Below are 56838 nucleotides of genomic sequence, written 5' to 3'. Positions count from 1 at the left end.
CCTTGACGCCCCAAGAATTTGCCATGCGGGCAAGAAGGTCGGGGTAGCAGGTGATCACGTTGAGTCGCTGGCATTGCTTGACAACGCTGTCGATCCATTGGGCCAGGAATTTGTGGGCGTACCGGTTCACAAAATGGCGGTTTTCATCGTCAATCCATTCTTGGCCGAAGGCTGAAACAGCATCCCAGACGCCTGCCACCCCCGTCATGCCGCGCACATCCACTTTTTCGGTTGATGCCTTTGAAAGCAGATCTACCGCAGTGGTGAACTGCTTTTTGTTGGGGATGCCCACAAAAGTTGCTTCGCGAGCTGCTGCGACAATTGGTGCTGCGAATTCATCCCAAGAGTTGATTTTTGGCGCCAGCCGACCAAACATTAGGCCCAATATTCTTTCCATGCCGAGACTCGCCAGTGCAGGATAGTCGTGCTGCCGTTTGGACCAAAACAAGACATTTCCCTCTCCGTCGCCGAGCCGGATGAGTGAGAAAGGTTCTGCTGCGCTCACCTTTTTTATGAGAATTTCTTGCAAGTTGGCGTGTTTCGATGGGTCGATAAGATTTCTTGGTCCGACAGCAGATAGGGAGTCTTCAAAGCACTTGTATTCTTGATGCGAGACGTCGTCTTTGGCGAAATTTTCTGCCTGACGGTTGATCTCCATCTCTTTTTGGTTGTCGCTCACTTAACGCCTCTCTGAATTTCAGATGGGCACCTGCGTACGCGTGATTTCGGCGTGCAGATGCTGAAGTGTAGGAGTTTTAATTTATTCGATCTTGGGGATTTTGAAATGCCGGCTCATATCGCGTTTGCTTGGTGGCCTATGCATGTCTCATTTTTGAATGTGCCAATCTTTGTCTGGCGACCAAGCGACGCAGTCCTGCCGCAGATCGCAAATCGTTGCCTGAGGCTGGCCCATTCTGTGAGTTTCTCTCCAGTAATTGGCTCCACCGGAGACACTTTTTGGTTGTCTGAAAAGTCTATGGCGTAGATGTCATACGCGGGGGATTTGTCGAGCAAGTTCATCACCGAAGATAGGAATTTGCTCTCGCTGGCTGAAAGGTCAAATTTTTCGCTGAAGAGCGAGAACTTTGCTGGCTCACTCCAGGTGGAAAAGTGGCTCTTGATCCTACGGAAAGCCGCAGAAAATACCCCATGTGCCGTGCTGCTATGGCTTGACAGTCGGCTCAATTCTTCCGGAGTCAATTGAAATGACTCGAAAATGACGCTTCGGCATTTTTCTAGTGCGACGTATCCCTCTGGCATTTCCGTCACGGCACCGCTGGATTGAAGTGCTTCAATCGGGAAAGCGCCTCTCAGGTCGTGCTTCAGGTGGGCACTTGATGAAACAAAGCCGGCTCCGAGTATCTCGGCTAGTGAGGAATTTTCGGTCAGGCTTGTCGGGGAGGTCTTGCCGTCCTGGGTTGTTGAGTAGTAGTCAAGGAACTTGAACTCGCCCCCGCCGATTTTGTTGGCAATGGTGACCCAAGTGCTCTTTATGCCTAACGCATCCGCAAAAATTAGGCCGTGTAGGCTTGAAGATACAATCGCCTCACACTCGCTCATCTCGGTAAGGAATTTTTCAGGAGAACTGTGAACATCCAACAGGGTGACGCCATCCTTCTTCAGGAACTCCTTGGCGGCAGGGTGCGACCTGTCAGAGTAGTGGGGTACAAATCCGATCTTTCCGGTCTGGGTTGGCCGTCTTTCAAACAAGACGTTTTCCATGTCTGAGACCAGGATTCCAGGGTCTCCGAGTGGTACATCCCTGTCCAACCATCCTTGTGCGCGCAAATGGGCTGCTGAGCTCTTTCCGCGCAGGGCTGATATATGAAAAGGTTTTGTCGCTGGCAGTGAAAACTCTGGCCCCATGACGCCGGTGCCCCACATCACAGAAGCATTGTTCGCGCTGGCCGCGATGCTGCCAAGGCTCAAGAGGTGTGCCTCTTGATTGCCACAAAATCTAATATTCAACCCACTCACTGCACCTGCAATCAGTGGTGTGATCTGATCGCCGATATTTCTAATCTTTCGAAAATATCTGGCGTTAAGTAGGGCCGTGTGCGGTTTGGCTTGAAAATTGTTCATTGGGTCGATCTCACGATATCTTTCCACCCTGGGCCCTAGATGTCAGGTCCCGGATGATTCCTGATCATTTTGAGGAACAAGTGCGAGTGTGAGATGGCTCCATGCCATTCCGTGTGGAAAGCGTCCCCGTCACTGCGCCTGTGCCAATGCAAACGGGCTGGCCGGCAGGTGCTTGAGCTTGGCCATGCGCAGGTAGGCGATGGCGATGAAATTGGTGCTGGTTCTGAAGCTCCGGGCCGCGCGCTTGGCCTGCTGTAGCGGCCCGTTCATGGCCTCGACGAAGGCGTTGCTGCGGTGATCCACCATGCCGCGCACGACAGCGTCCTGGCGCTCGGCGAGCGTGGACGCCAGCTTCTTGAAGGGCTCCAGTCGGCAGCGCCGGGCCCAGCCCAGCCAAGCCTTCAGGTCCTGGTCGGCCTGTTCAGGGTCGTTGTGCGTCCGGGCCTGGGCATAGACCTCGCGCAGTGCCATCTTCAGCCGCCAAGCCCGTGCGCTCTTGAGCCCGGAGCGCTGCAGCCAGTGCATGGTGTCGATCTGCTTGCGGCTCCAGGTGGCCGGGTTGCGCCGCATGCCCCACATCAGCTGGCGCAGCGCCTGTGGCGTTCGCCCGCCCAGGGCTTGCCGCACCTGCGTGGGGTCGTCGGCCATCTCCTGGCGGCGCACCTGGTCCATGGCCTCCATCGCCATGGCCACGACGTGGAAGCGGTCGTAGCTGATCTGCGCCTGCGGCAGCGCCTTGGTCACGCCCAGCGCGTAGGCCGCGCTCATGTCCATGCACACATGCCGCACCTGCGCTGGGTCTCCGCCGTGGGCCCGGAGATCGGCCACGAAGTCCAGCACCGTCTGGTGGCTGCGGCCTTCGGTGGCGAACAGCAGCCGCTTGGCCACCAGATCGTGCACCACGGTGATGTAGTGCTGACCGCGGCGCAGGCTGGTCTCGTCGATGCCCACTACGCTCACGCCGTCCAGGCGCTCCAGCGCCCGAGCCTGCCCGACGTAATGCTCGATGCGCCGCCACAGTTGCTTGTCCCCGCAGCGCAGCAACGCCGCAGCCTGGCGCACCGGCAGGTCACGGCACAGCGTGAGCGCCAGGGCCTCGAAGGCGGCGGTGAAGCCCGAGCCCGGCCGTGCCCAGGGCACCGACATCTGCGTGGTCTTGCCGCAGCCACCGCAGGCCACGCGCGGCACATCGCAATGCAGCCAGGCCTCGAACTGGAAGAAGTCCAGGTGCCGCCACGAGCGGCGCAGCCGGTCATGAACGGGCTGGGCTGCAGCCCCGCAGGCCGGGCAGGACAGGGACACGCCCTGGCAGCCGATCTCGAAGTCGATGCGCCGTTTGGCGGTGTCGAGCTTGACGTCCTCGACCACCCAGGGCAACTGCAATCCCAGTGCGCTGGTGAACAGCGCTTCGACTCCAACGCTCATCGACTCGGTCCTGTCTCAACGCCCCTCAACAGGGGGGGGCCACCGGTGGGCATTCTCAGTGTTGCGTTCCACACGAAACGACGAGGAGCCTTCAGCGCCCAGAGGGCAGTTTCACCAGCGAGTCGTGCAGCGTCACATTCTCAAAATGGGGCTCCACGCTGGATTTGAAGATGGCCCGGATCTTGAAATAAGCGCTGGGATAAAGGTGAACCGACTTTCCCAGCATCGCGGCGCCGATGGCTACGTGTAGCCGGTCCGTGTGCACCACCGCGTACCGGCTCAGGTGTTCAAAGAACGGTGCCACATCGGTGTCATGTTTCCCCTTGTTGCTAAGGTCCAAATTTCCGACGGGCAACGGGCCACGCGCTTGGCTCCGCTCCTTGTCATTGCGAAAGAAATAGCCGTCGCCCTTTCCTTCGATCATCGGCCCGACACGGCCTGCCAATGCAAATGCCATGTCGTGGCAGAAATGAGCTTCCGGCATGAATTGCTGACTTTCAAAACGGTCGCGGACATGAAAGACCACGCCGGGAACCTCATATGTGCTTTCGAAGGTGGATGGCAGAACCACGACGCGGTGTTTGGTCTGTAGTGCCTTGACATGCTCCACGGCATGATTCCAGTACGTGCACCATGCCCCGCTTCCGCCGTAGATCATCAGGCCCTTCTTGGGCTTGACCATGAACTCCCGGCGGGTGAAATGCTCCTCCACCTTGATGCCGTATTGATCAAAGAAGGACAGTGCACCCGCACGGATCAGCCCGTCGCCCCAGTTTCCGGGATTCGGAAAGTAATAGATTGGATCGTCACCGGCCATGGCTTTCAGGCGCGATGCAAGTTCGTCAAATGGCTGGGTCAGACTGAGGGGAAGATTCACGGTGAACGCCAGTTCAAAAAGTGAAGGGGGAATGTGGGGGGGATGGGCGCAATGGGGTCAAGGACGCTGCCAAAGCGTCTCTGCCGCGCGGTGCAAGGCAGGTAGGGGTCCGGATGCTTTGCGGCTGAATAGGGCGTCTCCTATGGCCAGGTGAGCCAGACTTTCCGCTGTAATTCGGCCGGGCGTGCCCATCTTGGTTCGAAGATTGTTCTTCATGTCAATGCCCTCCTTCAGGTCAGGAGGAGCGCTGGCCAAACAAGTTTGAAAGAACGTCTCGTCTGGCAGAAACGTCTGTCCCAACAAGGTTGCGACTTGGCTCACCTGTGGGGAACTCACCAGCCACTCCACCACCTTGCGATGCAGTACCACCCACTGCCGGCCCAAGGTGTACGGATACTGCCGCCAAAAGGCCTGCCGGTCCTGTAACTCCGGTGGCATCAATCCACGCAGCAGCAGTTGTTTGCCGGTGGCAGTGGCCAACTCCGCGCACCAGAGGGAGCGGCGCATTTCGATTTCCGCGACTGGGTTGAAGCGGCCTGCCTCTACCAGCCGCTCCACCGCTAAGTCTCCCACGTAGGGCACCCGGAACAGCTTGGCGACTTTCCCGCTGCCCGGGCCGGCATAAGGAACCCAGACCGGCGCCCGCTTGACCTGAAAGCTGAACACAAAACTGTGCTTTCCCGTTCGCGACTGCAAAGCCCGTAGGCGCTGCGCCATTTGATATGGATCTACCAGTGGGATGCAGCTGCCGCTCAGGTTGATGAACCACTCCCAGCCTGGCACTCCCACCGAATGGGCCATTGCTTCGCGCATTTGCATGACCACGCTGGGGCCGGCCCACACCACGGGCAGACTTTGGCGCACTGTCACGCTTGGCCCCGCGAGTCGAGCCCCGAGCTGGGTTGCCAGCTCGCCAGAACCGTCCAGCGCCACGTCGATTGAGCCTTGCGCGCTGGCAAGTGATTTGGCGAGCCAGTACAGGTGCTCCCAGTTGTCGCCGTGGTGTTGGATGGAAAAGTGAATCATGAAGCCCAATCTATTCAGGTGGGGGACCAGGGAAAGTTCCACTGCCAAGTGGGCGAAAGCCTTTCGGGGGCAGACCTGATTCCAGTCATCAACCAGTGCTTTTCGTCAACAGACAAGTCTCCCGTGATGAGACCATTTGCAATAGTCTGGTTTTTTGATGAAACCCACGTGTGGTGTGCTGCCAGTCGTTCCACAAATTGTGCCCCCCACTCTGGAACCCGGCTCGTGACTTTGTGCATTGCCTCAAGAAGAAGTTCTTCCTGTAGCGGGGGGAAAAACTCTCCAGGCAGAGCGACGCGAAATCTGAAGGCCTGGTCGCGATCGAACCACTCTTTTGCCAACCGCTGGTTTGAGTTTGCGGCCTGTTCTCTCCACTTTTGCGCAAGGTCGGCGGGCATCGGCACTCGCCCCGAAAAATTTTTTCGAGTCTGAGCTGCGGCGTTGAATGCAACATATTCTTTCTTGTGGGCAGGGATGCCTCCGCGAAGAATGTTGCTGACCCGTTTCAATTCGAGAAGCTCGCCGCCGATGGATGAGTTTGCTTCAATTGTGGAATTGAGTGGTATTTCCCGTATTTCTGCCTTGGAAAGGAAATCGCTGACCATATCTCTATCTTTGAGTTGGTCGCGGTCGTAGATTCCTACGCGCAGATTGGCTTTCCCGAACGTCGATTCAAGCCTCTCCAGGTATCGAGCGTAGTTGGCTACTTTGGCCTGACTAGCGAATTGTTCAAGTGACAGGCTGAGTCCAGTGGCGTGAACCCGCTGTTGGTAAGTGGTGATCAAGTATTCGACCTGCTCCCGCAGGTAGACGATCACGGTCGTGTTTTCGGTTGGAAATACGGATGCAAGGATTGTGGGGGGTACGTCCTGCAGCGCCTCGGAACTTATAATGACCGAATGAATGGAGGCTTCTGAAGCCTCAAGGGAAATTCCTGCCTTGAGGTCGGCGATGACCTGATCCCAATGGGTGGCTTCCTTTCCAGTGCTGCGACCTTTGAGTGCGCCCGCCAATTGGTGGTGGGCCACCTTCTTGCCACGCCCTGTTTTCGGATAGGCATAACCGGCTTGGGCGAGCTTTTCCGAATTAGAGTGCAAAAAATGTTGCAGTGCCGAGGTGCCACTCTTGTGGCGCCCGATGTGCAGGATGTAGTGCTTGTCGCTGGAAAGCGGGGTTGAGCTCATCTTGGTGCGGTGTCAGGCGCCCTTGGGGTCTAGCCGTGTTGGGTTCTTAGCTGTTTTCGTCTTCGCCCTGGTCGGGCGCGGGCGCGGGCGCGGGCGAAGTGCGGTTGGTCTTGGGATAGAAGTTGATGCGCCGGCTTTTCCCGCCACCCGTGACGGCCTGGTCGCGCTTAATTGACACAAAGTCTCCTGCTGGAGTCCTCAATTTCCCGGTCGACGCGCGTTCAACCTCGTTCGCAATGGCCGAGAATGTGGCGTAAATGATCTCCCGCACTTCGCTCTTCTTGATTGAAGGATGCTTTGAGGAGATTTCTTCGGTGAGTTGCTTGATGTTCATTTTTGCTGCCGGTGAGGATGATCTTTGAAGGTCCTGTTGCGGTTGGTTTCAGTATCCAAGAATGTGACTGTCTGCGCGGGTGACAAGTAAGGCGCTCGCACGGCACTTGCTTTAAATACGCTGCGGCGGTTCTGTCTTAGGGCAGTGAGAGGACATGGTGAGCCGGCGCTCCCGGTCGAGGATCTGAGTCGTTGGCCAAACACAGTTTCTTTGCTAGTGCAGCAGGGACACGCCGGTATCGATCACGCCGTGATTTTGCTGCATGAGTCCGCCCGATTGCGGACCGCGACGACTGGAGCCCCACGAATCGCGCTGTGGACCTTCGCCGTGGGTGACGCGTCGCCCTGCGCAACGACGATACCGCAGCGCTCAGCTCTCAGGTTTGCCCGGCAAGCTCCGACAACGCTGGAGTCCCCCCACCACGCCAGGAACCTCGCCGTGCCCGCAGACCACGACCTTCCCCACATCGATGTCTCCGCGTTGCGGGTGGGCATGTTCGTGCACCTGGACTTGGGGTGGATGGCGCACCCGTTTCCGCTGTCGAGCTTTCGGCTGACACAGCCTGAGCAGATTGCGGTCATCCGCCATCTGGGCCTGAAGCGGGTGCGCTGGTCGCCGGAGCGCAGCGTGCTGCCCGATGGCGGGCCGTGGCCGGCGGGTGGGGCGGCGGCTGGCGCTGGTGGGGCGGCCGGGGATCAGGCCGCGCCGTCGCCCGGGGCAGCTGGCGAGGCTGCGATGCCGGACGCCACCGAGTCGGCGGCTGCGGCTGCGGCGGCGTCGGCGCCGGGAGCAGGGGCGGTGGCGCCCGATGTGGCCCCCGACCCATGGGCCGAGGAACAGGCGCGCGCCCGCCTGTGCGAGCGCCAGCAGCAGGAGGCCTGCCGCGCTTGGCGCCTGCTCGCCGATCAGGTGCTGGGGCAGCCCGACCAGGCCCGGGAGACGGCGGCCGCGCTCAGCCGCAGCCTGGTGGACAAGCTGCTGCCGGCGGGCGATGTGTGTGTGCGGGTGCTGGCCGAGCCGCGGGGGGACCGTGCCTCGGCGCATGCGCTCAATGTGGCGGTGCTCTCGCTGTTGCTGGGGCGCCAGCTGGGCCTGGCGCCTGACCTGCAGCAGGAGCTGGGTCTGGGCAGCCTGCTGCACGACATTGGCAAGCTCAACCTGCCGGACCGGGTGCGCTGGCCGCGCGAGGACTTCAGCGCGGCCGAGCTGTCCCTCTACCGTGACCATGTGGGCCAGGGTGTGCAGCTGGGCCGGCGCATGTCGCTGCCGCCCGGGGCACTGCTGGTGCTGGGGCAGCACCACGAGACCGCCGACGGTCGTGGCTTTCCGCTGGGGGTCAAGCAGGCGCAGATGAACCGCCTGGCGTCCATCGTGGCGCTGGTCAATGCTTACGACAACCTGTGCAATCCGGCCTCCCTGGCCCGGGCGCTCACCCCGCATGAGGCGCTCTCGCGCCTGTTTTCGCAGCATCGCCGCCAGCATGACGAGGCGGTGATGGGAGGGCTGGTGCGCCTGCTGGGCATCTACCCGCCGGGCACTGTGGTGGAGCTCTCCGACGGCCGTCCCGGCCTGGTGCTGCGTGTCAATGGCCACCACCCTATGCGACCCCAGTTGCGGGTGCACGACCTGTCGCAGCCGGACGGCGGCCTCTGGCTGGACCTGGCCCGGCATCCGGCGCTGAGCGTGCGCGGCAGCCTGCGGCCCGAGCAGCTGGGCCTCCAGGCGCGTCAGGCGCTGGAGCCGCGCCAGCGCACGGCCTACTTCTTTGAGATGGCCGCCCCTGACGAGGCCCTGGCCGAATCGGCCGACGCCCCCACCCCGCAAGGAGCGCGCTGATGCTGCCACGTGAGCCGGGCCTGCAGGCCCTGGTGGAGGCCTCCCGCACGGCCCCGGCGCCTTGCTGGCTGGCGCAGCTGGAGGAGCCGGCCTGGCTGGTGGACCCGTCCAGCGGCTTGGTGCTGCAGTCCAACGCCGCGGCGCAGGACTGGCATGCCCTGCTGCGCCCCGGTGGCGGTGCGGTGCGGGCTGACCTGCTGGGCGGGCTGGAGGATGTGCATTTTTGGGCCGAGCTGACCCAGCCCGCGCCGGCGCTGGCCGGCGCGGACCTGCCGCTGCCCACGCTGTGCTCCGAGACCGAATGGCCGGGCCCCCAGGGCGAGCCGCGCTGGGTGGAGCGGCACATCCGCCCGGTCACGCTGGAAGACGGCCGCACCGTGATGTGGGTGCGTCTGCAGGACCGCACCGCGCAGCGGCGCTGGCTGCAGGAGCGCGACCAGGCGCTGGCCGAGCTGCGCGCCACCCTGGAGGCCACGCCCGACGGTCTGCTGGTGACCAATGCGCAAGGGGCGGTGCAGGCGCTCAACCACCGTTTTGCCTTGCTCTGGGGGCTGCCCTTTGCCAGTCACGACAGTCCCGCCGCCCGGGCCGATGACGGGCGGCTGTGGGCCTGGATGGCGCAGTCCGCCCTGCAGCCGCAGGCGCTGTTGGCCCGCCTGACCCAGTTGCGGGGCCAGTGGCTGGGCCGCACCGAGGACCGCTTTGCCCTGCGCGATGGGCGCTGGCTGGAATGCCGCACCGAGCCGCAGTGGGGTCGGGGCCTGGTGCAGGGACGGGTGTGGGTGTGGCGTGAGGCCCGCCCGAACGCCGGTTGGCGGGCCGCCGGGCGCACCCTGGCCGCGCCGAACCCGACCGAAGGCCTGTCCGAGGCGGACTGGCGCGAGGCGCTGGAGGCCGCCCTGGACGCAGCCGACGCCCAGGGCAGCGACCTGGCCGTGTGCTGCCTGGGGCTGGAGGCCGAGGCCCTTTATGCCCAGGGCGAGCAAGCCGGGGCGGCCACCTTGGCCCGCCTGCGCGGCACCGTGGGGCGTGAGGCCGGCCCCACTGCCCGGGTGGCGGTGCTGGGCCCGGACCAACTGGGCGTGCTGTTGCCCGGGGCCGGCGCGGGCCAGGCCCGCGAGCTGGCCGCCCGCCTGCTGCCGCGCTGCGGGCCCGAGGGGGCGGATGCCCCCGCAGCCAGCCTGGGGGTGGCGCTGTATCCCGAGGCCGGGGTCTCGGCCGACCGGCTGTGGCCGCTGGCGCGCCAGGCCCAGGCCCGCGCGGCCGATCGGGCCCGGGCCGGCCTGTCGGCCTGGGTGCTGGAGGGCGAGGCCCCGGCCACGCCGGTGCGCACGGTCCGCGCCGGCATGCGCCGGCTGGAGCGTCTGGAGGTGCTGCTGCGCTCGGCCGCCGCCGAGCGTGAACTGCTGCTGCACTACCAGCCCCTGGTGGACCTGCCCACCGGGCGGGTGGCCGGGGCCGAGGTGCTGCTGCGCTGGCACGATCCCGACCAGGGCATGCTGGCCCCGGCGCTGTTCTTGCCCCAGGCCCGGCGCGCCGGCCTGATGCCGGCGCTGGACGACTGGGTGCTGGAGCAGGCCCTGCGCCAGGCCTGTGCTTGGCGGCAGGGGGGACGCCCCCTGCTGCTCAACGTCAACCTGAGCGTGCCCACGTTGGATGACCCCGGCCTGCCGCGCCGCCTGGCCGCCCTGCTCAAGGCCAGCGGCTGGCCGCCGGATCAGCTGGCGCTGGATGTGCCCGAGGCGGCACTGGCCTGCGACGTGGAGTCGGCCGTGGTCCGTTTGCAGGCCCTGCACCGCCTGGGCGTGCGGCTGGTGTTGGACGACTACGGCGCCGGACAGGTGCCCCTGGCCGCCCTGCGGCGCCTGCCGCTGGCCGCGGTCAAGCTGGACCCGCAGCTGGTGCGCACCCTGGGTCCGCAGCCCCCCGGTGGCTGGACCGGCGCCTTGCTGGACGTGGCCCGCCATATGCGTTGGCCGCTGTGGGCCGAAGGCGTGGAGACGCTGGCCCAGCGCGAGCAGCTTGGCCGGCTGGGCTGCCAGCAGGCGCAGGGTCACCTGTGGGCGCCCGCCCTGCGGCCCGAGCCCTGGCTGCGGCACGCCGCCGCGGCGGAGGACCGGCGCATGCCGCCCGGCCTGGGGCTGGTGCCGGCGGCCACGTCCTGAACCTGCGCCGTCACCACGGCGCGGCACAATCGGCGCCGCCGGCGGCCCCTGACGGCCCGGTTCCGGCCCGACCATGATCTACAAGTTCAAGAGCAAGGCCGCGGGGGACGTCATCATGATGGGCCCCACCGGCGACCGGGTGCTCGGCCTGATGGGCCGCGAGCCGGCGCCGCGCGGCATCCTGCTGGTGGCCGACATGCCGGCGGCGCTGGCGGCCCTGTCTGAGGCCATTGCCCGCGACGAGGCCCTGCGTGCCGCGGCGGCGCAGCCTGTCCCCCCCGACGAGGCGGCCACCGAGCCTGCCCCGACCCTGGAGCCCATCTCGCTGCGCCAGCGCGCCTGGCCGCTGGTGGAGATGATCAAGCGCTGCCACGCCGAGGACGAGCCCATCGTCTGGGGCGTCTGACCTGGAAACCCCTGCCCATGCCCCTGGCCGAACCCACCCGCATCATCGCCGTGCGCCATGGCGAAACCGCCTGGAACGTCGACACCCGCCTGCAGGGCCAGCTCGACATTCCGCTCAATGACCGTGGCCGCCAGCAGGCCCGGCTGGCGGCCCAGGCCCTGCTGCATGAGGGCCCCACGGTGCTGGTGAGCAGCGACTTGAGCCGCGCGCGGGAAACGGCCCAGGCCGTGGCGGCCGCCACCGGCCTGCCACTGGCGCAGGACCCGGGCTTGCGCGAGCGCCACTTTGGCGCCTGGCAGGGCCACACCTACGCCGAGGTGGAGCAGCGCTGGCCTGAGGCCAGTGCCCGCTGGCGCCGCCGCGAGCCGCACTTCGGCCCGCCCGAGGGCGAGACGCTGCAGGGCTTTTTTGACCGTTGCCTGAGTACCCTGCACCGTCTGGCCGCCGCGCATGCCGGTCAGACCCTGGTGCTGGTGGCCCATGGCGGCGTGCTGGACTGCTTTTACCGCGCGGCCAGCGGGCAGGCCCTGGATGCGCCGCGCACTTGGGAATTGCCCAACACCGGCATCAACCGCCTGCTGCACACCGGCGAGCAGCTCACGCTGGTGGGGTGGGCCGATGTGCACCACCTGGATGAGGCCGCGCGCGACGAGTCTCAAGACCGGGTGGGCCACGCCGCCTGAGGGCCATCGCCCCAGCGGGACGGGCCGCGCCGGCTTCAGGCGGGGTCGAACAGGTCGGCGCCCCCGCGCTGCGGTGGGGTGACGCCCAGGTGGCGCCAGGCCATCAGCGTGGCCACGCGGCCGCGTGGCGTGCGCTGCAGAAAGCCCTGCTGGATCAGGTAGGGCTCGATCACGTCCTCGATGGTGCCGGGCTCTTCGCCAATGGCGGCGGCCACGTTGTCCAGGCCCACCGGCCCCCCGTCAAAGCGCAGCACCACCGCCTCCAGCAGCTTGCGGTCCATCAGGTCAAAGCCCACCGGGTCCACATCCAGCATCTTCAGCGCCGCGTCGGCGATCTTGCGGGTGATGCGGCCATCGCCCTTGACCTCGGCGTAGTCGCGCACCCGGCGCAGCAGGCGGTTGGCGATGCGGGGCGTGCCCCGGCTGCGGCGCGCCACTTCCATGGCCCCGGCCGGGTCGATGGGCGCCCCCAGTAGACCGGCTGAGCGCTTGACGATGCGTGCCAGTTCCTCGGGCGAGTAGAACTCCAGCCGCGCCACGATGCCGAAGCGGTCGCGCAGCGGGTTGGTCAGCATGCCGGCGCGGGTGGTGGCGCCCACCAGGGTGAAGGGCTGCAGGTCCAGCTTGATGCTGCGCGCGGCCGGCCCCTCGCCGATCATGATGTCGATCTGGTAGTCCTCCAGCGCCGGGTAGAGGATTTCCTCGACGATGGGCGAGAGCCGGTGGATCTCGTCGATGAACAGGACGTCGTTCTTCTCCAGATTGGTCAGGATAGCCGCCAGGTCCTTGGGCTTTTCCAGTACCGGGCCACTGGTCTGGCGCAGGTTCACGCCCAGCTCGGCGGCAATGATGTGGCTCAGGGTGGTCTTGCCCAGGCCCGGCGGGCCGAAGAGCAGCACATGGTCCAGCGCCTCAGCGCGCTTGCGGGCCGCGCCGATGAAGATCTCCAGCTGCTCGCGCGCCTTGGCCTGGCCGACGTATTCGTCCAGCAGCTTGGGCCGCAGCGCCCGCTCCAGCGCCTCCTCCTGCGGGGTGGCGTTGGCGGCGCTGACCACCCGCGGGCTGCGGGGCAGGGCACCGGCGAAGTCGTCGGTCTGGATGGACATACAGGCATTATCCGGGGATTGCCCGGCTGCGCGCGGTTCCGGGTCCCCTGGGCTGCACCTTGATCTGGATCAGCCCGACGGTGAACGAAGGTGAAATCTTCCCGGGGCGGCGTTCCTAGAATCCGGCGCTTCCATGTCTTCGCTGCGCCGTTACCTTCAACGTCTGAGCTGGATCGCCTGGTGGGCGATCTTCGGCTTGGCCGTGGCGCCTACCCTGTCGCATGCGCTGGCCCACCAGCTGGCGGGGCAGGGGCGGCTGGTGGAAGTCTGCACCCCGCAGGGCATGAAGGTCGTGCTGCTCGACGAGGCTGGCCAGGCCGTGCCGGGCACCGCCGCCACACTGAACCACTTGGAGCACTGTCCCCTGTGCGGCCTGTCGGCCCAGGCGGCCCCGCCGGCTGCGCCGGTGGCGGTGCCCGCACTGTTGGCTCCCGCGCGGTGGGTTCCGCCGCTCTTCCTGCAGGCGCCCCGCCCGCTGTTCACCTGGGCGCCGGCCCAGCCTCGCGCTCCGCCTGCGGGCGCTTGAGTTTTCTTCTTCGCGACACACCCCTGGGCGTCCGCCTGGCCGTAGGCCAGTGCCGGCGCCAGGGCGGCTTCGCCGTCGCGCCCTGACGCGCTCGCCGCGCCCGGTGACGTCAAGTCCCGCTCGGCCTTCTCCATCCTCTTGCACCGTGCCCACCGGGCCCGGACCCAGGCTGCCTGTGCGCCGCCCTATGCCTCTGGCGTAGCGCCCCCGGGTTGCCCTGGCGTGTCCGTCCGCCGCTGGGCCGTTTCACCCCCAATTCGTCCCATGTTGCCCAACATTCCCCACCTTTTGCCCTCCGGGCTCCTCGCCCTGCTGACCGCCTCCGCGCTGCTGACTGCGTGTGGCGGCGGCGATGACGACACCGAAGAGGCCCCGACCACCCAGGCCGTGAGCATTGAATTCGTCGCCACGGTGGGCGGCACCCCGGTCAGCTGCGCCAGCACCTTGGAAGGGCTAGGCACCACCGGGGCCAAGGCCAAGGTGCAGGACTTGCGCTTTTATGTCTCCAACGTCAAGCTCACCAATGACAAGGGTGAGGAGGTCTTGGTGACGCTGGATGCCAACGATTTCCAGCTCACCAGCGCTGGTCAGACCGTCGCCCTGATCGACCTGGAGGACGGCAGCGGCTTTTGCGCGGGCGACAAGCTGCTCCACGTGGCTGTCACCGGCACGGTGCCTCAGGGCACCTACGCCGGTGTGGAAATGACCCTGGGCGTGCCCGAGGCCCTCAACCACAGCGAGTCCACCGTGGCTGCCGCGCCGCTGGACAACAAGGACATGGCCTGGAGCTGGCAGGCCGGCCGCAAGTTCGTGAAGATCGAGGTGAACCCCGAGAACGCCACCACTGCGGGCACTTTCACGCAGGGCATCAAGAAATTCAATGCCGATGGCAGCGCCACCGGCACCTTCAACAACAGCTTCTATTTCCATCTGGGCAACACCGGCTGTGCGGTGGACAGCACCAAGTCCTGGGGCTACAGCTGCACGTCGGATAACACGCGGACCTTCCACCTCCATGGGTTCGACCCGCAGAAGCAGCGCATCACCGTGGACCTGAAGGCGCTGTTCGCGCTGTCCAACCTGGTGGAGGAGCACGGCGGCGCGGGGGGGTGCATGTCCGGTGGCACCGATCCGGAATGCCAGGCCATGTGGTCGGTGATCGGCAGCTCGTTTGACGCCAGCGGCAACAGCGTGCAGGACAGCGAGAACGAGTTCTTCCACGGCCACACCATCTTCCGGGCACTGGCCAAGTGAGGCGGCGGGACGGCATGAAAGACCTTGCCCTGACCCGCCCCCTGGGCGGCGGGATGGCGTTGGCCGTGCGGCTCGGTGCTGCCCTGCTGGCCCTGGCCGTGACGGGCTGCGGCGGTGCCGGCACCGAGGTGGTGACCACCTCCAGCGCTGACCCCGATTGGGATTGGGCCGCCGACGCGGGTCTGCCGTCCCACTTCCCCGTGCCGGCGGTCCCGGCGGACAACCCCATGTCGCGCGCCAAGGTGGCGCTGGGGCGGCAGCTGTTCTTCGACAAACGGCTGTCGGGCAACGGGCAGCAGGCCTGCGCTGGCTGCCATGTGCAGGCCCTGGGCTTCACCGACGGACGCGCCACGGCCCTGGGATCCACGGGGGAAGCGCATCCGCGCAATGCCCAGGGCCTGGCCAATGTGGCCTTCCATGCCACGCTGACCTGGGCCAATCCGCTGCTGCAGACGCTGGAGCGGCAGATGGAGGTGCCGCTGTTTGGCGAGAACCCGGTCGAGATGGGCATCAACAATGGCAACCAGGACACTGTGCTGGCACGCTTTCGAGGCGATTCGGCCTATCCGGCGCTGTTTGCCGCAGCCTTTCCCGACGAGGCGGGCGAACGCATCACCTTCCGCGCCATCATCAAGGCCATCGCTGCGTTTGAGCGCAGCCTGATCTCCGCCGACAGCCGGTACGACCGTTGGCAGCAAGGGCGGGAGGTGCTGACCGAGCAGGAGTTGCGCGGCATGGCGCTGTTCAACGGCGAGAAGGCGGAGTGCTTTCATTGCCACGCCGAATTCAACTTCAATGACCAAGTGCGGCACGCCGGCAGCCGCACCGTCTCGATCCCTTTCCACAACACCGGTCTCTACAACATAGACGGTGCGGGAGGTTTTCCGTTTCCCAACCGCGGGGTGTTCGAGGTGTCGCAGAAGCCTGCCGACATGGGCATGTTCCGCGCCCCCAGCTTGCGCAACGTGGCTGTCACCGCGCCCTACATGCACGACGGCAGCAAGGCCACGCTGGAGGATGTGCTCGACCACTATGCCAATGGCGGCACCGTCATTGCCACGGGGCCGCACGCGGGGGATGGCCGTGCCAACCCCTACAAGAGCGATCTGGTGTCGCGGATCGATCTGAGTGTGCAGGACAAGGCGGACCTGGTGGCCTTTCTCAAGACGCTGACCGATGAGACCTTTCTGGCCCATGTCCGCCACGCCGATCCCTTTGCCGCCGCCCGCCTGCCGGCGACGGCGGCTCAGGCCGGAGGCCGCCATGCGCGCTGAGGTCCTTCTGTGGCCCGTACGTGGCCTGGTGTGGGCGGCGGCCGTGATGTCGGTCGCTTGGTTGCCGTCGGCCCGTGCGCATGGTGGTACGCAGGCCGTTACCCCGGAAGAGTTGGGCTGGCAGGTTGGGGCTGCCGCGGCTCTGGCCCACACACGGTCCGCTTCGGACTGGCCGGTGGCCCGCCACCCTGGGGTGTTGCTCACCGGCGGTGCCCCTGACAACCAGGCAGGTCGCCTGGTGCTGCAGCAGGCTGAATTGCTCGGTGCCTGGCGTTGGCATGAGTCCTGGGCTGGGGCCTGGTCGCTGGCCGGGCACGATGGAGAGCCCCTTCGCACGGAATCCGCCCTGGTCGAGACCCGGCACCAGATCGCCGGCGCCCAATGGGCGTTGCGGTTGGGCCGGCAGCCCATGGGCCTGGGCGATGTGGTGGACGGCGCCGCACGCCTGCAGGACTATGGGCAGAAGCCCTTGGCGCATCGCGCCGCGCTGGGAGACGCTGAGCCTGAGGACGGCCTGCGTCTGTCGTGGCGGCCGCCACCGGAGGATGGCTGGCAGGCGTTGTCTGTCGGGCTATGGCGAGGACGCGGTTTTCCGGGCAGCCAGGCCGGGGCGTGGGCACCCAGCCTGCTGGCCCAATGGGGACATGGCCATGCGACGCTGCATGGCTTGGCGGCCCACTGGCGTCCGCAGGCGCGAGGCGCCACCGCCCTGATGGCCGATGGCATGCCGGCTCACCACCACGGCGTGCCGGACTGCCGCGACACGACCACTGGGAGGGTCTGCTTCTCGGGTCGCAGTACGGTGCTGGGTGTGTCGGCGGCTGTGGACGGCTGGATGGCAGACCGGCTCCTGCTGCAGGGGGCGTGGCTGTGGCGCCGCGAACGCGGCGCCCTCTATGACGCCACCCGCGAGGCGGAGCTGCGCAGCGACGTGCAGGGCGCCTGGGTCGACCTGCAGTGGCGTTGGGGCGAGGACTGGCGCACAGGCGGGCGCTTGGAGCGACTGGTTCCTCGCAACCGGGTGGCTGGGCGGGCGCCCGCGGAGCTGGCTGCCGCCGCGGGACTGGCTGAGGCAGTGGCCGTGCATCGAGCCACCGCCACCTTGCAGTGGCGCTGGCAGCAGGCGCTGGGCCTGACGTTGGAGGTGGGGCAGGAGCGGGCCTCCGGGCAGTCCCCACAGCCCTGGGGTGCTCTTCGACTGACCTGGGACAGGCCCACGCTTCTCGAAGGACACTGATGACCGACTGCTCATTTCCCGGTGGTGCATGCCTGCTCACCCATCCGTAGGAGACCTCATGTCCTTTTCCTTTTTGCGTGCTGGGCCCACCGTGGTGGCAGACCGTGACCGACGTCGTGCCGCGGGCCTGCTGATGGCCGGTGCGGGCGCCGTCGTGCTGGCCCTGGCCCCCCTGGGCGCCCTGGCCCACGACTACCGCTTTGGCACGCTGGTCGTCGACCACCCCTATGCGCCACCGTCCATCACCGGACAGCCTGACGGCAGCGTCTACATCCGCACCCTGCGCAATGGCGGTGACCAGCCCGAGCGGCTGCTGGGCGCCAGCACCCCCGTGGCCCAGTCGGTGGAGATCCACCAGATGACGCTGGATCCGGCCACCCAGGTCATGCGCATGCGGGCGGTGGAGGCCGTGCCCGTGCCAGCGCAGGGGGAGGTGTCCCTCAAGCATGGCGGCAGCTGGCACTTGATGCTCATCGGGTTGAAGCAGCCGCTCCAGCACGGCGACCGCATTCCGCTGACCCTGCGCTTCGAGCGTGCCGGCACGCAGGAGATCCGGGTCTGGGTCATGCGCCTGCGTGAGGCCGGCAACACCGCGGCCCATCAGCACTGAGGGTGGCGTGATTGATACAGCGCAATGGCCTTGTGGCCCGGAACTCGGTATAAACCCGGGCCTTCGCTTGACCTGAATCAGACTTGGCCGGCGGCCACGTGCCGCACGGCTTTGCAGTACCTCGCCATGACGCCTTCTGCCACGCTTGCCGCTCCCCTCGCCCCCGAACAGGAACTTCAGGTGGGTGAGGTGCTTTTCGAGGCCGGCGGCATGGGCCCGGTGTGGCAGCTCCAGACGGGTGCGTTGCGCCTGGACCGCGTCAGCCGCGAGGGCCCGCGCTTCATGCAGCTGGTGCTGCCGGGCGACCTGCTGGGCCTGGAGCTGCTGGCCGCCTACCCCTATGCCTACACCGCGCGGGCCCTGGTGCCCAGCCGCGCCGTGGCCCGCCAGCCGGTGACCGAGGCCGAACGCCGCCTGATCCTGGTTGAAGGCCTGGCGCAACAGCAGCGGCGCATCGAGGACCTGGTGGCCCTGCGCACCGGACCAGCCCAGGACAGGCTCAAGCACCTGCTGCTGCTGCTGGTGCCGGCCGACATGCCCTGGAGCGGCACCGTGGCCGAGCTGGCCCTGCCCACGCTCAAGGACATGGCCGCCATCCTGGATACCGCGCCCGAAACCGTCTCGCGCATCTTTGCCAACCTGCGCCGTACCCAGATCCTGGACACCCGCCAACGCCAGAGCGCCAGCTTCAGCCTGGCCCGTCTGCGTGAGGTGGAGTGGCCCACCGGCATGACGCGCAGCGATGGCCTGCTGCGCCAGCCCCAGGCGCCCGAGGCGGCCTGACCACCTGCCCATGACCTACAGGACCTGACCATGCGATCCCTGCTGACCACCGCCTGCCTGCTGACCGCGCTGCTCGCCCCGCTGGCCGCCAGTGCCCAGACCACCGTCAAGGATGGCTGGGTCCGGGGCACCGTGGCCCAGCAGAAGGCCACCGGCGCCTTCCTGCAGATCACCTCGGCCCAGGGGGGGCGCCTGGTGTCGGCCGCCTCGCCGGTGGCGGGCGTGGTGGAGATCCACGAGATGAAGATGGAAGGCAACGTCATGCGCATGGCAGCCGTGCCCTTCCTGGAGCTGCCCGCCGGCAAGGCGGTGGAGCTCAAGCCGGGGGGCTTCCACATCATGCTCATGGCCCTCAAGCAGGCCCTGCCCGCCGGGCAGGACGTGCCGCTGACCCTGGTGGTGGAGTCGGGCGGCCGGCAGGAAACCCTGCAGCTGAGCCTGCCGGTGCGCCCGCTGGGCGCGGCGGCGGCGCCGGCGGGTGGCAACGCCCACCACGGGCACTGACGGGCCGGGGAGGCCCGGTCAACCCGTCGCCGGCCTCGGGCGTTGGCCGTGCGGGGCGCCGCGCGGCACAATCCGCGCCCGCTTCCGCCGGCGCCGCGCCGGCCTCAACCTCCCCATGCCTGTGCCGCCGCCCCTGATGCCGCGCCCGCCCGCGCGGCCTCTGCCGCCCCCCTTCATGGTCAGCCTGCTGGCCCTGCTGCTGGGGGGGTGCGCCCTGATCAGCCCGCCTGCCACCCCGACGCCCGAGATGCCGTCGGTGCCGGTGCCCGAAGCCTGGCACCAACCCGACGACGACGAGGGCCTGAGCATCCAGCCGCGCTGGTGGCTGGGCTTTGAGGACCCGGCGCTGGAGCGCTTTGTGGAGCAGGCGCTGCGCAGCAACGTCCGGATGTCGGTGGCGCTGGAGCGCCTGCACCGTGCCCGCCTGGCCCTGCGCCAGGCCTCTGCCAGCCGCTGGCCCAGCGCCAGCGCCGGGGTGGACGTGTCGCTGGACCAGCCTATGCGCCAGGGCGGCGGCACCGCCACCCTGGACCTCTCCGCCGGGCTGAGCTACGAGGTCGACCTGTGGGGCCGCCTGGCCGCTGCCCGCACCGCCGCCGAGTTCGAGGCCCTGGCCACCCAGGAAGACCGCCTGGCCACCGCCCTGGCTCTGGTGGGCGAGGTCACGGCCCAGCACTGGGAGCTGTGCCTGGCCAACGAGCAGCTGGCGCTGCTGGACGCCGAGGTGCGCGATGTCGAGTGGATGCTCACCATCGTGCGGGTGCGCCACAAGGCCGGCGCCGTGCCCGAGACCGACGTGACCGAGATTGAGCAGCTGCTCGACAGCCTGCACCTGCAGCGCCTGGAGCTGCGACGCAACCGCGGCACCGCGCGCCAGGCCCTCTCGCTGCTGCTGGGCGCCTGGCCCGAGCCACCCGCCGGCGAAGGGCTGATGGTGCCCCGCGAAGGCCTGCCGCCCCTGCCGGCGGGGGATCCGGCCGCGGTGGTGGCCCGCCGACCCGACGTGCGCGCGGCCGAGGCGCGGCTGCGCGCCCAATTTCTGGCGGTGGACGAAGCCCGCGCCCGGCTCTACCCCGGCCTGGAGTTGAGTGCCAGCCTGTCGGCCAGCAGCGAACGCTGGCTCAAGATCCTGAGCAATCCCACCCTGAGCCTGGGCAGCGGCCTGCTGTTGCCACTTCTGGAAGGGGAGCGGCGCGCCCTGGACCTGGAGGCCGAGTATTCCCGGGCCGAGGAAGCCGCCCTGCAGTACCGTCATACCGTCATGAGCGCCCTGTCCGAGGTGGAGAACGCCTTGGCGGAGCGCCCCTATCTGGTGGAACGGGTGGCCCGCCTGACCCGCGGCGCCGCGTTGGCCGACCGGGCCGAGCGGGTGGCCAAGGCGCGCTTTGAGGCCGGCCTGAGCAATGCCATGCCCTGGCTGGAGCAGCGCCGCCAGAAGCGCGACAGCGTGCTGGCGCTGGCCAAGGGCCGGCGCGACCTGCTGGGCGCCCAGATGCGGCTGTACCTGGCCCTGGGTGGCGACAGCGGCCTGGCCGATGCGGTGGACCGCCGGCCCGAGGACCCGCTGGCTGGCGTGCCCGGCGCGGCCCCGCTGCGCACCGTCAACCCTTTGCCGGGCGTGGTGGTGCCGGCGCCTCAGCGACCTGCCACCACCCGGCCAGCCTCGGGCGTGCGCGCCAGCGAGGCGGGCGCCGCGGCCAGTCGTGACCCCGGGGCCGATCCCGCGCGGGGTCCTGCTGCTGTTGCCACGGTGCCCGAGGCGGCAGCGCCCGCGGCCAGTGCGCCGGTGGTGCTGCCCCCCCTGCCGGCACCGCCTGTGCTGCCCCCGCTGCCACAGGGCGGCGAGGGGCGCTGAGCGGTCCTCAGCCCAGGGCCTTGAGCGCCAGCTTGATGCCCTCGCTCACCCCCACGCCCAGCGGCAGCTTCTTGAGTGCGGCACTGGCGTCCTTGTCGTTGTAGCCCAGGGCCATCAGCGCCTGCTGGATGTCCAGCTGCACATCGTCCACCGGCCCGGCGGTGCCCGGCAGGCTCAGGTCGGGGCCCAGCTTGCCCTTGAGTTCCAGCAGCAGGCGCTCCGCCGTCTTCTTGCCGATGCCCGGCACCTTCTGCAGGCGTGCGCCCTCCTGCCGGCTCACCGCCCCGGCCAGGTCGGTCACCGACAGGCCTGAGAGGATGGCCAGCGCGGTGCGCGGCCCGATGCCCGAGATCCGCACCAGCTCGCGGAAGGTGGCCCGCTCGGCCACCGTCAGGAAACCGTAGAGCAGGTGCGCGTCCTCGCGCACCACCAGATGGGTCAGCAGCGTGACCTTCTCGCCCAGGCCCGGCAGCACGCAGAACGTGCTCATGGGCACATCCACCTCATAGCCCACGCCCCCCACATCAATCAGCACCAGGGGCGGGGATTTCTCGGCCACCAGGCCGGTCAGACGTCCGATCATGGGGCGGGATCATAGCCAGCGGGCCTGCCGCGATACTGCCGGCATGAACTTGCGAGAAAGACCGGGCGGGAGGGCGCCAGTCTGCCGGTGGGGGCGCCCAGGGCGCTGGTTGGCGGGCTGGGCGCTGGCGTGCGCCGGGCTCGGGCCTGCCGGCGCCCAGGCCCTGCCCGCGGCACCGGACGCAGGGCCGGACCTGCGCCGCTGGGCCGACAGCCCGGCATGGCGCCAGCTGCTGCACTGGGACGAGACCGCCGGCCGCAGCCGCATCCGCAGCCCCGGCTTCTTTGCCAGTCCCCAGGGCGACCAGGACCCGCTGGCCGAGCTGCAGGCCACCCTGCAGCTGCTGGACGGGCCGGTGCCCCCAGGGGCCGGGGCGCCGGCGGCCTGCCGCTGGCCGGCCCGCCGGCTCTGGTTGATGGAGCAGGGTCTGCTGCCATCGGCATCCAGCCCCCTGCCCGCCGGCTGCGCCGCGCTGGCCGCCTGGGCGCGCTGGGACGAACTCACCGGCGTCAGCCTGATCCTGGTCAGCGGCTACCTGGGCAACCCGGCCTCCACCTTCGGCCATGCCCTGTTGCGCCTGGACACCCGCAGCGGCGCCCGCGTGGGCGGGCGCACCGACGTCAGCGTCAACTTCGGGGCCCTCATCCCGCCCGGCGAAGGGGCGCTGCCCTATGTGGTCAAGGGCCTGAGCGGCGGCTATGTGGCCACCTTCTCCGACAAGCCCTTCTATGCCAACGACCTGGTCTATGCCCACACCGAGTTCCGCGACATGTGGGTTTACCGGCTGGCCCTGGACGAGGGGCAGCGGGCGCGGTTGGTGCTCCACCTGTGGGAGCTGCTGGGACAGGCCTACGACTACTACTTCCTGACCCAGAATTGCGGCTGGCGGCTGGCCGAGGTGGTGGCCTGGGCCACCGGGCGCCCGGTGGCCGACGCACCCACCGCCTGGTATGCCCCGGTGGAGCTGTTCCATGCCCTGCACCGCGAGGACCGTCCTGAGGCACCCACGCTGGCCGAGCCACCGCAGTACAAGCCCTCGGCCGACCGGGTGCTGCAGGCCCACTTCGACCGCCTGGCGCCCGAGGCCCAGGCGGCCGCCCGTCGCCTCATGGCCGCCGGCCCGCAGGCCTTGGGCGATGCCCTGGGCCCCGCCCTGCATCCCTTGCCGCTGGCACAGCAGCAAGCCCTGCTGGAGACCCTGCTGGCCTGGGCCGAGGTGCGGCTGGCCGCCCAGTCTCCAGACGTCCAGAGCGAATCCCGGCAGCTCAAGGATCGCCTGCTGCTGGCCCGCTTGCGCCTGCCCGCGCGGGCCCAACCGCCCCTGGAGATGACGCCTCTGCCCTCGCCGGCACTGGGCCATGCGCCCACCCTGATCGGCCTGGGGCTGGGGCGCAGCCGCGGGGCGGCCGGCTGGCATGCGCAAGGGGAGCTGGCGGCGTTCTCCTACGAGCGTGCGGGCCGCCATGGCCTGCCGCAGGGCGAGCTGGTGGCCGGCCACCTGCGCTGGCGCAGCCGCGACCGGCAAGACGCCGGCGGTCCGGTCCGGGTGGAGGCGGCGGACCTGTTCCAGGTTCTCAAGCTGGGGCGCTACAGCGCCCTGGACGGGCCGCTCTCCCGCCTGTCCTGGCACCTGCGTGCGGGGGTCGACCGGCGCACCGTCCCGGTGGCGTCCGGCCGCGCGCCCGCCCCCCTGCGCCTGGCGCTCGAAGGTGGCCTGGGCGCCGCCTCGGCCCCCTGGTCCGGCCTGGACATCTGGCTCATGGGGCAAGCCCGCTGGCGCGAGGGAGAGACCCCCCGGGTGGGGCCCTGGCTGGGCGCGACCTGGCGCCAGGGCGGGGTGGGCGCCTGGGCTGACTGGCAGCACCTGCGTGGCGGCGACGGGACTGTCTGGCGCGGCCAGCGCCTGGGTCTGGTGGCGGACGCGGCGCCCGGGCAGACCTGGCGCGTGAGCCTGGACCGGGAGGGCGCCAGCCCGGCCAGCCTGCAGGTGGGGGTGCAGTTCTTCCGCTGACGGGGGATTTGTTGCGAAATTGCAACTTCCGGCCCTGCCACATGGCTGTACGGCGCGTCAGGGTGAACCCGATGGCAGCCCGTGGCGCCGCCGAGGTGGTGCTCCCTTCGGTCGATTGACGGCCGGAGGCTTCTGGGCTCCACTTTGCTACCGGGCTCCGCCCGGTTGACCACAACAGCCGCGCCGCACAGCCAAGTGCGGCCACCCCACCACTTCCACCAGGGAAATTTCGTGAAACTCAAGCTCACCGCCGCCGCCCTCGTCTGCGCCGCCTCCACCTTCGTCGCGCCGGCCGTGCAGGCCCGTCCGCTGGCTGACGTCTACACGCAGTGCGGCATCGGTGCCATGCTGTTTGCCGACACCAGCTGGGCGGCCGTGACCTCCAACATCCTCTGGGACTGGGGCACCACCGCCATCAGCTCGGATTTGTCCTCCGCCGACAACTGCAAGGGTGGCCAGGCCAAGACCGCCGCCTTCATCTTCCACAGCTATGCCCAGCTGGAGCAGGACCTGGCCCGCGGCGAAGGCGAGCACCTGGATGCGCTGATGGCCACCGCCGGCTGTGCCGCCCCGGCCCAGGGCCAGGTCAAGACCGCCCTGCGTAGCCAGCTGGCCACCCGCGTGGCCAGCCCGGACTATGCCCAGGCCACCCGCCTGGACAACGCCCGCGCCCTGCTCGATACCCTGAACGCCCAGGCTGCCGGCACCTGCACCATCTGAGGCCGCTTCCGGCCTGCGCCCGGCCGCCCCGTGCGGCCTGGCGTCCGACAGCCGCCCACGGGCGGCTTTTTTCATGGGTGGGTGTCGGGGCAGCCCTGCGGCGACAATCCGCGCCCATGCCTTTGCGTCACACCTTCACGCCCCTGGACAACATCCGCCTGGCCCACTTGTGCGGGCCCATGGACGAGCATCTGCGCGCCATCGAGGCGGTGCGGCCGGTCACCATCCACCGCCGTCAGGGCGCCTTCCGCCTGGAGGGCCGCCAACGCGACGCCGAGGCCGTGCTGGAGCTGCTGCAGGCCCTCTACGAGCGGGCGTCCAAGCCGATTGCGCCCGAGCAGCTGCAGCTCATGCTGGACGACCTGCGCCGTGGGCAGGCGGCGCCGCGCGCGGCCACACCCGAGGGTGACATCGTGCTGCACACCCGGCGCGCCGACCTGAGCGGCCGCACGCCCCACCAGGTGCAGTACCTGCGCCAGATCCTCTCGCACGACCTGACCCTGGGCGTGGGCCCGGCCGGCACCGGCAAGACCTTTCTGGCGGTGGCTTGCGCGGTGGATGCGCTGGAGCGCAACCATGTGCAGCGCATCATCCTGACCCGCCCGGCGGTGGAGGCCGGCGAGCGCCTGGGCTTCCTGCCCGGTGACCTGACGCAAAAGGTCGATCCTTACCTGCGGCCGCTCTACGACGCGCTGTACGACCTGATGGGCTTCGACCGCGTCACCAAGGCCTTTGAGAAGGGGCTGCTGGAGATCGCGCCCCTGGCCTTCATGCGCGGGCGCACGCTCAACCACGCCTTCATCATCCTGGACGAGGCGCAGAACACCACCCCCGAGCAGATGAAGATGTTCCTCACCCGCATCGGCTTCGGGGCCAAGGCGGTGGTGACCGGGGACATGAGTCAGATCGACCTGCCGCGCGGCACGCCCAGCGGTTTGGTGGATGCGGTGCGCGTCTTGCAAGGGGTCAAGGGGGTGGCCAGCACGCGCTTCACCTCGGCCGACGTGGTGCGCCACCCGCTGGTGGCCCGCATCGTGGAGGCCTATGACGCGCAGGACCGGCCCGCGCCGGCTGTGGACATCCCGGTGGACAAGCCTGTGCGCCCAAGCCCGCGCAAGTCTGTGGCCAAGCCCGTGGACAAGGCGGTGGGCAAGGCGGTGGACTCCCCCGTGGCGGCCGCGGCACCGGCGCCGGTGGCACCACGGCGCCGGACCCGCGCCACCCCCATCACCTCGGGTTGACCCCGCCCGAGTCCGCCGCCTCCGCCGAAACGCCGGGCCCGTCCCTTCTCCACCGCTTGCCTGCCACGCCATCCCCATGTCCGCCCCCTTGCCTGCGCTGAGCCTGTCCCTGCAGTTCGCCGACCCCCGTCACCGTGCGGTGCTGAGCCGCCACCGCGTGATCCGGGCGCTGCGCCATGCCCTGGCCGCGCCGGGCGAGTTCACCGTCCGGCTGGTGGACGAGGAGGAGGGGCGCGCCCTCAACCAGTCCTACCGCCAGAAGGACTACGCCACCAACGTGCTCACCTTCGACTACGCCGCCGAGCCGGTGGTGGTGGCCGACCTGGTGTTGTGCGCGCCTGTGGTCGAGCGCGAGGCCGCCGAGCTGGGCGTGGACCTGCTGGAGCACTACACCCACCTGCTGGTGCACGGCGCCCTGCACGCCCAGGGCTGGGACCACGAAACTGGCGAGGCCGATGCCGAGGCCATGGAGGCCGAGGAGACCGCCATCCTGGCCGGCCTGGGGCTGCCCGACCCCTACCGCCACCGCGCCAAGGGCTGACCCTCGCCGCGCCCGGGAGGGCGGACGGTGGGGCCCTCAAGTCCCCTGCCGTGCAGCCGAAAAACACGGGGCGGGGCATTGCCTGGCCCGTCTGGGCCAGCCTGGAGGCGCCCGGGTCAGCGGTGTAGGTTTTCCCGCCGGCGCCTCCCCCCGCGCCAAGGTCCGGCCTCCTCCCCGCGCCCGGGGACAATCGCCCCATGTCGTTAGGCCGTCACCTCGATCCCATCGTGGCCATCGCCTCCGCCCCCGGGCGTGGGGCGGTGGGCATCGTTCGCGCCTCCGGGCGCGACCTCAGCCCCTTGGTCCAGGCCCTGCTGCGGCGCCCGCTTCGGCCGCGGCATGCCCACTACGGGCCGTTCCACGCCGCCGATGGGGCGGTGCTGGACCAGGGGCTGGCGCTGCACTTTCCTGCCCCCCACAGCTACACCGGCGAAGAGGTGCTCGAGCTGCAGGCCCATGGCGGGCCGGTGCTGCTGCAGCTGCTGCTGGCCCGCTGTCTGGAAGCCGGCGCCGGCATGGGGCTGCGGCTGGCCGAGCCGGGCGAGTTCACCGAACGCGCTTTCCTGCACGACAAGCTGGACCTGGCGCAGGCCGAGGCGGTGGCCGACCTGATCGACGCCAGCACCGAGGCCGCGGCCCGTTCCGCCGGCCGGGCGCTGGCCGGCGAGTTTTCCCGCGAGGTTGGCGGTGTCAGCGAGCGGCTGGTGCGCCTGCGCATGCTGGTGGAGGCCACGCTGGACTTTCCCGAGGAGGAGATCGACTTCCTGGAGAAGGCCGACGCCCGGGGCCAGCTGGCGGGCATCCGGTCGGCGGTGCAGGCGGTGCTGGGCCGCGCCCGCCAGGGCGCGCTGCTTCGCGAGGGCCTGCGCGTGGTACTGGCCGGACAGCCCAACGTGGGCAAGAGCTCCCTGCTCAACGCCCTGGCCGGGGCCGAACTGGCCATCGTCACCCCCATCGCCGGCACCACCCGCGACCGGGTCAGCGAGACCCTGCAGATCGAAGGCGTGCCCATCCACATCACCGACACCGCCGGCCTGCGTGATGAGGCCCAGGCCAGCGACGAGGTCGAGCGAATCGGCATGGCCCGCAGCTGGGAGTCCATCCAGGGGGCGGACGCCATCGTCTTCCTCCATGACCTGACCCGGCTGGACGACCCCGACTACCAGGCGGCCGACCGGCAGATCGCCCAGCGGCTGGCCGCCGCCGATCCCGCACGCCTGCTGCAGGTCTACAACAAGGCCGACGCGCCGGGCGCTGCCGCGCCGCCCCCCGGTCCCCAGGGCGCGGAGCCGTTGTGCCTGTCGGCCCGCACCGGCCAGGGACTGCAGGCCCTGCGCCAGGCCCTGCTGGAGCGGGCCGGCTGGCAGGCGGCGCCCGAGGGCGTCTTCATCGCCCGCACCCGGCATGTGCAGGCCTTGCGCCGCTGCGCCGCCCACCTGGAGCAGGCTGCCGACCTGGCCGCCCAGGCCGACGCGGCCCTGGACCTGCTGGCCGAGGAGCTGCGCCTGGCCCACCAGGCCCTGCAGGCCATCACCGGGCAGTTCAGCGCCGATGACCTGCTGGGCGAGATCTTCAGCCGCTTCTGCATCGGCAAGTGATGGCCATGACCCGTCCCCTGCCGCTGCCGTCGCCGGCGCCCGAGAGGGCGCCTGCCGGGGTGTCTGACGCCCCCCTTGAGGCCCCGCCCGGCGCCCCTGTGGCCTACCTGGCGCCCGAGCTCTATGGCCTGTCGGCCACCTTCGTCTACGAGGAGATCGCGGCGCTGGAGCGTCGTGGCTGGGCCGTGGCCCCCTTCTCGGTGCACCGACCGGCCCAGCCCGCGCGGGGGCAGGAGGCATTGCAGGCCCGCACCCGCGTGCTGTACGACGGGGCGCCCGCCCTGCTGGCTGGCGCCGCCCGTGGCGCCTGGACCGCGTTGCGCCATCCGGTCGCCCTGGCCCGTGCCCTGGGCTGGCTGGTGCAGGACGTGCTGCGGGTCGGCCCGCACCGCCTGGCCGCCTGGAAACTGGTCTGGCAATGGGCGGCCGCCCTGCGCCTGGCCCGCTGGCTGCGTCAGCGTGGCTGTGTGCACCTGCACATCCACTTTGCCCATGTGCCGGCGCAGATCGGCATGTACGCCGCGGCCCTGTCCGGGCTGGGCTTCACCATCACGGCCCACGCCAACGACATCTTCGAGCGCAAGCTGCTGCTGCCCCAGAAGGCCCGCCGCGCCCAGGCCCTGCTGACCATTTCCGACTACAACCGGCGTTATCTGCAGACCCAGGGGGTGCCCGACGCGCGGCTGGCCGTGGTGCGCTGCGGCGTGAGCCTTCAGGCCGGGGCGCCGCGCCCGGCGGCCGCCGCCGGCACGCCGCTGCGCGTGGGCAGCCTGGGCCGCCTGGTCGAGAAGAAGGGCATGGACGTGCTGCTGCGCGCCCTCGCCCAGGCCGTGGCCCAGGGCCAGGACCTGCAGCTCGACATTGCCGGTGACGGCCCCTTGCGCGAGCCGCTGCAGGCGCTGGCCCAGACGCTGGGCGTGGCGCCTCGGGTGCGTTTCCTGGGGGCCATGGGCCATGCCCAGGTGGCGGCTTGGCTGGGCAGCCTGGACGTCTTCGCCCTGGCCTGCCAGGTGGATGCCCAGGGCGACATGGACGGCGTGCCCGTGGCCCTGATGGAGGCCATGTCCCAGGGCGTGCCGGTGCTCTCCACCCGCCTGTCGGGCATCCCCGAGCTGGTGGTGGACGGCCAGACCGGCCTGCTGGCCGAGCCCGGCCACGCCGACAGCCTGGCCGCCCAGCTGATGCGGCTGGCCGGTGACGCCGCGCTGCGGTCGCGGCTGGGGGCAGCCGGTGCCCGCCATGCGCTCGACGAGTTTTCCCAGCAGGTCAACCTGGACCGGTTGACGGCACACTTCCGGCGCGCCCTGGCCGCCGCCGGCCGGACCTGAGCCCGCCGCCCCGCGCCCTGACGACCTTTACCCCACCCACGCGACATGACCTCCCACGCCAAGGCCGCCGACGGCCGCGCCGCCCAGGGCTACCTGCTCATCTCCCCCTGCCGCAACGAGGCCGACTACATGCGCCGCACGCTGGACAGCGTGGTGGCCCAATCGGTGCAGCCGGCCCTGTGGGTGATCGTGGACGACGGCTCCACCGACGCCACCCCCGCCATCCTGCGCGAGTACGCCGAGCGCCACCCCTGGATCCGCATCGTCACCCGCGCCGACCGGGGCCACCGTGCCGTGGGCCCGGGGGTGATCGACGCCTTCTACACCGGCTACGGTGCGGTGGATGTGGACGCCTACGAGTTCCTCTGCAAGCTCGACCTGGACCTGGACCTGCCCCCGCGCTACTTTGAGCGCCTGATGGCGCACATGCGTGAGGACCCGCTGCTGGCCACCTGCAGCGGCAAGGCCTATGTGCGGGATGCCCGGGGCGCGCTGGTGCATGAGCGCCATGGTGACGACACCTCGCTGGGCATGACCAAGTTCTACCGCACCGACCGGTTCAAGGCCATGGGCGGCTTTGTGCGGCAGGTGATGTGGGACGGCATCGACTGCCACCGCTGCCGCATGATGGGCTGGCGGGCCTGCAGCTGGGATGAGCCCGAACTGCGCTTTGAGCACCTGCGTCCCATGGGCAGCAGCCAGACCGGCATCCTCACCGGCCGCATGCGCCACGGCTTTGGCCAGTACTTCATGGGCACGGGTTTCCTGTACCTGCTGGCCAGCGCGCTCTTCCGCCTCAATGAGAAGCCGCTGCTCATCGGCAGCGCGGCCGTGGTGTGGGGTTGGCTGCGTGCGGCCCTGACCGGCCAGGCCCGCTACGAAGACCCGGACTTCCGCCGCTTTCTGCGCGCCTACCAAGGGGACGTGCTGCGTCTGGGCAAGGCCCGTGCCCTGGCACGGGCCGAGGCCCGCGGCCGGGCGGCCGGCCGCTGAGCGCCGGGGCGGGACGGAAGTCCCCCCGGCTGCCGTGCTGTTTCCGCCGGTAAGCGCTGCGAGGCCATGTTGTCACCGCCGACGGGCGGAGAGCCTGCGCCGATGGGCGCGCCGGGCTGCCTTGGACTTCAGGGGGGTGGACTTTCCATAATCCCCCCACTTTGTCAGTGCCTGACCTGGATCAAGGTCAGGCGTCCCGGAGGCAACATGGTCATCGACAGACTGGTCCAAGCCGTGCAGACCCTGGGGTTGGAAGAGGGGTTCCACGCGCGTTTCGACCACCAACAGTGGGGCGTGCTGGCGCACTACCTCCAGCCCGAACTCGTGCCGCGCGGCACCATCCTCATCCACTACGGCGAGCAGGGCCACAGCATGTTCCTGCTGGAGTCCGGCACGCTGCAGGCCTATGTGCCGGACGCCACCAAGGGGCGCCGGCGCATCTCCATCCTGCGCCCGGGGGCCGTCTGCGGCGAGCTCAGCCTGTTTGGCAGCGCGCCGCGCATGGCCCAGGTCGAGGCCATGTCCGCCTGTTCGGTCTGGTGCCTGACGCGCGCCCGCTTTGAGGAGCTGACCCAGCGCCAGCCCACGCTGGCCATGGAGCTGATGCGGGCAGCCGGCGGCGTGGCGGCGCGCCGGGTGCGCCTGCACCACGAGCGCGGTGTGCCGCTGCCCTGCTGAGCCGGCGGCTGAGGGCCGCGGCGCCGGGGGCTCAATGCCCCTCGAAGTCCACCAGCGTGTAGAGGGGCAGGCCGGCGGCATGCAGCTTGGCCGAGCCGCCCAGCTCGGGCAGGTCGACGATGGCGGCCCCTTCGATCACGGTGGCCCCCAGCTTCTCCAGCAGACGCTTGCCGGCCATCATCGTGCCGCCGGTGGCGATCAGGTCGTCGATCAGCAGCACCCGGTCGCCCGGCTTGACGGCGTCGGTGTGCAGCTCCACGGTGGCGCTGCCGTATTCCAGTTCGTAGGTCTCCTCCACCGTGGTGAAGGGCAGCTTGCCTTTCTTGCGGATCGGCACAAAACCCACGTTGAGCTCGTAGGCCAACACCGAGCCGATGATGAAGCCGCGCGCGTCCAGCCCGGCCACCACGTCGGGCCGCATGTCGAAGTAGCGGTGCACGAACTGGTCGATCAGCACCCGGAACACCCGCGGGTTCTGCAGCAGCGGCGTGATGTCGCGGAACTGCACCCCGGCCGCCGGCCAGTCCGGCACGGTGCGGATGTGTTCGCGGATGTAGTCCTGGGGGCGCAGGCTCAGCAGGTCGGTGGCGGAGGTCATGTCGGCAAGAGGCATCACTAGAGGGCAGCGCGGGGCTGCCAGGGGGCCGGCATTGTCGCCGCCTTGACCGGCTTCAGACGGGCTTGAACTCGTAGCCTTCGCCCTCGGCCACCATGCGGCCCAGCGCCGGGAAGGGGAAGTGGAAGCCGCCCACCAGATGGCCTTCGCTGACGACCTTCTGGAACACCTGGCGGCGCACCTGCCGTGCCGCCTCGGCGTCCATGTCGAACTGCACCGCCCAGTCCGGGCTGCGGGCGAACAGCGAGGGGATGTTGGTCAGGTCGGCCAGGTACAGGAAGCGCTCGCGCACGCCGCCATCGAACTCGAACAGGGTGTGGCCGGGCGTGTGACCGTAGGCGGCCATGCTGCGCACGCCCGGCAGCAGTTCCGTGCCCGGCTCGAAGCGCTGCAGGCGCTCGGCCGGCAGCCCGCCGAAGACCCGCCGCGCGTTCTGGAAGCCGCCCTTCATGGCCGCCGGGGCCGCCTCCATGCGGGCGTCGTCCATCCAGAAGCCGTATTCCGGCGCGGGCACCCAGATCTGCGCATTCGGGAAGGTCCAGGTGCCGGCCTTGTGGCGCAGGCCGTTGATGTGGTCGCCGTGGAAGTGGCTGACCAGCACGGTGTCGATGTCCCCGGCCTGCAGGCCGGCCGCTTGCAACTGCGCCAGCAATTTGCCGGTGGTCGGGCCGCCCAGGTCGCCCAGGCCGCTGTCGATCAGGATGCGGCGCCCGCCGGCCACCACCACGAAGGGGGTGAACGGGATGTCGATGTAGTCGGTGGGCAGGCCTTGCAGGGCCAGCAGCGCGCGGACCTTGTTGAGCGGGGCGTTGCGGACGAACTCCTCGCCCAGCGGGCGTCGGGCTGCGCCATCGTTCAGGGCCAGGATTTCCAGGTGGCCCAGACGGTGGCGGCGAAAGCCCGGTGCGGGCAGGGTGGGGTTGCCCAGGTCGGTGTTCTGGGCCCAGGTCGGCACCAGGGCGCCGGCGGCAAAGGCGCCCGCCAGCGTGGCGGACTGGGTGACGAACTGGCGGCGTGAGAGGGCCATGGAGTCTCCTGTCTGAAAGGGGCGGCAAGGGCTGGCGGTGCTGGGGCAGGCCACTGGACCATGCCGGAGGTGCCCACCAGGACGCGCCATGGTCGTGACATGCGTCACGGCTTGCAGCATGACCCGCCCATGCCCGCGTGGGCATCCGGGCTTTCCTGCGCCGCCGCCCGGCCGCGCGCGCTCAGCCTGTCAGCAGGCGGGCCTCGGCCAGGGCCAGGGTCTCGGGAAGGCCGGCCAGCACCAGGGTGTCGCCCCCGGTGAGCTGCAGGGCTTCGCTGGGGCTGACCACCCGTCCGTCGGCCCGGCGCACCGACACCACGTTGACGCCCATGCCGTGCAGGGCTTGGTCGGCCAGGGTGCGGCCCACACATGCCGCACCCGGAGGCAGGGTGACCGAGCGCAGGCGCTCTTGCGCCCGCTCGTCGGCGGTGTCGTCGTCGGCACCGTGGAAGTAGCCGCGCAGCAGGCCGTAGCGGGCATCCCGGGCGTCCCGGGTGATGCGGATGACCCGGCGCATGGGCACGCCCACCAGGGCCAGGGCGTGGCTGGCCAGCATCAGCGAGCCCTCCACCGCCTCGGGCACCACCTCGGTGGCGCCAGCAGCACGCAGCTTCTCCAGGTCGGTGTCGTCCAGGGTGCGCACCACCACCGGCACCTGTGGGGCGTGCTCGCGCACCAGCTGCAGGATGCGCAGAGCCGACGGGGTGTCGTGGTAGCTCACCACCACCGCACTGGCCCGGGCCAGGCCGGCGGCCATCAGGCTCTGCAGGCGGGCGGCGTCACCAAAGACCACGCTCTGGCCGGCGGCGGCGGCCTGGCGTACCCGGTCCGGGTCCAGGTCCAGGGCCATGTAAGGAATGCTCTCCTGGGTGAGCAGGCGCGCCAGGTTCTGGCCGCTGCGGCCGTAGCCGCAGATGATGATGTGGGCCTCGGTGCGGATGGACTTCTTGGCGATGGTGGTCAGCTGCACCGACTGCATCAGCCAGTCGCTGGCCGCCAGCCGCATGACCACGGCGTTGGCATGCTGGATCACGAAGGGCGTGGCCAGCATCGAGATCACCATGGACGCCAGCACCGGGCTGAGCCAGTGGGCCGCGATGAGGTGCTGCTCGGCCCCCAGCGTGAGCAGCACGAAGCCGAACTCGCCTGCCTGGGCCAGGTACAGGCCGGTGCGCAGCGCCACCCCCGGTGCGGCGCGAAAGGCCCAGGCCAGCCCCGCCACCAGCGCCGCCTTGGCCATCAGGGGGACGGTGGTGAGCAGCAGCACCAGGAACCATTGGTCCCACACGGGCCGCCAGTCCAGCTTCATGCCGATGGTGATGAAGAACAGGCCCAGCAGCACATCGTGGAAGGGCCGGATGTCGGTTTCCACCTGATGCTTGAACTCGGTTTCGGCCACCAGCATGCCCGCCACGAAGGCACCCAGGGCCATGCTCAGGCCCGCGTGCTCGGTGATCCAGGACAAGCCCAGGGTGATGAGCAGCAGGTTGAGCACGAACAGCTCATCGCTCTTGCGCTTGACCACCAGCGTCAGCCACCAACGCATCAGGCGCTGTCCGCCCACCAGCAGCACCGTGAGCAGCACCGTCGCCTTGACCACCGCCAGTGCCAGTGCCCAGGCCAGATCGGCCGGGCTGGAGCCCAGCGCCGGGATGAGCACCAGCAGCGGCACCACCGCCAGATCCTGGAACAGCAGCACGCCGATGACCCGCTTGCCGTGCTCGCTCTCCAGCTCCAGCCGCTCGGCCAGCAGCTTGACCACGATGGCGGTGGAGGACATGGCCATGGCGCTGCCCAGCACCAGCGCGCCGCCCCAACCCAGCTCCCAGGGGCGGGCCGTGAAACTGAACAGCAGCGTCAGCAGCGCATTGCCGGCCATGGCCCCCAGCGTGGTCAGCGCCACCTGGCTCAGGCCCAGGCCAAACACCAGGGTGCGCATGCTGCGCAGCTTGGGCAAGTTGAACTCCAACCCGATGACGAACATCAGGAAGACCACGCCGAACTCGGCCAGGTACTTCACGCCCGCGGAATCCTTGGCCAGGGCCAGCGCGTTGGGCCCGATGACCACGCCCACCACCAGATAGCCCAGCATGGGGGGCAGCTTCAGGCTGCGGCATGCCACCACCCCGGCCACCGCGGCCACCAGATACAAGAGGACGACTTCGAGCGTGCTGACCATGGGCGGGGGAGGGGCCTGCGGGCGAGGGAATGCGGCCGCCGCAGGGGCGGCCACCTAGAATTCACCCCGATTCTGGACCAGGTGCCTGCCTTGAACTTCTCCACCGACTTCGATTCCGAACGCGCCCTGCGATTGGCGCGCGAAACCCTGCGCATCGAGGCCGAGGCCTTGGCCCACCTGCGTGACCAGCTCGACGCCTCGTTCATCGCGGCGGTGCAGGCCATCCTGGTGGCCCGCGGGCGGGTCATCGTCATGGGCATGGGCAAGAGCGGCCATGTGGGCCGCAAGATCGCCGCCACCCTGGCCTCCACTGGCACGCCGGCCTTCTTTGTCCACCCGGGTGAAGCCGCCCACGGCGACCTGGGCATGGTGACTGAGGCCGATGTGGTGTTGGCCCTGTCCAACTCCGGTGAGAGTGATGAGATCAACGCCATCCTGCCGGCCATGCGCCGGCTGGGCATCGTGCTCATCGGCATGACCAGCCGCGCCGAGTCCACCCTGGCCCGTCATGCCGATGTCGTGCTGCTGACCCATATCACCCAGGAGGCCTGCCCGCTCAACCTGGCCCCCACTGCCAGCACCACGGCCCAGATCGCCCTGGGCGACGCCTTGGCCGTGGCCTTGCTGGACGCCCGGGGCTTCCGTGAGCACGACTTCGCCCGCTCCCATCCGGGGGGGGCCCTGGGCCGCAAGTTGCTGATGCATGTGCGTGACCTGATGCGCACTGGTGAGGCCCTGCCCTGCATCACGCCCGACACCGGTTTCTTGGACATGATGCATGTCATGAGCGGCAAGGGCCTGGGCTTTGCCGTCGTGCTGCAGGACCAGCGGCCCGCCGGCATCTTCACCGACGGCGACCTGCGGCGCCTGATCGAGACCGGGGCCGACCTGCGCGCCCTGCGGGCCGGTGAGGTGATGAACCCGCACCCCAAGCTGATTCGCGCCGACGCCCTGGCGGTGGATGCGGCCGAGATGATGGAGCAGCACCGCATCACCAGCGTGCTGGCGGTGGATGCCGAGGGGCGCCTGGCCGGCGCACTCAACACCAACGACCTGATGCGCGCCAAGGTGATCTGAGATGCGACCTGTCGACTTGACCCAGCCGGTCCTGAACTTCGCCCCCGAGCTGCTGTTGCGCGCCCAGGGCACCGGCGCCGGCATGAAAGCCGCCCTGTTCGACGTGGACGGCGTGCTCACCGATGGCCGCCTGTTCATCGGCGCGGAGGGCGAGACGCTCAAGGGCTTCTCGGTGCTGGACGGCCACGGCCTGAAGTCGCTGCAGCAGTGCGGCATCACCCCGGTGATCATCACCGGCCGTGACTCGCCGGCGGTGCGTCGGCGTGTGGCCGACCTGGGCCTGGCGCATGCCGTCTACGGCGTGGGCGACAAGCTCGCCGCCGCCACCCCGCTGTTGGCCCAGCTGGGCGTGGACTGGCCCGAGGTGGCCGCCATGGGCGATGACTGGCCTGACCTGCCCCTGCTGACGCGTGCCGGACTGGCCTGTGCGCCGCCCAATGCCCATGCCGAAGTGCTGGCCCGGGTGCACCACATCACCCGGCAGCGCGGCGGCGAGGGCGCCGCCCGCGAGTTCTGCGACCTGCTGCTGGTGGCGGCCGGGCGCTATGCCCCGCTGCTGCGCGGGCAGCTGGCGACGCTGGACGGCCGCTGAGACCGCCGCCCGTGGCCGAACCCGCCGCCGCCCCTCTGCCGCCGCCCGCCCCCGACGAGCGCGGTGCGGGCCGTCTGGGCGCCGCTGCGCGGCGCTGGCCCAGCCTGCTGCGCGAGCTTTGGGGGGCGTCACTGCCCTTGCTGTTGATGGCCGTGCTGGCTGCGGGCAGTTGGTGGGCGGTGCGCGTGGCCCCCAAGCAGGAGCGCCTGGCCGCGCCTACCCCGGACGCGACCGAGCCGGACTATGCGCTGGAGTCCTTCACCCTCTGGCGTTATGCCCCTGACGGAGCCTTTGTCGCCGAGATCCGTGGCGAGCAGCTGCGCCACCGGCCGGTGGGCGACACCTTGGAGGTGGACGTGCTGCGGCTGGACCACCGTGGCGCCGATGGCCGGCGCACCCTGGCTTCGGCCCGCCAGGGTTGGGTGGGCAAGGGCGCGGAGGTGGTGGAGCTGCGGGGTGGGGCCCACCTCAGCAGCGCCTTGGCCGGCGCCGAGCCCGTGTTCTTCCAGGGGGAGCATTTCCGCTACGACAGCCGCGTGCAGCGGCTCAGCGGCGACCAGCCCATCCTGGCCCGTCAGGGGCGCAGCGAGTTCCGTGCGCAGGCCCTGGAGTACGACGGCCTGGCCCAACGGCTGACGCTTAAGGGGCCAGCGCGTGTGGTGCTGATGCCGGAGACCGCCGCCCCCGCCCGCTGACGCGGGGCGACCGGCACGCTGAGGCGGGCCGCCGGCATCGGCGCGGGCCCCAAAGCGAACGGGGCGCCCCAAGGCGCCCCGTGTCAGGATCGGTGATCCGCATGGCATCCGGCCGTGCCGGCCGGATGGGCAGGATCAGTAGCCGCCGCGGCCACCGCCGCCGTAGCCGTCGTCACCGCCGCGGCCGCCACGGCCACCGCCGTAGCCGCCGTCGTCGCGGCCGCCACGGCCACCACGGTAGCCACCGTCGTCACCGCCACGGTTACCGCCGAAGTCGCTGCGGCCGCCACGGTTGTTGTTGTTGCCGTAGTTGCCACGGCCACCGTAGCTGTCACCGCTGCCGCCGGCAGGCGCGCCGCCGCCGGAGAAGCCGCCGCCACCGTAGCCGCTGCTTTCGGTGCTGCCGCCGCCTTCAGCGCCACGGCCGCCACCAAAGCCACCGCGGCCACCGCCGCCGTAGGGGCTGCGGCCACCGCCGCCGTAGGGGCTGCGGCCACCGCCGCCATAGCCACCACCGCCGCCGCCGTAACCGCCACCACCGTAGCCGCCGCCGCCACCGCCGCCGAAGCCGCCACGGTTGCCGCCGCCAAAGCCACCCGGACGCTCCTCGCGCGGACGGGCCTCGTTGACGACGATGGCGCGGCCTTCCAGTTGCTGGCCGTTCATGCCTTCGATGGCGGCCTGGGCTTCGGCGTCCGAGCCCATCTCAACGAAACCAAAGCCCTTGGAGCGGCCGGTTTCACGGTCCATCATCACCTTGGCCGACGTGACGGCGCCAAACTCGGAGAAGGCTTGATGGAGGGAGTCGTCACGCACGCTGTAGGACAGGTTGCCGACGTAAAGCTTGTTTCCCATGGGGGAAGCTCCTGATTTCATTCACCAAAAGACTATGTGGAGCTTCAACCCAGCGTGAACCCATCAAGCAAAGGTGCCGCGTCCATACACAGCAATACCAGAGCATGCAAGACATGCTCCAAGACATTATGGGCTTTTTTTTTCTGGAATCACAAAGCCCGTGCCAAGAACTTGTCGTTTTTCTGCTGTGAATCAGGGACTTGGCGGCAGTTTGCACTGGAACGGTGCCAGTTGTGCCCTCGCGCCAGGCGCCGCCACGCGCCAGAATCGCCCATGGACCTCCTCAAGCCCCTGATCGCGCTGCTGGCCATCGTCAACCCGATCGGCGTGGTGCCCTTCTTCATCCACTTCACCCAGGCCTTCACGCCGGCGCAGCGGCGACACACCATCCGGGTGAGCGCCCTGACCGCTTTCGCCGTCATTGCCATCAGCGGCTTGGCCGGGCTCAAGATCATCGAGTTCTTCGGCATCTCCATCGCCTCCTTCCAGGTGGGGGGCGGCATGCTGCTGCTGGTGAGCTCATTGAACATGCTCAACGCCCAGCCAGCCGAAACCCGCCAGGACGACGTGGACCAGGGCCAGGCCAAGGCCGACGCGGGCTCCTCCATCGCCGTGGTGCCCTTGACGGTGCCGCTGCTCACCGGGCCGGCCACCATCTCCACCATGGTGATCTATGCCGAGAAGACCCGTACCTTCTGGGAGCATGCGGTGCTGGTGGGATACGGGGTGGTGATCGCCCTGGCCACCTTCGTGGCTTTCTCGGCCTCAGGGCGCATCGCCAAGGTGCTGGGCCAGACGGGCATCAACGTGATGACCCGGCTCATGGGCCTGATCCTGGCGGCCATGGCGGTGGAGCTGCTGGCCGATGGGCTGGTCAAGCTCTTCCCCATCCTGGCGGCGCACGCCGTCTCCTGAGCCCGGCGCAGGCCCCACCTGTCAGGGGCCGGGTGTGGGGCCCCAGACGGCAGCGGCCACCTCGAACAGCGCGTCGCGGGTGACCGGGTCCGGGCTGTCGCGCCGCGCCACCAGCCACAAGGCGGTGTCCAGCGCATGGGCGCGCGAGACCGCCAAGCCGGACTGGTCGGCCTCGCGCAGCGCCACCGCTTCGCGCGCCAGGCTCAGGCCGAAGCCGGCGCGCACCAGGTCGATCATCGAGGCCTCCTGGTCGACCCGGGCCACCGTGTGGCGCCGTCCCTTCACGCGCTGCAGCAGGGGCTGCAGCAGCTGGTGGTGCACCGATTCGCGCGGGGTGTCGATCCAGGGCAGGGCGGCCAGTTCGGCCCAGCTGCGGCCCTGCAGCCGGGCCTGCCAGCCGCGCGGGGCCACCACCACGTAGCGCACCGGCGCCAGGCGCAGGGTCAGGAAACGGTCGGCGTCGGGCTGCCCCAGGCAGAAGCCCAGGTCCAGCCGGCCGCGCGCCAGCTCCTGCAGCACCCAACCGGACACACCGTGGCGCAGCTCCGGATGCCAGTGCGGGCCCCGTTGGCGCGCCGCGCGCAGGAACTCGCCCAGGCGCAGCGCCGCGGGATCGAGGATGGTGCCCAGCACCACGGGTGTGGGTGCTGGCGCGTCCGCCGCGGCCATGCCGTCGGCCCGGGCCTGGGTGGCGCAATGGTCAGCCAGCTGGGTCAGGCGCGCCATGGCGGCCACCGCTTCGCGGGCGGCCGGCAGAAGCTGTTCGCCCTCGGCGGTGAGGGCCAGGCCGCGCCCGGTGCGGCGCAGCAGCGCCAGACCCAGGCGCTGCTGCAGGGCGGCCAGCTGCATGGACAGGGCCGAGGGGCTGGCGTGCAGGGCGTCGGCGGCACGGCCCAGGGTGCCGTGACGGGCCACGGCCACCAGCGCCTGCAGCTGCCTCAAATCAGGACTCATGGGATTTCAGGATGCCTGAAATCAGAAGAGCGTGCAAAGTGTGCACACCGCGCCGGGGGCGGCCTACAGTGCCGCCAGCTCCCCACCCCGAACGCCCCGCCAGGAGACCGCATTCCGTGAGCGCCACCGCCCAGGCCGACCTTCCGACCTACACCCACATCGTCGTGGGCGCCGGCACCGCCGGCTGCCTGCTGGCCAACCGCCTCTCGGCCCATCCTGATTTCCGCGTGCTGCTCATCGAGGCTGGCGGGCATGACGATTACCACTGGATCCACATTCCGGTGGGCTACCTGCACTGCATCGGCAATCCCCGCACCGACTGGCTGTACCAGACCGATGCAGACCCCGGCCTCAATGGCCGGCGCCTGCGCTACCCCCGGGGCCGGGTGCTGGGCGGCTGCTCCAGCATCAACGGCATGATCTACATGCGGGGCCAGAGCCGTGACTACGACCAGTGGGCACAGCATTGCGGCGACGCCAACTGGCGCTGGGAGCACTGCCTGCCCTTCTTCAAGGCCCATGAGGACCACTGGCGGGGGGGCGATGCGCTGCACGCCGCGCCGGGCTTTGACCCCAGCGGTCAGCGGGCCGGCGGCGAGTGGCGGGTGGAACGCCAGCGGCTGTCCTGGGAGATCCTGGATGCCTTTGCCGCCGCGGCCCAGGAGGCCGGCATTCCTGCCACCGAGGACTTCAACCGCGGCAGCAACGAAGGGGTGGGCTATTTCGAGGTCAACCAGCGCCGTGGTGTGCGCTGGAACGCCAGCAAGGCCTTTCTGCGGCCGGTGGTGGGTCGGCCCAACCTGCAGGTCTGGACCGGTGCCAAGGTGCAGCGCCTGCTGATGACCCGCGGCGCCGACGGCGGCCTGCGGGCGACAGGTGTGGAGATCCTGCCGGAGCAGGGCGGGGCGCCGGTGCGGGCCCGGGCCACGGCCGAGGTGGTCATGGCCGCCGGGGCGGTGGGCACGCCAGCCATCCTGCAGCGCTCGGGGCTGGGACCGGGCGGGCTGTTGCAGGGTCTGGGCCTGCCGGTGCTGCTGGACCAGCCAGCCATCGGCGGCAACCTGCAGGACCACCTGCAGATCCGCGCGGTGTTCAAGGTGCAGGGCGTGCGCACGCTCAACACCCGGGCGGCCCACTGGTGGGGCAAGGCCGCCATCGGCCTGGAGTACCTGTTTCGGCGCAGCGGGCCCATGAGCATGGCACCCTCGCAGCTGGGCGCCTTCACCCGCAGCTCGCCCGAGCACGCCTGGCCCAATGTGCAGTACCACGTGCAGCCCTTGTCGCTGGACGCCTTCGGCGAGCCGTTGCATCCCTTCAACGCCTTCACCGCCAGCGTCTGCAACCTCAATCCCAGCTCGCGCGGGCGCATCCACCTCACCGGCCCCTCGGTGGACGATGCGCCGTCCATCCTGGCCAACTACCTGAGCACCGAGGCTGACCGCCGGGTGGCGGCGGACTCGCTGCGCCTGACCCGGCGCATCGCCGCGCAGCCCGCGCTGGCACGCTACCGGCCCGAGGAGGTCAAGCCCGGCGTGCAGTGGCAGCGCGACGAGGACCTGGCGCGCCTGGCCGGCGACATTGGCACCACCATCTTCCATCCGGTGGGCACCTGCGCCATGGGCCGCGACGACGATCCGGCCGCCGTGGTGGACAGCCGCCTGCGGGTGCGCGGCGTGGCCGGGTTGCGCGTGGCCGACGCCAGCGTCATGCCCACCATCACCAGCGGCAACACCAATGCGCCCACGCTGATGATTGCCGAGCGGGCCGCGGCCTGGATCCGTCAGGCCGCGGATGTCCAGGCCTGACTGTCTACGAGGTCACGATGCACCGACATTGGGCAGGGTTGTCACCAATGCAACAGGCCTGAACACGACCTTAAAGTTCGCGCACTTTCAGCGCCGGGCCTGCGGGACCCACAGCTGAAGGAGGCCGAGGAGACAAGCCGGGCCTAGAAACAAAACTCAAGACAGCCCAACCGTCGGGCTCCCCGCCCTACCCGGGCGGCCCCGACCGGTGATGTGACAATGAAAGGGCGCCAGCCAACCGCTGGCGCCCTTTTCATCTTCTGGGGTCCGACGGGCCCGCGGTCAGGCGCCTCAGGGGGCCGCTTCCCGATGCCCGCGTCGGTGGAGGTGCTGCCCCATCCAGAAGGTGGCCGCCCCTCCCCCTGGATGTTTTCCCGCGCATGCTTGAACTCCTGATCGTGGCCGTGGCCTCCGGCCTGGCTGGCTTCGTCGATGCCATCGTGGGCGGCGGCGGGCTGGTGCTGCTGCCGGCCCTGTTCGCCACCTTTCCCACCACCCACCCGGCCACCCTGGCGGGCAGCAACAAGGGGGCGGCGGTGTGGGGCACGGCCTGGGCGGCCCGCCAGTATGCGCGGCGGGTGGAACTGCGTTGGGGGGCCGTGGCGCCGGCGGTGGCCGCCGCCGGCGTGGGCAGTTTTGCCGGGGCCTGGGTGCTCACCCTGGTCAGCCCGGAGGGGCTGCGCAAAGCCCTGCCGGTGGTGCTGCTGGCCATCCTGGCCTACACCCTGGCCAAGAAGGAGCTGGGTCAGCACCATGCGCCGCGCTTTGCCGGCCGGCGCGAGGCGCTGGTGGCTGGTGGCGTGGGCGGGGTGATCGGCTTTTACGACGGCTTCTTCGGGCCGGGCACGGGCAGCTTCCTGGTGTTCCTGTTCGTGCGGCTGCTGGGCTATGACTTCCTCAATGCCTCGGCCTCGGCCAAGTTGGTCAATCTGGCCACCAACCTGGCGGCGCTGGCCCTGCTGGCCAGCCGCGGGCACATCTGGTGGCAGGTGGCCGCGGTGATGGCGGTGACCAATGTGCTGGGCAGCCTGCTGGGCACGCGCTTGGCGCTGCGCCATGGCGCGGGCTTTGTGCGGTGGGTGTTCATCGTGGTGGTCAGCGCGCTCATCCTCAAGACCGGCTACGACGCCTACCTGCGCTGAGGCGCCGGGCCGCCTCAGCCCCGCGGTGTCCAGCCCCGCGGCACCGCGCCGATGAGGCGGCGGGTGTAGTCCTGCTGCGGCCGCAGCAGGATGTCCTCGGCGCTGGCCTGCTCCACCGCCTCACCCTGGTGCATCACCAGCACCTCGTCGCTGATGAAGCGCACCACCGCCAGGTCGTGGCTGATGAACAGGTAGGACAGGCCGAGCTCGTCTTGCAGGTCGCGCAGCAGGTTCAGCACCTGGGCCTGCACGCTCACGTCCAGTGCGCTCACCGCCTCGTCCAGCACCAGCACCTCGGGCTCCAGGGTCAGGCAGCGGGCGATGGCGATGCGCTGGCGCTGGCCGCCGGAGAACTCATGCGGGTACTTGCCCAGGGCCGAGGCGTCCAGCCCCACCCGGCGCAGCAGGGCTACGGCCCGCGCCTCGCGCTCGGCCTCGCTGCCGCCCAGGCGGTGGATACGCAGCGGCTCCATCAGGGTCTGGCCGATGGCAAAGCGCGGGTTGAGGCTGGCGTAGGGGTTCTGGAAGACGATCTGCAGGCGGCGGCGCATGGCCTGCCGCTCGGCGTCGGGCAGGCGCAGCAGCTCGCGCCCGCCAAACCACACCTCGCCGCCGGTGGGCTCGTGCAGACGCAGCAGGGTCAGGCCCAGGGTGCTCTTGCCTGAGCCGCTTTCGCCCACGATGCCCAGGGTCTGCCCGCGACGCAGGCGGAAGCTCACCCCCTTCAAGGCCGGGTAGGCCCGCCGTCCGAACAGGCCTTCGCGCAGGGGGAAGTGCTTGGTCAGGCCGCGCACCTCCAGCACCACGGGGGCTTCGGGGTCGCGGGGGCGCTGCGGCGCAGGAGGCGGGGCGGTGATGGCGGTGGCCACGGCGGTTTCGCGCGCCATGTGCTCGTCAATCACCGGCAGCCGCAGCGGCTGGCCTTGCAGGCTGGGCCGGCAGGCCAGCAGGGCGCGGGTGTAGGGGTCTTGCGGGGCGCTGAAGATCCGGTCCACCGGCCCCTGCTCCCGCACCTGGCCATGGCGCATCACCACCACCTCGTCGGCGATCTCGCCCACCAGCGCCAGGTCGTGGCTGATGAACAGCAGCGACAGGCCCAGCTTGTCCTTCAGGCGGGCCAGCAGTTCCAGGATCTGGCGCTGGATGGTCACGTCCAGCGCCGTGGTGGGCTCGTCGGCGATCAGCAGCCGGGGCTCGCAGGCCAGGCCCATGGCGATCATCACCCGCTGCTGCTGGCCGCCCGAGAGCTCGTGCGGATAGGCCCGCAGGCGCTGTCGGGGCTCGGGCAGGCCGACCTCTTCCAGCCAATGCTCGGCCCGCTCGGTGGCCTGGCGTGCCGACAGGCCCAGGTGCAGGCGCAGGGGCTCGGCCAGCTGTTGGCCGATGGTGTGCACCGGGTTGAGGGAGGACATGGGGTCCTGGAACACGCAGGCGATCTGCCGGCCGCGCAGGGCCCGCAGCGTGGCCGCCGGGGCGCCCAGCAGGGGCTGGCCCTGCCAGCGCACCTGCCCCTGGCAGTCGGCGTTGTCGGGCAGCAGGCCCACCACCGCCATGGCGGTCACGCTCTTGCCCGAGCCGCTCTCGCCCACCAGGGCCACCGTGCGGTGGGCCGGCACGTCGAAGGACACGCCCTGGCCGTGGCGGCCCACGGCCGGGGCCCAGACGGGGGCCTCGGTCCGGCGGCCCAGACGAAAACGCACCTGCAGGTCCTGCACCTGCAGCAGCGGGGCCTCAGAAAGAGGAGGGGTCATGGGTCAGGCTCCCTGCAGCTTGGGGTCCAGGGCGTCGCGCCAGGCGTCGGCCATGAGGGAGAAGGCGGTGACGAACACCGCCATGAAGGCGGTGGCCGCGGCCAGCTGCCACCAGTAACCCAGGATCAGCTCGCCCTGGGCCTCGGCCAGCATGGTGCCCCAGCTCACCTGGTCCACCGGCACGCCCAGGCCCAGGTAGGACAGGATCACCTCGGCCTTGATGAAGCCCACCACCAGCAGGCTCATGCGCACCAGGATGACGTGGCTGACGTTGGGCAGGATGTGGCGGAACATGCGCGCCCCCGCGCTGGCCCCGATGGCCTCGGCCGCCCGCACGTACTCGCGGCTGCGGTGCTTCATGAACTCCGCGCGCACCTGGCGGTACAGCCCCGTCCAGCCCACCAGGCCCAGGATCAGCACCACCGTGTCCAGGCCGCGGCCCAGCACGGCGGCAAAGGCGAAGATCAGCAGGATGTCGGGGATGGCCGTGAACACGTTGTAAAGCCACTCCAGCAGGTCGTCCACCCAGCGGCCGAAGAAGCCCGCCAGTGCGCCCAGCGTGGTGCCCACGGCGGTGGCCAGCAGCGCCGCCAGCACGCCCACGAAGACCGAGACCTGCGTGCCCTGGATGGCCTTGGCCAGCACGTCGCGGCCCAGGCGGTCGCCGCCCAGCGGCAGGGTCTGGGCGCGTGGGCTCGTCTGGGTGGCATAGGCCTTGGCCCGCTCGGCGATCTCGGCATAACGCGGGGCCAGCGGGTCCAGGTCGCTCAGGTCCACCGGAGGGCCGTCCGGCGAGGCCAGCGCCGCCGTGGGTTCGGGCGGCAGTGGCCCGACCAGGGTGGGGGCGGCATGGGGCACGCCCACCTCGCGCTGCCAGTCCCCGGCCACCAGGCCGGCCGCCGACAGGGCGATCAGGGCCAAAAAGGCCAGCACCACCCCCAGGCTGGCCAGGCCCACCCGGTCGGTGCGGAAGCGTCGCCAGGCCGCCTGCCACACCCCCTGCGGGCGTGCGGCCGGCGGCGGGGCGGGCGTGGCGTCATGCGTGGTCAGGGGATACATCGCGGGGTCCTCCTCAGCGCAGCACCACGCGCGGGTCCACCGCCTTGTAGAGCAGGTCCGTGGCCAGGTTGATCAGCATGGTCAGCAGCGCCAGGTAGATGGTGACCGCCTGGATGACCGGGTAGTCACTGCGGTTGACCGCCAGCAGCACCTCGCGGCCCAGGCCGGGGATGGAGAAGAACACCTCGATCAGGAAGGAGCCCACGAAGATGCCCGGCAGGGCCAGCGCCACATTGGTCAGGATGGGGATCATGGCGTTGCGCAGCACATGGCCAAACAGCACCCGGCCCTCGGGCAGGCCCTTGGCGCGGGCGGTGCGCACATAGTCCTGCCCCAGCTCGTCCAGGAAGAAGCTGCGGTAGAGCCGGGTCTGGGGCGACACCCCCACCAGCACCGCCAGCAGCGCCGGCAACGGCACATAGGTGGTCAAGTTGGTCCAGGTGGAGTCGCTCCAGCCCTGCACCGGGAACCAGCCCAGCTGGAAGCCGAACAGGTACTGGCCCACGATCACATAGACCAGGAAGGAGATGGACAGCGCCACGGTGGTCACCACCATCAGCACCCGGTCGGTGAGCGAGCCGCGCACATAGGCCACGCCCAGGGCGATGGGAATGGCCAGCAGCGTGTCCAGCAGCAGGATGGGGGCCATGACCGTCAGGGTGGCGGGCAGGCGGCTGGCAAAGAGCTGGCTCACCGGCTCCTGCGTGGCCCAGCTGCGGCCCCAGTCGAAGGTGGCGATCTGCTGCAGAAAGATGCCCAGCTGCACCCACCAGGGCTCGTTCAGGCCGAGCTGGTCGCGGATGGCCTCGATCTGCGCCGGGGTGGCGTTGAGGCCGCCCATGATCTCGGCCGGGTCGCCGCCAAAGAACTTGAAGAGCGCGAACACCAGCAGCACGACCCCCAGCAGGGTGGGGACCATCTGCCACAGGCGCCGCAGTAAATAGGCCGCCATGGAGAGACCTTGGTTCAGGAGTGCAGGAAGGCCGGGGCGCGCCCCGGCGGGTGCGCCGCAGTGTAGGGGCCGGGCCGTTGGCGGGTGGAGCGGGATGACCACGGGCGCGGTGAGGGCCCGCATGGACTATCGTCGGCGGCCTCTATGCTTGCTGGCGGCCGCTGCCGTCCTGTCGCACCGTCTTTGCCATGCTGGTCTTTCCGTTGCTTCCCCCCCTTATCCGCCGGCCCGCGGGGCGCGCCAGCGCGCTGGCCCGGGTGGTCTGCGGGGCCGCCTGCCTGGTGCTGTCCGCTCTGCCGGGCGCCAGCGCGGCCACCGCGCCGTCCACCGCTGCGCCTGTCGCCGCCTCGGCCCCCTCAGCGGCTGCGCCCGCTCCCCGGGTGCTGCGTTACGCCTTTCCCACCGCCGAAACCGGTTTTGACCCGGCGCAGATCTCTGACCTGTACTCGCGCACCATCGCCGCGCACATCTTCGAGGCACCGCTCACCTACGACTACCTGGCCCGTCCCGCGCGCCTGCGTCCCCAGACCGCCGCAGCCCTGCCCGAGGCCTCGGCCGACTTCCGCACCTGGACCTTCCGCCTGCGCCCGGGCATCTACTTTGCCGACGACCCGGCCTTTGGCGGTCGGCGCCGCGAGCTGGTGGCCGAGGACTACGTCTACAGCATCAAGCGCCTGTACGACCCGCGCTGGAAGAGCCCCACCTTGGGCCTGCTGGAGGGCAGCCGCATCCTGGGCCTGTCTGAGCTGCGCCAGCAGGCGATCCAGGGCCAGCGACCCTTTGACTACGACGCCCCGGTGGAGGGGCTGCGCGTGCTGGACCGCTACACCTTCCAGCTGCGCCTGGCCGAGCCCGCACCCCGCATCCACTACTACTTTGCCGATGGCGCCATGCTGGGCGCGGTGGCCCGCGAGGTGGTGGAGCACTACGGCGACGAGATCATGGCCCACCCGGTGGGCACCGGCCCCTTCTTGTTGGCGCAGTGGCGGCGCTCCTCGCGCATCGTGCTGGCACGCAACCCCGGCTTCCGAGAAGAGCGCTTTGACGCCGAGCCGCCGGCGGACGACCCCGTCTCGCAGGCCATCGCCCAGCGGCTGCGGGGCCGGCGCCTGCCCCTGCTGGACCGGGTCGAGGTGAGCATCGTCGAGGAGTCCCAGCCCCGGCTGTTGGGCTTTCTCAATGCCGAGCACGACCTGCTGGACCGCCTGCCGCCCGAGCTCTCGCCCCCCATCCTGCCTCATGGCCAGCTGGCACCGCACCTCCAGAAAAAGGGCGTGCAGCTTGAACGTGTGGCGGGCGTGGACATCACCTACGCCTACTTCGGCATGGAGAACCCGGTGGTGGGCGGCTACGGCCCGGCCCAGGTGGCCCTGCGCCGAGCCATTGCCTTGGCCTATGACGCCCAAGCCGAGCGGCAGCAAATGCGCAAGGGCCAGATGCTGCCGGCCCAGTCCATCGTGCCGCCGGGGGTCTCGGGCTTCCAGGCCGGCCTGCGCACCGAGATGAGCCAGCAGGACCTGCCCCGCGCCCTGGCCCTGCTGGACCTCTATGGCTTTGCCGACCGCGACGGCGACGGCTGGCGCGAGCGGCCCGACGGCGGCCCGCTGCACATCGAGTTCTCGTCGCAGACGGACCAGATCTCGCGGCAGCAGCAGGAGCTGTGGAAAAAGGCCTTTGACGCCCTGGGCCTGCAGGCGACGTTCCGCATCGCCAAGTGGCCCGAGCAGCTCAAGGCCTCGCGCGCGGGCAAGCTCATGATGTGGAGCGTGTCCTGGAGTGCGGCCACCCCGGACGGCGCCTACTTTCTGGACCTGATGTACGGGCCCAACAAGGGTCAGGCCAACCATGCGCGCTTTGACTTGCCCGAGTACAACCGGCTCTACCGCCAGCAGTCCTCGCTGCCCGACGGGCCGCAGCGCGAGGCGGTGATCCTGCAGATGAAGAAGCTGGGCGTGGCCTACATGCCCTACAAGGTGGTGGGCCACCGCATGATCAACGACCTGATGCACCCCTGGGTGATCGGCTACCGCCGCCACCCCTTCCTGCGCGAGAACTGGCGCTACGTGGACGTGGACCCCGAGGCGCAGGCCCGCGCGGGCGTGGCGCGATAAGCCGTCGTGCCCCCCATGCCGCACCGAACCCGCCCTGAGGACCCCGCCCGGCGGCACCTGGTGGCCCAGGCAGGCAGCTTGGCCGCGGGCGTCGCGGTCGGCGGTCTGCTGCCGTCACCGGCGGCCGGCGCAGCCTCCGCGCCGCCCGAGGTCGCCGGGCGCCGGGTGCTGCGCTATGCCTTTCCGGCTGCCGAGACCAGCCTGGACCCCGTCAAGCTCAGCGACCTGTACTCCCGCACCCTGACCGCCCACATTTTTGAGGCGCTCTACACCTACGACCACCTGGCCCGGCCGGCCCGCGTCAAGCCCCTCACCGCCGCGGCCCTGCCCGAGCACACCGACGACTACCGGGTGTGGACGGTGCAGTTGCGTCCGGGCATCTTCTTTGCCGATGACCCGGCCTTTGGCGGACGCCGGCGCGAGCTGGTGGCCGCCGACTATGTGTACGCCCTCGAACGCTTCGCTGACCCCGCCCTCAAGAGCCCGGTCTGGAGTTTTGTGGACAGCTATGGCTTGGAGGGACTGGCCGCCAAGCGCCAACGTGCGATCGAGCGCCGCCAGCCCTATGACTACGCCGCCCCGGTGGCCGGCCTGCGGGCTCTGGACCGCCATACCTTGCAGTTCCGCCTGCAGGCCCCCCGGCCGCGTTTCATCGAGTTCCTGGCCGAGAGCGACCTCTTTGGCGCCGTGGCCCGTGAGGTGGTGGACCACTACGGCCCGGCCATCGATGCCCATCCTGTGGGCACCGGCCCCTTCAAACTGGCGCAGTGGCGGCGGGGATCGCTCATCCGCCTGGTGCGCAACCCGGGCTACCGCGAGCGACGCTACGACGCCGAACCCGCCCCGGACGATGCCCAGGGCCAGGCCATACTGGCCCGGCTGCGCGGCCGCCTGCTGCCCCTGGTCGATGAGGTCGAGGTGGCCATCGTCGAGGAGGCGCAGCCCCGCTGGCTGGCCTTTCTCAACGGCCAGCATGACCTCATCGAGAACGTGCCTGCCGACTTCGTGGCCCTGGCCATGCCCCATGGCCGCCTGGCGCCTCATCTGGCGCACCAGGGCGTGCAGGGCCAGCGCAACCTGCGGGCCGACTGCACCGTCACCGTCTTCAACATGGCCGACCCGGTGGTGGGCGGGCTGGACACCGCCCAGGTGGCGCTGCGCCGCGCCCTCTCACTGGGACTGGACGTGGCCCGGGAGATCCAACTCGTCTACCGCGGCCAGGCCGTGCCGGCCCAGGCCAGCGTGGCGCCCCACACCCGCGCCTACGACCCCCGGTTCCGCTCCGAGATGAGCCACCACGACCCCGCCCGCGCACGGGCCCTGCTGGACCTGCACGGCTTTGTGGACCGCGACGGCGACGGCTGGCGCGAGCGCCCCGACGGCAGCCCCCTGCGCCTGGAGTGGACCACCGAGACCACGCAGCGCGCCCGCCAGCAGGCCGAACTGTGGCAGCGCGACCTCACCGCCCTGGGCGTGCAGGTCCAGTTCCGCTTTGGCAGCTTCCAGGAGAACCTCAAGGCCGCGCGGGCTGGCCGCTTCATGGTCTGGGGCGTGGGCGGCCTGTCCGCCTCGCCCGACAGCCAGGGCGCCCTGCAGCGCTATGACGGCACCCAGATAGGCGGCCAGAACCTGGCGCGTTTTGACCATCCGGAGGTCACCGCCCTGTACCAGCGCCTGAGCGGCCTGCCCGACGGACCGCAGCGCGACGCCGTCTTCAGAGAGGTCTGGCGCCACGGGGCCGTGTGGATGCCCTACCGCGCCCGCCTGCACACCCTGGTGACCGACCTGCAACACCGCCAGGTCACCGGCTACCGCCGGCCGCTGTTCTGGCAGGAGTGGTGGCACATGGTGGACGTGGCGCCGCAAGCCTGAGCCTTGGCGCGCGCGGCGGCGGCGGCTGGGCTCAGTCCGGCCGCCACCAGCCCAGCTGGCCGCGGCCCCCGTCCTCCAGCGCCCTGCGCAGGGCCGGTGCCGCGTCTTCGGGCAGGGCAAAGCGCAGCCGCACCAGCGCCCCGTGGTCCACCGCCTGCAGCGTGGCGCCATGGGTGTCCAGCTGGCGGCGCAGCCAGCCCTCCAGGGCATAGGGCACCTCGCAACCCAGGGTGACCAGGCGCTGGCGCGGCACCCGCACGGCGCCCTGCAGGGCGGTGGCCACCGCGTCGGTGTAGGCCCGCACCAGGCCACCCGCGCCCAGCTTCACACCGCCAAAGTAGCGCACCACCGTGGCCAGCACGCCGTCCAGGTCCTGGTGGCGCAGCACGTTGAGCATGGGCAGGCCGGCGGTGCCACCGGGCTCGCCGTCGTCCACCGCCGCGCTCTGGCCGCCGGCCAGCAGCGCCCAGCACACATGGGCCGCGCCGGGGTGCTCGGCCCGCAGGGCGGCCACCACCGCCTGCGCCTCGGCGCGGTCGGCCACCGGCCGCACGCAGCCAATAAAACGGCTCTTCTTGATCACCAGCTCGGCCTGGGCCGGCCCGTTCAGGCTGTGGGACATGGGCAGGACTCCCGGCTTCTCAGGGCGCCGGCACGGCGGGGTTGAACTTGGCGCGCTTCAAGGCAAAGAAGCTCTTGACGTTGCGCACATTGGCATCTTGGGTGAACAACCGCTGCGTCACCGCCAGGTAGGCCGGCATGTCGGCGGCCCACACCACCAGCACAAAGTCGGGCCCGGGCGAGACGCGCCAGACCTGCTGCACCGCCGCCTCGGCCACCGCGCGGGCCTCAAACGCATCCAGCGCCTCGGCGCCCTGGCGGTCCAGCGTCACTTCGCACAGCGCCTGCAGGCCACGACCGGCAAAGGCCGGCGCCAGCAGGGTGGTGAAGCGCTCGATCACCCCTTCTTCGCGCAGGCGCTTGACGCGGCGCAGCGCGGTGGCGGGCGAGACATGTGCCGCCTCGGCCAGCGCCTGGTTGGTCAGGCTGGCGTCGGCCTGCAACAGGCCCAGCAGACGCCAGTCAATGGCGTCCAGTTCCACATCAACACCGGTGGGAAGTTCCATGCAGGCATCTTGCATGAAATTTCCTGCCGAGCCCGGCCGGCGCAGGCCGGCCGCAACGCGGGACCCCGGGCGAAAAGCCCCTTGCCGCTCAATACGTCTTGTAGGGCAGGAACTTGCCGCTCATGGTGATGCTCACCCGGTCGCCCTTGGGGTCGGGCTCGCGCTGCAGGTCCATCTTGAAGTCGATGGCGCTCATGATGCCGTCGCCAAACTCCTCATGAATCAGCGCCTTGAAGGTGCTGCCGTACACGCTGACCAGCTCATAAAAGCGGTAGATCAACGGATCGGTGGGCACGGCGGTGGGCAGGCTGCCCTTGTAGGGCACCACCTGCAGCCACTTCTGATCCTCAGCGCTCAGCCCAAAAATCTCGCCCACGATGGCGGCCTGCCGGGCATCCAGCGTCATCTGCCCCAGGCAGGCGGCCGTCACCCACTCTTTGCTCAGGCCCACCTGCGTGGCCACATCGGCCCACTTCAGGCCCTTGGACACCTTGGCGGTGATGATCTTCTCGGTCACGTCCAGCCGGCTCATGCGTGTGTTCTCCATTCAGGGTGAGACAGGGCGGCCGCGCCAGCCCTGGCGCCCCAGGCCGGGGCGCAGGCGGGGTGGGTGCAAGAGCCAGTCCAGGGGACGAGGCGCCGGCTGTGGATGGAATATTTCTTGTATGTGTATTTGATGACTAAAAATTTCCCATCTGATTTTGATGGGTGATTTGTTTCATATGAGGCCTTCATATGAAAGCAAACGTCTTTCTCTCCAGCCTACGATGAGCGCATCTTCAGGAGAACCGCAACATGTGTGGCATCGTCGGCGCCGTCAGCACCCGCAACATCGTCCCCATCCTGGTGCAGGGCCTGCAAAGGCTGGAATACCGGGGTTATGACAGCTGCGGCGTGGCGGTGCACCAAGGCGGCGCCCTGCGCCGCAGCCGCTCCACCGCCCGCGTGGCCGAGCTGCGCCAGCAAATTGACGCCGACGGCGTGGCCAGCGGCACCGGCATTGCCCACACCCGCTGGGCCACCCACGGCGCGCCGGTGGTGCACAACGCCCACCCGCACTTCTCGGGCGGCAAGATCGCCCTGGTGCACAACGGCATCATCGAGAACCACGACGAGCTGCGCGCCGAACTGCAGGCCAAGGGCTATGTGTTCGAGAGCCAGACCGACACCGAGGTCATCGCCCACCTGGTGGCCCACCTCTATGACGGTGACCTGTTTGACACCGTGCAACGCGCCGTGGCCCGCCTGCACGGCGCCTACGCCATCGCCGTGTTCTGTCGTGACGAGCCGCACCGCGTGGTGGGCGCCCGCTACGGCTCGCCCCTGGTGCTGGGCCTGGGGGATGACGCGGACCCCGAAGCCCGCTACCTGGCCTCAGACGCCATGGCCCTGGCCGGCGTGACCGACCGCATCGTCTACCTCGAAGAAGGCGACGTGGTGGACCTGCAACTGGGCAAGCACTGGATCTCCGAGCGCCTGGCCGACGACAACTTCGCCCCCGTGCTGCGCGACGTGAAGATCGTGCACGCCCACACCGGCGCCGCCGAGCTGGGCCCCTACCGCCACTACATGCAGAAGGAAATCTTCGAGCAGCCGCGCGCCATTGCCGACACCCTGGAAGGCGTGGAAGGCATCACCCCCGAGCTGTTTGGCGACGGCGCCTACCGCGTGTTCAAAGCCATTGACCGCGTGCTGATCCTGGCCTGCGGCACCAGCTACTACTCAGGCTCCACCGCCAAATACTGGCTGGAAAGCATCGCCCGCATCCCCACCAGCGTGGAAATTGCCAGCGAATACCGCTACCGCGACAGCGTGCCTGACCCGCGCACCCTGGTCGTCACCATCAGCCAAAGCGGTGAGACGGCTGACACCCTGGCCGCGCTCAAGCACGCCCGCAGCTTGGGTATGCCGCACACCCTGACCATCTGCAACGTGGCCACCAGCGCCATGGTGCGCGAGTGCGAGCTGGCCTACATCACCCGCGCCGGCGTGGAAGTGGGCGTGGCCAGCACCAAGGCCTTCACCACCCAGCTGGCCGGCCTGTTCCTGCTCACCCTGGCCCTGGCCCAAGTGCGCGGCACCACCACGCCCGAGCAAGAGGCCGTCCACCTCAAAGCCATGCGCCACCTGCCCGTGGCCCTGCAAGCCGTGCTGGCGCTGGAGCCCCAGGTGGTGGCCTGGGCCGAAGCCTTTGCCCGCAAAGAAAACGCCCTCTTCCTGGGCCGCGGCCTGCACTACCCCATCGCCCTGGAAGGTGCGCTCAAACTCAAGGAAATCAGCTACATCCACGCCGAGGCCTACCCGGCCGGTGAACTCAAACACGGCCCCCTGGCCCTGGTGACCAGCGCCATGCCCGTGGTGACCGTGGCCCCCAACGACGCCCTGCTGGAAAAGCTCAAAAGCAACCTGCAAGAAGTGCGCGCCCGAGGCGGTGAACTCTTCGTGTTCGCCGACGCCGACACCCGCATCGAAAACGCCGAAGGCCTGCACGTCATCCGCATGCCCGAACACTACGGCGCCCTCTCCCCCATCCTGCACGTGGTGCCGCTGCAGCTGCTGGCGTATCACACGGCGTGTGCGCGGGGGACGGATGTGGACAAGCCGCGGAACCTGGCGAAGTCGGTGACGGTGGAGTGAGGGGGAAATCGTTGACTGGAGCAAATCAAGTCGGCCGACGGTCTTGGTAGCGAGGCGGCAAACGGAGTGTGGCAAATAAAGGTCGTCGAAGCTGCGAGTCCGAAGTAGTAACGCGGCTTTGCAGAGCAGCCGCCACCGGCGCATGAGCCCAGCACAGGAGTGCCGGCTGGTCAAACAAAGAAAACACCGCTCTTCAGGGTCTCGTCAAACGCGTCGTACGTGTTGCTTCGGTGAAGAAGACGAACTTGCCAAAGGAAGAACGAACGAATCACCTGCCCTTCAGCGGCAGGGAACTCGCGATATGTAGTTCCGCGAGAGACCAAGGCAGCACCGCAGACCCCGCTCAATGGCCCTGGCCTTACCGGCCCCCAGCCGGCATTCCAGTGAACGTAATCCGCAACCACTTGTTCATTCCCCCAAACCTCGAGCATGGTGCCCGCTGGGCGCACTTCTGTCCGAACAGTCCCCAGGAGCGTCGGCACAAACAATCTGGATGGGTAGAGATCCAATTGCAGGTATCCCATGCGATCAAAGTCCATCAACCCGGCCAAAGGCAAGGACCCAGACGGAGCGTCTAACAGTTGTTCTATGGGCAGCGCTTCCAACCAAGTCGACCTGTCAAGCGGAGCGGTTGGATTGCTTGGGGGTGTCGGCATGTTGCGCCAGAAGAAATCGAGATACGCAGCTAAATCCGCGTCTGCTACTTCGCTGTCGTCGATTCGCAGCCAGCGCACCAGCGACACCTCCACGCAGCGCCCCATAGTCATCTCGACGGGCGTGCTGAGCGCGATCAGCTCATCACCGGGCCGCTCGGCTGCGACGCGATCGACAACACCTCGCAGGACGCCTTCGATTGCATCTGCATCCCCGCTGAAGTCCTCTCGCACCGGCACCCATGCCGGACGTGATGGTCTCAGCGCAGCCAGCGTTGGATGAATAGGCAATGCTCTGAGCGCCAAGTAGCGAGCGACGTCAGACGGCAGCCCCCACAACCGTTCCGCTACAACCAGCGTGCGCAGGTAAGCTGAGATTGCACGAAGGGCGGCACGTGCAGAGTACGAGCCTACGAAACCCTCACCCAGCGGTCGCGCAAAGTGTCCGAGGTCGCCTTGAAAGGGCGCTTCGGGGTAGGCCATCCGATTCTGAGCCCACTCGAACGCCATCTGGCGAATCAGGGGGAGCCCGGTTGGAAGTTCCAGCCTGTTCAGCGCAGTCCTGAAGACTCGGGCTACCTCTCCTCCCTGAACCCCATCGAAGTCGCTGGGTGTTTCGAAGTTCTGCGGTGCCGCTTCAAAGTCAGCATGTGTGGCCTGCGCAGTGAACCCGAGCGCCTCTAGGAACAGATGAGACAACAGTGACGGTTTTGGCGTGTGGGCTGGGAGTTCAGCGCTTGGTGTGTAGCCATGCGTACTCGCGGCCATCCAGAAAATGCAAAGCACCTCAACAACTTCCGCTTCGAGCTTGCGCGAGTGCAGCAGTTTCAGCAGCGCTGCCTCAGTCGCGGTCGTTGTCGCGGGATCGCCCAGTCTTGCAGCAAGCGCCTGAATGCTCCACCACCGACTGGCTGGAGTCGGCCAGCCAAGACGAGCGATCAGAATTCGAAGATCGTCCATCAAACCTCCGGCGCATCAAGAGCAGCCAACTCGGCTCTCCAGCGAGGCACAGCCAAAGGAAGGGTTCGGGTGTCTTCGCGTACGCAATCGACCATGACCTGCGCGAATGCAATTGCCGCGTCAATCCGCCCCTGCTTGACATAGAAATACACCATCGCCTCGCCCGGTGCCAATCGCGGTCGCTTTGGTTCACCGAACATGGCATAGGCCGTCTCGATCACGAAATCATCGCAAGACTTCGGGTAGTGCTGGACTACCAAGTCGAGCCGGGCAAGCGTTTTCTCTTCACTCTCCACGTAGCCGACCCATGCGCCGCTGTTGATCTGCGCGCTAACAAGGTATTTCCAAGCAGCTTTCAACCCGCTCAACTTGCGTCGGGTGTGAAAGGCAGGGGTGGAAAGGTGAAGCAGGTTACGCCCTCGGCCAGCTAGGAGCGGCTTCTCAAGCGCGTCAAGAATCCGCTTTCCTTGGCCTTGCTTCTCCCAGTACCGATACCAGGCCAGAAGCGCCGCTTCGTCGTCGTAACCACCACCCGATAGACGATCGAGCAAGGCCTGCAACTGCTCGGGTTCGAAGGTGGAAACGTCACCGTCGAAGGGTTTCCCTTTCATATCGGAGCTTGTATGTTCTTCTCGCTCCAGCACGCCGATGTCCCACCCACCGTGAGTGTTGAGCTCGTGCAGTCGCTCTGCGGCACCGGCGACGCCCTCTTTGGCAAGACGTTGCAGCACATCGCCAATTTCTGGATGAAGGCCTGTGCGCATTAACGCTGCCAGCGGCCAACCAGCCTTCACACCTTGCTCGACGTACGCCCTCAGGCTGTTTTCAGCCTGATGCCACTCCCCAGCGTCGACATGCTCCTCGTACTTAGCTGTCAGGTCCCGGACGAATACCTTCTAAAAAGTAGACGTCCGTTGCTGCTGGGGCGGGCCGTGTTGGCTGAGGTCGTGGCAGCATGGAAGGGCCGGAGGCCGACATGCTGATCAAGTTGCACAAGAA

At 69.1% G+C, this 56838-nt stretch carries 50 protein-coding genes and 1 pseudogene (1 of these 51 only partly in view); 29 read left to right on the top strand and 22 right to left on the bottom strand.

All coding sequences use genetic code 11. The annotated features are described in order from the left end of the window. From G3A44_RS12155 to G3A44_RS12125, 7 genes are all read right to left on the bottom strand, one after another. Positions 1–679, bottom strand: partial view of a hypothetical protein gene (locus G3A44_RS12155; RefSeq protein ID WP_163457792.1) — the 5' portion only. The gene continues 287 nt to the left of window position 1, outside the view; 679 of the gene's 966 nt are visible here — the first part of the coding sequence; it begins with the start codon at positions 677–679; its stop codon lies off the left edge, out of view. Positions 680–792: 113 nt separating this feature from the next. Further along, the gene (locus G3A44_RS12150; RefSeq protein ID WP_163457791.1) at positions 793–2082 is read right to left on the bottom strand and encodes a polysaccharide pyruvyl transferase family protein; all 1290 of its coding nucleotides are present in this window, start codon (positions 2080–2082) and stop codon (positions 793–795) included. A gap of 129 nt (positions 2083–2211) precedes the next feature. Beyond that, on the bottom strand, positions 2212–3507 hold the full coding sequence (locus G3A44_RS12145) for an ISL3 family transposase (protein ID WP_163457790.1): 1296 nt from the start codon (positions 3505–3507) through the stop codon (positions 2212–2214). Positions 3508–3598: 91 nt separating this feature from the next. Further along, on the bottom strand, positions 3599–4384 hold the full coding sequence (locus G3A44_RS12140) for a hypothetical protein (RefSeq protein WP_163457789.1): 786 nt from the start codon (positions 4382–4384) through the stop codon (positions 3599–3601). 57 nt (positions 4385–4441) lie between these two features. Next, complete coding sequence (locus G3A44_RS12135; RefSeq protein WP_163457788.1) at positions 4442–5410, bottom strand: beta-1,6-N-acetylglucosaminyltransferase; 969 nt, start codon at positions 5408–5410, stop codon at positions 4442–4444. Between the two features lie 14 nt (positions 5411–5424). Continuing rightward, on the bottom strand, positions 5425–6594 hold the full coding sequence (locus G3A44_RS12130; RefSeq protein ID WP_163457787.1) for a hypothetical protein: 1170 nt from the start codon (positions 6592–6594) through the stop codon (positions 5425–5427). Positions 6595–6640: 46 nt separating this feature from the next. Next, on the bottom strand, positions 6641–6928 hold the full coding sequence (locus tag G3A44_RS12125) for a hypothetical protein (protein ID WP_163457786.1): 288 nt from the start codon (positions 6926–6928) through the stop codon (positions 6641–6643). A gap of 438 nt (positions 6929–7366) precedes the next feature. Here G3A44_RS12125 and G3A44_RS12120 point away from each other — a divergent pair, with 438 nt between their 5' ends. From G3A44_RS12120 to G3A44_RS12105, 4 genes are all read left to right on the top strand, one after another. Beyond that, the gene (locus tag G3A44_RS12120) at positions 7367–8764 is read left to right on the top strand and encodes a cyclic di-GMP phosphodiesterase (RefSeq protein WP_310734366.1); all 1398 of its coding nucleotides are present in this window, start codon (positions 7367–7369) and stop codon (positions 8762–8764) included. Further along, positions 8764–10929, top strand: coding sequence for a GGDEF domain-containing phosphodiesterase (locus G3A44_RS12115; RefSeq protein ID WP_163457785.1), 2166 nt, complete (start codon positions 8764–8766; stop codon positions 10927–10929). The genes G3A44_RS12120 and G3A44_RS12115 overlap by 1 nt, the downstream gene beginning before the upstream one ends. A gap of 73 nt (positions 10930–11002) precedes the next feature. Continuing rightward, positions 11003–11335 carry a DUF1840 domain-containing protein gene (locus G3A44_RS12110; RefSeq protein ID WP_163457784.1) on the top strand — a complete coding sequence of 111 codons (333 nt, stop codon included), beginning with the start codon at positions 11003–11005 and terminating at the stop codon, positions 11333–11335. 17 nt (positions 11336–11352) lie between these two features. Beyond that, the gene (locus G3A44_RS12105; RefSeq protein ID WP_203561390.1) at positions 11353–12018 is read left to right on the top strand and encodes a histidine phosphatase family protein; all 666 of its coding nucleotides are present in this window, start codon (positions 11353–11355) and stop codon (positions 12016–12018) included. A 35-nt stretch (positions 12019–12053) separates the two neighbouring features. Here G3A44_RS12105 and ruvB read toward each other — a convergent pair whose 3' ends face one another. After that, positions 12054–13124, bottom strand: coding sequence for a Holliday junction branch migration DNA helicase RuvB (gene ruvB / locus G3A44_RS12100; RefSeq protein WP_163457783.1), 1071 nt, complete (start codon positions 13122–13124; stop codon positions 12054–12056). A gap of 133 nt (positions 13125–13257) precedes the next feature. Between ruvB and G3A44_RS12095 the strand changes: the two genes are divergently transcribed. The 8 genes from G3A44_RS12095 (at position 13258) to G3A44_RS12060 (ending at position 21167) form a co-directional block, all read left to right on the top strand. Further along, on the top strand, positions 13258–13650 hold the full coding sequence (locus tag G3A44_RS12095) for a DUF2946 domain-containing protein (protein WP_163457782.1): 393 nt from the start codon (positions 13258–13260) through the stop codon (positions 13648–13650). A gap of 264 nt (positions 13651–13914) precedes the next feature. Beyond that, a complete protein-coding gene (locus G3A44_RS12090) occupies positions 13915–14904 on the top strand; it encodes an MbnP family copper-binding protein (RefSeq protein WP_163457781.1) in 990 nt (329 codons plus the stop codon). Between the two features lie 14 nt (positions 14905–14918). After that, the gene (locus G3A44_RS12085) at positions 14919–16178 is read left to right on the top strand and encodes a methanobactin export MATE transporter MbnM (protein ID WP_163457780.1); all 1260 of its coding nucleotides are present in this window, start codon (positions 14919–14921) and stop codon (positions 16176–16178) included. Between the two features lie 175 nt (positions 16179–16353). Continuing rightward, complete coding sequence (locus tag G3A44_RS12080) at positions 16354–17415, top strand: hypothetical protein (RefSeq protein WP_163457779.1); 1062 nt, start codon at positions 16354–16356, stop codon at positions 17413–17415. Positions 17416–17473: 58 nt separating this feature from the next. Further along, positions 17474–18025, top strand: a complete 552-nt coding sequence (locus G3A44_RS12075; RefSeq protein ID WP_163457778.1) for a copper chaperone PCu(A)C — start codon at positions 17474–17476, stop codon at positions 18023–18025. A 126-nt stretch (positions 18026–18151) separates the two neighbouring features. Then, the gene (locus tag G3A44_RS12070) at positions 18152–18808 is read left to right on the top strand and encodes a Crp/Fnr family transcriptional regulator (RefSeq protein WP_163457777.1); all 657 of its coding nucleotides are present in this window, start codon (positions 18152–18154) and stop codon (positions 18806–18808) included. A 30-nt stretch (positions 18809–18838) separates the two neighbouring features. Then, the gene (locus tag G3A44_RS12065; RefSeq protein WP_163457776.1) at positions 18839–19312 is read left to right on the top strand and encodes a copper chaperone PCu(A)C; all 474 of its coding nucleotides are present in this window, start codon (positions 18839–18841) and stop codon (positions 19310–19312) included. 136 nt (positions 19313–19448) lie between these two features. After that, complete coding sequence (locus tag G3A44_RS12060) at positions 19449–21167, top strand: TolC family protein (protein WP_163457775.1); 1719 nt, start codon at positions 19449–19451, stop codon at positions 21165–21167. Positions 21168–21174: 7 nt separating this feature from the next. Here G3A44_RS12060 and ruvA read toward each other — a convergent pair whose 3' ends face one another. Further along, positions 21175–21750 (bottom strand): Holliday junction branch migration protein RuvA, encoded by a 576-nt coding sequence (ruvA, locus tag G3A44_RS12055; protein WP_163457774.1) that lies wholly within the window; start codon positions 21748–21750, stop codon positions 21175–21177. A gap of 109 nt (positions 21751–21859) precedes the next feature. Between ruvA and G3A44_RS12050 the strand changes: the two genes are divergently transcribed. The 8 genes from G3A44_RS12050 (at position 21860) to G3A44_RS12015 (ending at position 30860) form a co-directional block, all read left to right on the top strand. Next, entirely contained in the window at positions 21860–23761 is a 1902-nt protein-coding gene (locus tag G3A44_RS12050) for an Lnb N-terminal periplasmic domain-containing protein (protein ID WP_163457773.1), read from the top strand. A gap of 231 nt (positions 23762–23992) precedes the next feature. After that, on the top strand, positions 23993–24481 hold the full coding sequence (locus G3A44_RS12045; RefSeq protein WP_163457772.1) for a DUF3015 family protein: 489 nt from the start codon (positions 23993–23995) through the stop codon (positions 24479–24481). Positions 24482–24597: 116 nt separating this feature from the next. Next, entirely contained in the window at positions 24598–25722 is a 1125-nt protein-coding gene (locus tag G3A44_RS12040; protein ID WP_163457771.1) for a PhoH family protein, read from the top strand. Positions 25723–25798: 76 nt separating this feature from the next. Further along, positions 25799–26263 (top strand): rRNA maturation RNase YbeY, encoded by a 465-nt coding sequence (ybeY, locus tag G3A44_RS12035; RefSeq protein WP_163457770.1) that lies wholly within the window; start codon positions 25799–25801, stop codon positions 26261–26263. Positions 26264–26460: 197 nt separating this feature from the next. Further along, positions 26461–27861 (top strand): tRNA uridine-5-carboxymethylaminomethyl(34) synthesis GTPase MnmE, encoded by a 1401-nt coding sequence (gene mnmE / locus G3A44_RS12030; RefSeq protein WP_163457769.1) that lies wholly within the window; start codon positions 26461–26463, stop codon positions 27859–27861. Between the two features lie 5 nt (positions 27862–27866). After that, entirely contained in the window at positions 27867–29189 is a 1323-nt protein-coding gene (locus G3A44_RS12025) for a glycosyltransferase family 4 protein (protein WP_163457768.1), read from the top strand. A 45-nt stretch (positions 29190–29234) separates the two neighbouring features. Further along, positions 29235–30182: a glycosyltransferase family 2 protein gene (locus tag G3A44_RS12020; protein WP_163457767.1), complete on the top strand. Its 948-nt coding sequence runs from the start codon at positions 29235–29237 to the stop codon at positions 30180–30182. Positions 30183–30389: 207 nt separating this feature from the next. Beyond that, positions 30390–30860, top strand: coding sequence for a cyclic nucleotide-binding domain-containing protein (locus G3A44_RS12015; RefSeq protein WP_163457766.1), 471 nt, complete (start codon positions 30390–30392; stop codon positions 30858–30860). 31 nt (positions 30861–30891) lie between these two features. Here the strand turns inward: G3A44_RS12015 and G3A44_RS12010 are convergent, their stop codons facing one another. The 3 genes from G3A44_RS12010 to G3A44_RS12000 form a co-directional block, all read right to left on the bottom strand. Continuing rightward, complete coding sequence (locus G3A44_RS12010) at positions 30892–31458, bottom strand: adenine phosphoribosyltransferase (protein WP_163457765.1); 567 nt, start codon at positions 31456–31458, stop codon at positions 30892–30894. 73 nt (positions 31459–31531) lie between these two features. Further along, positions 31532–32503, bottom strand: coding sequence for an MBL fold metallo-hydrolase (locus G3A44_RS12005; protein ID WP_163457764.1), 972 nt, complete (start codon positions 32501–32503; stop codon positions 31532–31534). Positions 32504–32684: 181 nt separating this feature from the next. Continuing rightward, on the bottom strand, positions 32685–34682 hold the full coding sequence (locus tag G3A44_RS12000; RefSeq protein ID WP_163457763.1) for a monovalent cation:proton antiporter family protein: 1998 nt from the start codon (positions 34680–34682) through the stop codon (positions 32685–32687). A gap of 90 nt (positions 34683–34772) precedes the next feature. Here G3A44_RS12000 and G3A44_RS11995 point away from each other — a divergent pair, with 90 nt between their 5' ends. From G3A44_RS11995 to lptC, 3 genes are read left to right on the top strand one after another with little or no spacing between them, the layout of a single operon-like run. Beyond that, positions 34773–35759, top strand: coding sequence for a KpsF/GutQ family sugar-phosphate isomerase (locus G3A44_RS11995; RefSeq protein ID WP_239061840.1), 987 nt, complete (start codon positions 34773–34775; stop codon positions 35757–35759). A 1-nt stretch (position 35760) separates the two neighbouring features. Next, positions 35761–36351, top strand: a complete 591-nt coding sequence (locus tag G3A44_RS11990; RefSeq protein WP_163457762.1) for a KdsC family phosphatase — start codon at positions 35761–35763, stop codon at positions 36349–36351. A gap of 11 nt (positions 36352–36362) precedes the next feature. Further along, positions 36363–37046: an LPS export ABC transporter periplasmic protein LptC gene (lptC, locus tag G3A44_RS11985; RefSeq protein WP_163457761.1), complete on the top strand. Its 684-nt coding sequence runs from the start codon at positions 36363–36365 to the stop codon at positions 37044–37046. Positions 37047–37346: 300 nt separating this feature from the next. Here lptC and rbp read toward each other — a convergent pair. After that, a pseudogene (rbp, locus tag G3A44_RS23945) lies at positions 37347–37901 on the bottom strand (RNA-binding regulator); the annotation flags it as partial. Positions 37902–38174: 273 nt separating this feature from the next. Here rbp and G3A44_RS11975 point away from each other — a divergent pair. After that, positions 38175–38816 carry a MarC family protein gene (locus G3A44_RS11975; protein ID WP_163457759.1) on the top strand — a complete coding sequence of 214 codons (642 nt, stop codon included), beginning with the start codon at positions 38175–38177 and terminating at the stop codon, positions 38814–38816. 21 nt (positions 38817–38837) lie between these two features. Here G3A44_RS11975 and G3A44_RS11970 read toward each other — a convergent pair whose 3' ends face one another. After that, on the bottom strand, positions 38838–39770 hold the full coding sequence (locus G3A44_RS11970) for a LysR family transcriptional regulator (RefSeq protein WP_163457758.1): 933 nt from the start codon (positions 39768–39770) through the stop codon (positions 38838–38840). Positions 39771–39886: 116 nt separating this feature from the next. On the opposite strand from G3A44_RS11970, the gene G3A44_RS11965 reads away from it, so the two are divergent. Next, entirely contained in the window at positions 39887–41575 is a 1689-nt protein-coding gene (locus G3A44_RS11965; RefSeq protein ID WP_310734365.1) for a GMC family oxidoreductase, read from the top strand. A 380-nt stretch (positions 41576–41955) separates the two neighbouring features. After that, a complete protein-coding gene (locus G3A44_RS11960) occupies positions 41956–42717 on the top strand; it encodes a sulfite exporter TauE/SafE family protein (RefSeq protein WP_163457756.1) in 762 nt (253 codons plus the stop codon). Between the two features lie 14 nt (positions 42718–42731). On the opposite strand, the gene G3A44_RS11955 is transcribed toward G3A44_RS11960, so the two are convergent. Genes G3A44_RS11955 through G3A44_RS11945 form a run of 3 tightly spaced genes read right to left on the bottom strand, consistent with a single transcriptional unit; the run spans position 42732 to position 46479 of the window. Further along, complete coding sequence (locus tag G3A44_RS11955; RefSeq protein WP_163457755.1) at positions 42732–44468, bottom strand: ABC transporter ATP-binding protein; 1737 nt, start codon at positions 44466–44468, stop codon at positions 42732–42734. 3 nt (positions 44469–44471) lie between these two features. Further along, the gene (locus tag G3A44_RS11950; protein WP_163457754.1) at positions 44472–45527 is read right to left on the bottom strand and encodes an ABC transporter permease; all 1056 of its coding nucleotides are present in this window, start codon (positions 45525–45527) and stop codon (positions 44472–44474) included. Between the two features lie 13 nt (positions 45528–45540). Continuing rightward, entirely contained in the window at positions 45541–46479 is a 939-nt protein-coding gene (locus G3A44_RS11945) for an ABC transporter permease (RefSeq protein ID WP_163457753.1), read from the bottom strand. Between the two features lie 203 nt (positions 46480–46682). Here G3A44_RS11945 and G3A44_RS11940 point away from each other — a divergent pair, with 203 nt between their 5' ends. After that, positions 46683–48590: an ABC transporter substrate-binding protein gene (locus G3A44_RS11940; protein ID WP_239061839.1), complete on the top strand. Its 1908-nt coding sequence runs from the start codon at positions 46683–46685 to the stop codon at positions 48588–48590. A gap of 15 nt (positions 48591–48605) precedes the next feature. Further along, complete coding sequence (locus tag G3A44_RS11935; protein ID WP_163457751.1) at positions 48606–50462, top strand: ABC transporter substrate-binding protein; 1857 nt, start codon at positions 48606–48608, stop codon at positions 50460–50462. 31 nt (positions 50463–50493) lie between these two features. Here the strand turns inward: G3A44_RS11935 and G3A44_RS11930 are convergent, their stop codons facing one another. The 3 genes from G3A44_RS11930 to cynS all read right to left on the bottom strand — a co-directional run bounded on the left by G3A44_RS11930 (position 50494) and on the right by cynS (position 52136). Beyond that, positions 50494–51084 (bottom strand): IMPACT family protein, encoded by a 591-nt coding sequence (locus G3A44_RS11930; protein ID WP_163457750.1) that lies wholly within the window; start codon positions 51082–51084, stop codon positions 50494–50496. A gap of 19 nt (positions 51085–51103) precedes the next feature. After that, the gene (locus G3A44_RS11925; RefSeq protein WP_239061838.1) at positions 51104–51604 is read right to left on the bottom strand and encodes an Lrp/AsnC family transcriptional regulator; all 501 of its coding nucleotides are present in this window, start codon (positions 51602–51604) and stop codon (positions 51104–51106) included. Positions 51605–51677: 73 nt separating this feature from the next. Continuing rightward, on the bottom strand, positions 51678–52136 hold the full coding sequence (gene cynS / locus G3A44_RS11920) for a cyanase (RefSeq protein WP_259373002.1): 459 nt from the start codon (positions 52134–52136) through the stop codon (positions 51678–51680). 248 nt (positions 52137–52384) lie between these two features. On the opposite strand from cynS, the gene glmS reads away from it, so the two are divergent. Next, a complete protein-coding gene (glmS, locus tag G3A44_RS11915; protein ID WP_163457748.1) occupies positions 52385–54226 on the top strand; it encodes a glutamine--fructose-6-phosphate transaminase (isomerizing) in 1842 nt (613 codons plus the stop codon). 170 nt (positions 54227–54396) lie between these two features. On the opposite strand, the gene G3A44_RS11910 is transcribed toward glmS, so the two are convergent. Both G3A44_RS11910 and G3A44_RS11905 read right to left on the bottom strand, forming a co-directional pair. After that, the gene (locus G3A44_RS11910) at positions 54397–55839 is read right to left on the bottom strand and encodes a multidrug DMT transporter permease (RefSeq protein WP_163457747.1); all 1443 of its coding nucleotides are present in this window, start codon (positions 55837–55839) and stop codon (positions 54397–54399) included. Further along, positions 55839–56570: a hypothetical protein gene (locus G3A44_RS11905; RefSeq protein ID WP_203561387.1), complete on the bottom strand. Its 732-nt coding sequence runs from the start codon at positions 56568–56570 to the stop codon at positions 55839–55841. The genes G3A44_RS11910 and G3A44_RS11905 overlap by 1 nt, the downstream gene beginning before the upstream one ends. Positions 56571–56838: the final 268 nt, after the last annotated feature.

The sequence above is a fragment of the Ideonella livida genome (genome assembly GCF_010499455.1).
Taxonomy (GTDB): domain Bacteria; phylum Pseudomonadota; class Gammaproteobacteria; order Burkholderiales; family Burkholderiaceae_C; genus Ideonella; species Ideonella livida.
This window is presented reverse-complemented; position numbering and strand designations above follow the sequence as displayed.

Bases quoted from the DNA above. Each gene is read 5' to 3' on its own strand.
- G3A44_RS12025 (WP_163457768.1), top strand. From the start codon at position 27,867: ATGACCCGTCCCCTGCCGCTGCCGTCGCCGGCGCCCGAGAGGGCGCCT.
- cynS (WP_259373002.1), bottom strand. From the start codon at position 52,136: ATGGAGAACACACGCATGAGCCGGCTGGACGTGACCGAGAAGATCATC.
- G3A44_RS12110 (WP_163457784.1), top strand. From the start codon at position 11,003: ATGATCTACAAGTTCAAGAGCAAGGCCGCGGGGGACGTCATCATGATG.
- G3A44_RS12070 (WP_163457777.1), top strand. From the start codon at position 18,152: ATGACGCCTTCTGCCACGCTTGCCGCTCCCCTCGCCCCCGAACAGGAA.
- G3A44_RS12105 (WP_203561390.1), top strand. From the start codon at position 11,353: ATGCCCCTGGCCGAACCCACCCGCATCATCGCCGTGCGCCATGGCGAA.
- G3A44_RS11950 (WP_163457754.1), bottom strand. From the start codon at position 45,527: ATGTATCCCCTGACCACGCATGACGCCACGCCCGCCCCGCCGCCGGCC.
- G3A44_RS12145 (WP_163457790.1), bottom strand. From the start codon at position 3,507: ATGAGCGTTGGAGTCGAAGCGCTGTTCACCAGCGCACTGGGATTGCAG.
- G3A44_RS12000 (WP_163457763.1), bottom strand. From the start codon at position 34,682: ATGGTCAGCACGCTCGAAGTCGTCCTCTTGTATCTGGTGGCCGCGGTG.
- G3A44_RS12040 (WP_163457771.1), top strand. From the start codon at position 24,598: ATGCCTTTGCGTCACACCTTCACGCCCCTGGACAACATCCGCCTGGCC.
- G3A44_RS12125 (WP_163457786.1), bottom strand. From the start codon at position 6,928: ATGAACATCAAGCAACTCACCGAAGAAATCTCCTCAAAGCATCCTTCA.
- G3A44_RS12090 (WP_163457781.1), top strand. From the start codon at position 13,915: ATGTTGCCCAACATTCCCCACCTTTTGCCCTCCGGGCTCCTCGCCCTG.
- G3A44_RS11955 (WP_163457755.1), bottom strand. From the start codon at position 44,468: ATGACCCCTCCTCTTTCTGAGGCCCCGCTGCTGCAGGTGCAGGACCTG.
- G3A44_RS11970 (WP_163457758.1), bottom strand. From the start codon at position 39,770: ATGAGTCCTGATTTGAGGCAGCTGCAGGCGCTGGTGGCCGTGGCCCGT.
- G3A44_RS11925 (WP_239061838.1), bottom strand. From the start codon at position 51,604: ATGCAAGATGCCTGCATGGAACTTCCCACCGGTGTTGATGTGGAACTG.
- G3A44_RS11935 (WP_163457751.1), top strand. From the start codon at position 48,606: ATGCCGCACCGAACCCGCCCTGAGGACCCCGCCCGGCGGCACCTGGTG.
- ruvB (WP_163457783.1), bottom strand. From the start codon at position 13,124: ATGTCCATCCAGACCGACGACTTCGCCGGTGCCCTGCCCCGCAGCCCG.
- G3A44_RS12005 (WP_163457764.1), bottom strand. From the start codon at position 32,503: ATGGCCCTCTCACGCCGCCAGTTCGTCACCCAGTCCGCCACGCTGGCG.
- G3A44_RS12075 (WP_163457778.1), top strand. From the start codon at position 17,474: ATGTCCTTTTCCTTTTTGCGTGCTGGGCCCACCGTGGTGGCAGACCGT.
- G3A44_RS12135 (WP_163457788.1), bottom strand. From the start codon at position 5,410: ATGATTCACTTTTCCATCCAACACCACGGCGACAACTGGGAGCACCTG.
- G3A44_RS12020 (WP_163457767.1), top strand. From the start codon at position 29,235: ATGACCTCCCACGCCAAGGCCGCCGACGGCCGCGCCGCCCAGGGCTAC.
- glmS (WP_163457748.1), top strand. From the start codon at position 52,385: ATGTGTGGCATCGTCGGCGCCGTCAGCACCCGCAACATCGTCCCCATC.
- G3A44_RS11960 (WP_163457756.1), top strand. From the start codon at position 41,956: ATGCTTGAACTCCTGATCGTGGCCGTGGCCTCCGGCCTGGCTGGCTTC.
- G3A44_RS11990 (WP_163457762.1), top strand. From the start codon at position 35,761: ATGCGACCTGTCGACTTGACCCAGCCGGTCCTGAACTTCGCCCCCGAG.
- G3A44_RS12150 (WP_163457791.1), bottom strand. From the start codon at position 2,082: ATGAACAATTTTCAAGCCAAACCGCACACGGCCCTACTTAACGCCAGA.
- G3A44_RS11910 (WP_163457747.1), bottom strand. From the start codon at position 55,839: ATGGACGATCTTCGAATTCTGATCGCTCGTCTTGGCTGGCCGACTCCA.
- G3A44_RS12115 (WP_163457785.1), top strand. From the start codon at position 8,764: ATGCTGCCACGTGAGCCGGGCCTGCAGGCCCTGGTGGAGGCCTCCCGC.
- G3A44_RS11930 (WP_163457750.1), bottom strand. From the start codon at position 51,084: ATGTCCCACAGCCTGAACGGGCCGGCCCAGGCCGAGCTGGTGATCAAG.
- ruvA (WP_163457774.1), bottom strand. From the start codon at position 21,750: ATGATCGGACGTCTGACCGGCCTGGTGGCCGAGAAATCCCCGCCCCTG.
- G3A44_RS12065 (WP_163457776.1), top strand. From the start codon at position 18,839: ATGCGATCCCTGCTGACCACCGCCTGCCTGCTGACCGCGCTGCTCGCC.
- G3A44_RS12010 (WP_163457765.1), bottom strand. From the start codon at position 31,458: ATGACCTCCGCCACCGACCTGCTGAGCCTGCGCCCCCAGGACTACATC.
- G3A44_RS12130 (WP_163457787.1), bottom strand. From the start codon at position 6,594: ATGAGCTCAACCCCGCTTTCCAGCGACAAGCACTACATCCTGCACATC.
- mnmE (WP_163457769.1), top strand. From the start codon at position 26,461: ATGTCGTTAGGCCGTCACCTCGATCCCATCGTGGCCATCGCCTCCGCC.
- G3A44_RS12085 (WP_163457780.1), top strand. From the start codon at position 14,919: ATGAAAGACCTTGCCCTGACCCGCCCCCTGGGCGGCGGGATGGCGTTG.
- ybeY (WP_163457770.1), top strand. From the start codon at position 25,799: ATGTCCGCCCCCTTGCCTGCGCTGAGCCTGTCCCTGCAGTTCGCCGAC.
- G3A44_RS12015 (WP_163457766.1), top strand. From the start codon at position 30,390: ATGGTCATCGACAGACTGGTCCAAGCCGTGCAGACCCTGGGGTTGGAA.
- G3A44_RS11975 (WP_163457759.1), top strand. From the start codon at position 38,175: ATGGACCTCCTCAAGCCCCTGATCGCGCTGCTGGCCATCGTCAACCCG.
- G3A44_RS11945 (WP_163457753.1), bottom strand. From the start codon at position 46,479: ATGGCGGCCTATTTACTGCGGCGCCTGTGGCAGATGGTCCCCACCCTG.
- G3A44_RS12060 (WP_163457775.1), top strand. From the start codon at position 19,449: ATGCCGCGCCCGCCCGCGCGGCCTCTGCCGCCCCCCTTCATGGTCAGC.
- G3A44_RS12095 (WP_163457782.1), top strand. From the start codon at position 13,258: ATGTCTTCGCTGCGCCGTTACCTTCAACGTCTGAGCTGGATCGCCTGG.